Here is a 57,396-nt window from a genome sequence, read left to right as displayed (position 1 = left end):
AGCGAACAGGATGTAGATGACAGCAAAGGGGATCCATTGCGGGTCGGCGAAGAATTCGGGCAGGTGGCGTCCCAGCGGAAGCAGCAGTGCCACCAGCATCGCGAGCAGAGCTCCGAGGACGAACACCAGCGGCCGTCGTGCGCGCCGATCCGCCCAGGCCAGCAGCAGCGCCCAGGAGAGCGCGGCCAGCACGCCGGCTGCTCCTGCCTCGCCGACTATGGCGACCCCGGCAGCAAGCACCGCCGCCACCCCGATCAGCCACGTACTGACTCGCCTCCGGGGTCTCACCCCGTAGCGCTCCGCCAGAGCCGGCGTGAGGGGTCGCAGCGCCCCTGTCCCCGCCGCACGCTCACTCGATTCTGCCTCCATGAGCGGATGGTAGCCCGCGGCGTCCTCTGGCGGCCCGCAGTACTCTCGTGCAATGACGGATAACGACTCTGCCACCGATGACGCCGTGATCGAGCTGGCCCACTCCCTGCTCGATGCTGCCCGCAACGGCGACTCCGTGACCCTGCTCTCGCTCATCGACCAGGGCGCCCCGGTGGATCTCCGCGATGGCGCCGGAAACTCTCCGCTGATGCTCGCTGCCTATCACGGCCATGCCGAGCTGGTGCGTGAGCTGGCCGTCCGCGGGGCGGACGTGGACCTGAGCAATGATCGCGGTCAGTCACCGCTTGCGGGCGTCGCCTTCAAGGGCTTCACCGCGGTCGCGGAGGTCCTGCTCGGCGCTGGCGCCGATCCGGGGCTGGGCACCCCGAGCGCCCTGGAGACCGCGAGATATTTCGAGCGCGAGGAGATCGTGGCGCTGATCGAGTCACGGGGGGAAGGCCGAGCCGCGGGAGAAGACTGAGTCGCGGGAGAAGATTGAGTCGCGCGGGAAGTAGGCAGGGACGGGACGCTTGCCCGAACGCCGCGCCCGACGCCTCAGCCGCGATCCGGCCGCAGCACCATCGCCACATGCTCGATCCCAGCCTCCATGAACAGCCCGCCGAGGGACTCGAAGCCCATCGCGGCGTACCACTGCTCGAGGTAGGCCTGGGCGTCGATGTGCACCTCGGCCCTCGGCGCGACCTCCCGAGCATGCGCGAGCGCCCCGGCCATCAGCTGACGGCCGTAACCACCGCGTCGGTAATCGGCGCGCACTGCCACCCGGCCGATCCGCACCGTGCCGCCGGGCTCCCTGAGCACCCGCAGGTGCGCCACCGGTTCACCCGGAGCTCCCAACACCTCTGCGGCAACCTCTGCGGCCGGGGCACGCGGGATCGCACGCTCGAGCCACATGAGCGTCGTGGTGGGGTCGAGCTCCCGACCATCCAGATCAGCATCCGTCGCGTGCTGCTCGAGGGTGAAGACGTCCTGGCGGAGCTTGACGAGCAGATACAGCGTGCAGGGGTCGATATCGGCGAGCGCGGCGTGGCGCAGCACGGCACCTGAGGGGTCGGGAACTGGCATGGCAGAAAGGTTACTGCGGCGGCACCTGCTGTGCGTCGACCATCCGGGTGACGGCGGTGCGCCAGTGCTCCACCATCAGCGGTCCGCCGTGGCCCTCGTCCTCGACGATGATCAATTCGCTGCCGGGCCAGGCGCGGTGGAGCTCCCAAGCGGTCAGGGCAGGGCCGGACACATCGCGGCGCCCGTGGATCAGCACCCCGGGAATGCCCGCCAGCCGAGCCATCCCGCCGAGGAGGCCGCTGCCGGGCTCGCCGCCCCATGGCACGGCCCAGTCGGCGACGAACCCGTCGTGCGCCCAGTAGTGAGCGACCAGACGGGCGAAGCCGCGCTCGTACTCAGTCATCGGCTCGTGACCGGCCCCGGCATGCGCGGTGGAGGGTCCTCCCCCGCCGATCCCGATGTGCGCGTCCTCCCAGGTCATCCAGGCGCGGGCGGCGTCGTCGACCAGGTTCTGATCCGCTCCGGTGAGCATCTGCCGATACGCCTCGATGAGTCGGAGCCGCTGCGAGCCGTGGTCGCGACGGTCGAAGCCGGTGTGGTGCTCGGCGAGGGCGGCGACCGTGTCCCAGGCCTCGGGGTAGAGGGCGCCGACTCCCTCGGTGATCCACTCGATCTCGCGCCGGGAGGTGGAGGTGACGGCGAACAGCACCACGCCGAGCACCCGTTCGGGATGAGCTTGGGCGTAGGCGAGGGCGAGGGTGCTGCCCCAGGAGACGCCCTGCACGATCCAGGCGTCGATCCCGAGGTGCTCACGCAGCGCCTCGAGGTCGGCCACCAGGTGGGCGGTGGTGTGGCCCGTGAGATCGACCGGGCCGGGAACCCCAGGCGACGGGGTGGAGCAGCCGGCGCCACGCTGGCACAGGCCGATGATCCTGGCCCGGTCCGCGGGAGAGTTCCGTCGGTAGCCGGGGGTGAGCCGACCTCCCGGGCCGCCATGCAGGTAGAGGGTGGGGACGCCCTCGGCGGTGCCGGACTCCTCCCAGAAGATCTCGTGGACGTCGCCGACGGGGAGCATCCCCTCGGCGGTCGCGGCGGGTGGCGGGGGCATCGCGGTGCTCATGCAGCTTCCTCGGTTGCGTTCCCGGGGGTGAGCGCCCAGGGCGCCGCCGGGTGCTCACGGCTCCAGCTCGCGCGGCGGCTGCGGACGCTCTGACAGCGCGGGCACCAGAACACGGTCCGGGCGGCGAGATCCGTCGAGCGCACCGTGGTGCCGCACAGCCGGCAGGGCAGAGTCTGGCGGTGGTAGACGTAGAAGGACCGCTCGCGGGAGATCACGTCCGGGTCCTCGTCCCCGTTCTGGCGGGTGCCACGGGAGCGCTCGACGATGCGGGCCTCGAGGTCGCGGTGCTCGGGCTGGGTGGTGACGATCCTGCCGGTGCGGGCGCCGTAGGTCATCAGCGCGACCAGGTCCTCCCACATCTCCTCGAGCATCCCGGTGCTCAGATCCTTCCCGGGCACGAAGGGGTCCAGGCGAGCCCGGAACAGCAGCTCGGCACGGTAGATGTTCCCGATCCCGGCCACGATCTTCTGGTTCATCAGCAGCGCGCCGATGGTGGTGCGGGAGCGGCGCACGGCGCCGATGAAGCGCGCCGGGTCCGCGTCGGCCCTCAAGGGGTCCGGGCCCAGCCGGTCCAGGACCGTCTGCCGCTCCTGCGCGTCCATGATCTCGCAGGCCGTGGGCCCGGTGAGGTCCGCGAGGCCCTGCGGCCCGGCGATCCGCAGCCGGACCGTCGGCCGCGGCACCAGGCGGCGCCAGTCGGCGGTGCCCCCGCGGCCCGTTTCCTCTCCGTCCAGTTGCTCTTCCTGTTCACCGATCCGCAGTCGCGGCGCGCCGATCGCGTGAGCGTCGGTGAAGCCCGGCTCACCGGCGAAGGTCCAGGAGCCGTACAGCCCCAGATGAATATGGACGTGCCGAACCGCCGGGGAGTCGCGGTCGACGTCCTCCGTCGGTGCAAAGGGCAGGAAGAGGTGCTTGCCGACCGCCTCAGCGCCCAGCAGCACCATCCCGTCCAGCTGCGAGGCGTCGGAGAATCGTCCCTGCGGGCTCGAGGTGCGCACGCGCTGTCCGCCGAAGGCCTGGTCGAAGGCGGCGGCCAGTCGGTGGACGGTGTGACCCTCGGGCATCAGTCGGCAGCAGGAGCAGCGGACTTCTCGTACCCGCCGGTGCGCTCGTAGAGGCCCACCAGGTCGATCCGGCGCTGGTGGCGCTCCTCGCCGGGGAAGGGCTCGGCGAGGAAGATGTCGATCAGCGACTCCAGCTCCTCCTCGGTGTGCTGGCGGGCCCCGACGGAGATGACGTTCGCGTCGTTGTGCTGGCGGGCCAGGCGGGCGGTGTCCTCGTTCCACACCAGCGCCGCCCGCACGCCCTGCACCTTGTTCGCGGCGATCTGCTCACCGTTGCCGGAGCCGCCGATCACGATGCCCAGGGACTGCGGGTCTGCGACCACCGCGAGGCCGACGTCGGTGCAGAACGGGGGGTAGTCGTCGAGGGCGTCGTACTCGTGGGCACCGTGATCGGTGACCTCGTGGCCCTTGTTCTGGAGCACCGCGACCAGGCGGTTCTTCAGGTCGAATCCGGCGTGGTCGGTGCCGATGTGCACGCGCATGGAGGGTCTCGCTTTCGGGGTTTCTGCAGGGGCTGGCGGCGCCGGCCGAGGTGACCGGTGGGAGGGTGGGAAGGCGCGGAGGACGGGGTGGGTCAGCTGAAGTCGATGCCGCCGGTGCGGGTGCGCTTGAGCTCGTAGAAGCCGTCGATGGTGGAGAGGGCCTCCATCGCGTCGAACAGCTTCCCGGCATCCTCACCCCGGGGCGCGGGCGAGATGACCGGCCCGAAGTAGGCGGTGCCCTCCCCGAAGGAGATCACCGGGGTGCCGACATCGTCCCCGACCAGAGAGATGGCGCGCTCGTGCGAGGCGCGCAGGGCCTTGTCGATGGCGTCACCGGGCACGTTGTCATAGGCCTCGATCAGAGTGGCGGGCAGTCCGGCATCGGCCAGCGCCTGCTCCGCGACGCGGCGGCGATCGTCTTGGTCCCCGCCCACGTGGTAGCGCTCGCCCCAGGCGGTGTACCAGCGGGCGAACGCGGCATTCCCCTCGGCCTCGTCGATCGCGATCGACAGTCGTGCGGCGCCCCAGGACTGATCGGTGCTGCGCCGGTAGTCCGCATCGAGGTCGCGGCCCTCGTTGAGCACTGCCAGCGACATCACGGAATAGCGCGGGGTGATGTCACGGACCTCGGCGGCGTGGCCGAGCCAGCGGCTCGTCATCCACGCGAAGGGGCAGGCGGGGTCGACGAACAGCTCGACGGTGCGCTCACTCATACGGTCTCCTTGACTCGGGGGCGATGTCACCATTCTGTCATTCGCGGTCGACCTGTGCGGAAACGTCATAGAGGTGACCGGGGCGACACCTCCTGCATGCCAAAAAACATTGCACTGCGCTGGGAGGACGGGTTTGATCAATGCGTGCTCGATTCCCGTCCCGCCTCCGTCGCGGCCCCCGCTCTGCCCCGCGCTTCGGCGCCCGGGGTGATGCGCTCGATCGTCCGCAACCATCGCCGGATGCTGGCGGTGGTGCTGCCGCTGGCGACGCTCTCCGAGGGCATCGAGCTGCTGATGCCGATCGTGCTGGGCCTGGTGATCGACCACGGCGTCCTGGCCGGGGATCTGCGGCTGACGGTGCTCGGTGCAGTAGGCCTGATCGCGATGCGGATCCTCGGCGTGCTGCTGTGGACCTGGACGTTCCTGCAGTCGCAGAAGGCGTGCATGTTCGAGCGTCATCGCCTGCGCGTAGGCCTGACCGGGGCGGTGCTCGACCCTCGATCGCGTGCGGTGCAGCGCCCCGCCGGCGAGGTGCTCTCGATCGCCACGTCGGATGCGGACAAGGCCTCCGATCTGCTGGACATGCTCCCCTGGGTGGTCCCCTCCGCCATCGCGGTGCTCGCGGCCTCCGTGTACCTGGCAGTGTCGGATTTCTGGCTGGGGCTGGCCATGCTGTGCGGCATCGTGGTGATGGTGGTGGTGATCCGGGTGATCACCCCGACCCTGTCCGCCCGCTACGACGATCAGCAGTCCCAGGCCGCGGAGGCCGCCGCCACCGCCACCGACCTGGTCCACGGGCTGCGGGTGCTGCAGGGGCTGGGCGTGCAGAGCCGCGCCCGGGCCACCTACCGTCGGCGCTCCCAGATCGCGCTGCAGGCGGCACTGGTCAATGCCCGCTACTCAGGGATCTCCTCCGGCCTGACCACCCTGGTCACCGGCACCATGCTCGCCGCCGTGGTGGTGCTCGCCGCGCTCCGCGCCCTCGACGGTGCCCTCGCCCTCGGAGTGCTGATCGCGGTCGTGGGGGTCGCCCGCTACGTGATGGGCATGCTCCAGGGGCTGTCCGGCGCGCCGGTGTGGTGGGCGAGCATGTCCACCTCGGCGCGACGGGTGCGGGATCTGTACACGGACCTGGGGCGCACGGTCGACGATCCGGAGCTGGGCCTGGATGTGCTCACCGTCCAGCGCGATGATCGCGGCGATGTCGCCAGCACTGCCGCCGGTACTGCCGGGACCGACGTCGGCCGTCGGGGCGCCGCGGGTGGCCTGCAGCTACCGCAGCTTTCCGTCGCCGACGGCGAGGTCGTCGCGCTGGCCTGTGCGGATGCCCGTGATGCGGAGGCCGCGATCGATGCGGTCAGCGGCCGGGTCGATGCCGGGGCGCGCGTGGGAACCACGCCGATCACGCCTGCCGACCGGCTGACGCTGCGCTCCGAGCTGCTGGTCGAGCCGCACGTGGTCGACCTCTTCGACGGCACCCTGCGCGAACAGCTGGCCACCCGCGCGCCCGCAGGCACCACGGACGGCGCCGACGGCACCTGGGCTGACCACGCCCTGCATGCCGCCGGCGCGCAGGATCTGCTGCGGATCCTGCCCGACGGCTATGACACCCGCATCCTGGACCGCGGCTCGAACCTCTCCGGAGGGCAGCGCCAGCGCATCGCCCTGGCCCGGGCGGTGGCGGCAGATGCACCCGTCCTGGTGCTGCACGACCCCACCACCGCAGTCGACGCCGTCACCGAGCAGAACATCGCCGAGGCGCTGATCGCCGCGCGCCGTCGCACCGACCGGGCCACCCTGCTGGTGACCCGCGCACCGGCGCTGCTGCGCGAGGCGGACAGGGTCGTGTTCATGCAGAACGGAGCGGTCGCCGCTGAGGGCGCGCACACCGACCTGATGGGGATCGAGGCCTATGCGGAGGTGGTGCGACGATGAGCGACATCGACTGGAAGCGCCCGCTGGACGAGGTGCTGGGGGACGACGCCACTGCACGCCGGCAGCTCGCCGAGCATGCGCAGCTGCTGCCGATCGCCGACGCGCGCACCTCCCTGCGGTTCATCACGGCCCGGCTGCGGGAGCACTGGGTCTCGGCACTGGCCACCCTTCTGATCACGATCGGCGGTGCGGTCGCCGCGGCATTCCTGCCGCGGCTGATCGGCGCGGCCGTGGATGTGGTCGTCGACGGCGAGTCGAAGGACCAGGTGTGGATGCTGGGCGGCCAGATCCTGGGCGTCGGCATCCTCCAGGCCGTGCTCATGGCGCTCGGCTGGGCGATGATCTCGGCGCTGGGCCAGCGGATCCTGGCCGGGATGCGCGAGGACGTCATCGATCGGGCGCTGGACCTGCCCGCGCAGACGATGGAGCGCACCGGCATCGGGGACGCCCTCTCGCGGGTTGCCGATGACGTCGACGTCGCCGCGCGCGCGGTCAACAACCTGGTGCCGAACCTGATCCAGCTCGGCTTCCTGGTCGTGATCACGCTGGTGGGGATGGCGACCCTGTCGCCCTGGCTGCTGCTGATGGTGGTCATCATCGTGCCGATGTACGTGCTCGCCGCGACCTGGTACCTGCGTCGCACCGCCCCGATCTATCGGCGGGAGCGGATCGCGATGGGCGCCCGCGCGCAGGGCCTACTCTCGGCGATCCATGGGATCCCCACCGTCCATGCCTACGGCATCGAACGGCGCGAGACCCGCCATGTGGCGGTGCTCTCGGAGACCGCCTCGGTGCTGAACATGCGCGTGATGTATCTCGTGAGCCGCCTGGTGATGGGCCTGAACGTGCCGGAGAACCTGGCGCTGGCAATGGTGCTCCTGCTGGGCTTCGTGATGGTGCAGGTCGGTGGGGCGCCGATCGGTCTGGTCACCGCCGCTGCGATCTACCTGGTCACCCTGTTCTGGCCGATGATGTCGGTGATCTTCAATCTCGATGAGGTGCAGTCGGCGCTCGCGAGCCTGGCCCGGATGGTCGGGGTGATCACCTCGATCGACCCGGCCGCCTCCCCCGGCACCGAACGCCCCGGCGACGCATCGATCCGGCTCGAGCAGGTCTCCCATGCGTACACCTCCGACGAGGAGGGCGTCGAACGGATCATCCTGCAGCCGCTGGACCTGGACATCGCCTCCGGGGAGACGATCTCGCTGGTGGGTGCCTCCGGTGCCGGCAAGTCCACGCTCGCCGCGATCCTCGCCGGCACCCTCGAGCCGCGCCACGGCCGGGTTCTCCACGGCGGTGCGGACCTCGTGCGCGCCGACCTCGAGGCGATGAGGTCCCACGCCTCGATCGTGAGCCAGGACGTCCACGTGTTCCGCGGGACGCTGCGGGAGGACCTGAAGCTCGCGGACGCGGAGGCGAGTGATCAGGAGCTGCGCGAGGCGCTGGGCAGGGTCGATGCGCTCACCTGGGTGGACCGGCTTCCCCAGGGCCTGGACACCCAGGTGGGTGAGAAGGGTGCCCGGCTCACCGCCGAGCAGTCCCAGCAGCTCGCCCTGGCCCGGATCGCCCTGCGCGATCCCGCGGTGCTGATCCTCGACGAGGCCACGGCCGACGAGGGCTCCTCCGGGGCCCGGGTGCTCGAGCGGGCTGCGCTCGAGGTGGCTCAGGGCCGGACCACGATCATCGTGGCGCACCGGCTCTCCCAGGCACGGATCGCCGATCGCATCCTGGTGATGGCCGATGGCGCGGTCGTCGAACAGGGCACCCATGATGAGCTGGTCGCCCAGGGCGGGGACTATGCGCGCCTCTGGGAGGCGTGGAGCAGCTAGGCCATAGGAGGCGAAGCTGCTGGCGCCTGGATGCTCAGACCCTCTGACGCCGGCACCTCTAGCGCCGGCGCAGCCTCAGCACCAGCACGCCCGCGATGCCTGCCAGCAGTCCCAGCACCGTCAGCATCCCGGCACCGCCGAACTTGACCAGCTGGCCCCACGAGGCGTCGATGCCGAGGACCGCGAGGGGACCGTGCTCGAGGGTGGTCTGCCCGAGCTCGAGCACCGATCCCTCGGGCGCGTCCTCGGCCGGGTCGCCCTCCACCTCGAGCGTGAGCACGACGGTGACCGGTTCGTCGCCGGCCGGCTCCGCATCGGCAGGGCGCTGCAGTCTCTGCAGGCTGACCGTGTGCATGCCCGGCAGCCACGCCGAGGCGACGGAGGACAGCTCGGAGCTGCGGTTCCCACGATCCACCGGGGTGGTCATGCCCCCTCCCGCCACTCGGTCAGCAGGGTTCATCCGCCAGCTGCCACCGCCCACGGTCACCTGCCCACGGACGGCGTTGGTGACCCGCAGAGCGAGCTCGCCGGCGGCCTCGGGCTGCGACGTCTCCTCGACGCGCCAGCGCAGGCGTTGCCCCTCCTGGACAGGGATCCTCACCAGGCCCACCTCCCCCGGATCCAGTTCCATGACGTAGGAACCAGGGTCGACCTCGGGCGCCGTCGCGAAGGAGCGACCGGCCTCGAAAGGCTCGTCCTGGGCTGGCGGCACGGGAGCGGCGCCAGCATCCTCGATCTCCTCGGTGACCGCCGGAGCGCCGCCGCCCACCCCGGCGGGTTCGATGGCGATCTGGATCTCGACCGGCAGCGGGCTGTCGTTCGCTCGTGGTCCCCTGCGGGTGATCTGCAGGAACAGCTCATCACCCGCGCAGCCATCGAAGCTCATCACGCCGGAGATGGCGGTCGAGGTGATCGGACCGTCGCCCGTCCGCCCCTGACCGACGTCATCGATCCCGCTGTCCTCGCAAGCATCCCCGCCCGCGGTGAGGAAGGTGACGCCCAGACCCAACTCGCCTCCGCTCCCCGGTACCCCGTCGGCATAGGGCGCGGCGGCGATCGTCGCCGCGGCGTGCACTCGCTGCCCGTTCCCCACCGCGATGCGGTAGTACTTCGAAGTGCCGGCATCGTCCTCGTCGCGCTGGGCTCCGAGAGCGAAGGTGTCCAGGTGGACCCCGGGCAGCAGCAACGGCGCCTGGGCCTGGGAGCCCGCGCCGGCGACCGCCGGTCCGACGGCCTGATAGGCAAAATCCGGCACCGCGGCCGGCTCGTCCGTCGGCTCGGCCCACGCCGCGGGCAGCCCTCCCCACATCAGGAGAGCCGCCACCAGCATCAGCACGGCGATCCCGGGGGCAGGGACGAGGACACCTCGGGCACCGGCTCCCCCGGCACGTGAACCCCAGGCACCGGCGCCCCGTGCACCGCGGTCGCGCGCTGTGCGGCTCATGCGTTCTCCTGAGGTCGGTGGGCGGAGTGGGCCAGCTCGGCGAGGTGGAACTGTTCAGAGGACAGAGTGCCAGATCCTGCGCTTTCGGGCCGACCGACTCGGGCGGGGTGCCCTAGCATGACGTCCATCATGTCCGATGTCATCGCTGGTCGAATCGAACTGCTCACTCCCCTCGCCCGGGGTGCCTCGGGCTCCCTGTGGCGTGCGATCGACCGCCGCTACGGGGCGGTCTGCGCAGCCAAGGTGATGCGGCAGCGGGACGGCGCTGATGTGCTGCGCTTCGTGCGGGAGCAGACGGTCGGTTCCGCCCAGGGGCTCGGGCAGCACCCCCACCTGCTCCCTCCGTACACCTGGGTCGCGGAGGACGACACGATCGTGCTGGTGATGCCGCTGTCGCATGGCGGCACGCTGGCCGGGGCCATCGCGGAGCACGGTGCGCTGTCGCCCAGCCTGGTCGCTCAGCTGCTGCGCCAGCTGCTGGACGCACTGGCGGCGATGCATGAGGCGAACTGGGTCCATCGCGACGTCAAGCCCGCCAACCTGCTGCTGGAGCCCACCGCGGACGGCTCCCCCCACCTGTTGCTCGCTGATTTCGGGATCGCCCTGCATGAGACCGACGTGCGGCTGACGGAGACGGGATTCCGGCACGGCACCCCCGGTTTCATGGCACCCGAGGTCCTCGAAGGGATGGGCACCTCGGCATCCCAGGATGTGTGGGCCGCCGCGGCCTGCGCGCTCGAGGCCCTCGCACCACCGCGGCCCCGGGAACGGCTGCTGCCCGCCGAGCTCCCCGAGCGCGCGCACGACGTGCTCGCCGCCAGTGCGGACCCGGCTGCCCGGCCGCTCGCGCAGCTGCTGCAGGAGATGCTCACCCCCGAGCCGGCAGCGCGACCGGAGGCGGCACAGGCCAGGGACCGGATCCCGCTGCCGTCCTCCCCGCCAGGCTCCTGGTCCCGCGCCGCGAACGGGGCCCTCGTCCAGGTGACCGACCGGATCGAGGCGTCGGACTCGCTGCAGGAGGTCCCCCTCGATGGGCCCGGCAGCCTGGCCGGACTGGCGCCGGGCCTCCACGAACGGCTGAGCGCCCTGTCCCGGTCCGCCAGCTCGCCACCCGCGGCATCGTCCGCCGCCGCTCCTCCGGCGCCGCCAGCGCAGCAGAGGCAGGCCGTGCGGCCGCAGCATTCTGCGGGCAGCTCAGGCTCATCGGGGAACACCACAGAGCGCTTCTTGCACGACCCGACCAGGCGGAGTCCTGCGATGCCGCAGCCCCTTGGGCCGCAGTCCATGGAGCTGCACGGCACCGCGCAGAACCCCGGTGCGCCCTGGGCCGACGCGCAGTCATCACCGTTGCCCCCTGCGCCGGCGCGACCGGTTCCGACTCCTGGTCGCGCCCGGGCGTCGTGGACCGGTGTGCTGCTGCTGGTGATCTCGGCGCTGTGCCTCGTCAGCGCAGGTGTCCTGCTGTGGTCGGCGCTGGGTTGACCCCGCTCAGGCCATTCACCCGTCAGCTGACGCGCCGGGTGACTTCTCGACTCAGTCGCCGGGGCGCACCAGTCCCGACTCGTAGGCGGCGACCACCAGCTGGGTGCGGTCGCGCAGCATGAGTTTTCCGAGCACCCGGGAGACGTGCGTCTTGACCGTCTGCTCCGCCATCACCAGCTCCGCGGCGATCTCGCGGTTCGCCATCCCGCGGGCGACCAGCCGGAGCACGTCCAGCTCCCGCTCGGTGAGCACCGACAGGCTCGCATCAGCGCCATCGGGCCGCTCGGGACGAGCCACGAAATCCGCGATCAACGCACGGGTCACCCGCGGGGCGAGCAGCGACTCGCCCGCGGCGACCACGCGCACGGCGTGGACCAGCTCCTGGGGTGTGGAATCCTTGAGCAGGAATCCACTGGCTCCGGCCCGCAGCGCCGCGAAGACGTACTCATCCGCATCGAAAGTGGTCAGCATGATGATCTTCGGCGGTGTCCCCGGCATCCCGAGCACCTCACGGGTCGCCTCGAGCCCCCCGACGTGCGGCATCCGGATGTCCATCAGCACCACATCCGGACGGGTGCGCGCGACCACGTCCGTGATCCCGGCACCATCGTCCGCGGTGCCGACCACCTCGATCCCGTCCTGGGCGTTCAGCAGAGCCTCGAAGCCGCCGCGGATCATCGACTGGTCATCGACGACCAGCACCCGGAGGGTGTCGTGCGCAGCGGGTTCCATGAGCACACCGTATCCCCGTTCGATGAGAGGTCCCCGCCATGTTCCTGGTCCCTGACCGGCGCAGCCTGCGCCAGCTGGGCCCCGATCTGGCGCTGCTCTTCTCCGGGCTGGGGCTGACTCTGCTCTCCGTGCTGGTGCTGGTCCCGCTCACCGCGGTCTCCGCCACTCTGGCGGTCCTCTGGATCGGCGTCCTGCTGCTGCCCTTGACGCTGACCCTGGCATCCGGTTTCGCCCGCTGGGACCGGGCTCGGCTCCTCCGCTGGGGACTCGAGGTCTCCACCCCGCGATACCGACCGGCGGGACCCGGCGCCGCCGGTCCGCTGCGCCGCGTCACCGATCCGCGCCGGTGGCTCGACCTCGGATTCGAGGGGCTGATCGCCCTGCCGGTGCGCGCACTCACCGGGACGCTCGCCCTGCTCTGGATCCTCGGATCGCTCAGCGGGCTCACGCACTGGGCATGGGGACGGCTGCTGCCTCCGGATACCCGAGAGGTGCCGGGACAGTGGGCGCTGGCCGCGGTCACCGGTCTGATCCTGGCGCTGACCCTCCCTGCCGGCGTGCATCTGCTGGCCCGCCTCGACGCGGTAGTCACCGCATCCCTGCTCGGTGGTGCAGCCCCCGGCGCCCGCCTCCCCGGGGGCGTCCCTGCTGGGGCGGCCAGGATCTCCCCGCTCGCCGCCTCCGACCACCGCCTGCGCGAGAACGCGTGGAGCCGGATGACGATCGCCTACCTCGCCTTCGTGCTGGTGGTCGTCGGATGGCCGGTCACCACCGTGGTCTACGAGGTGCATCCTGCGGCGGCGATGGTGGTCTCCGCAGCCGCCGGCGCCGCAGCCCTGCTGGGAGCCCGCTGGCCCTGGGCTGGCCTCGCGCTCTCTGCTGTTGCCGCGCTCGCGGTGCTGCTGGTGACCGCGCCCGGTCACGGGACAGCGCCCTGGCCATGGCCGGTGACCGCGCTGCTGGCCCATTGCCTCACCCTGGCCGTCCTCGCGATCTTCCATCGCTGGTACTGGGCACTGTCGGCGTGGTCCGCAGGAGCGATCCTGACCCTGCTGGTGCTGCTGGTGACCGACCCGGCGAAGCTGCCGGAAGGGACCCTGCGCGCGGTGACGACCAACGGGGTGGTGCTGGTGGCCATCAGCGGCGGCGTGGTCCTGCTGGGGCTGACCGCCCGGCAGTGGATCCTGGCTCGAGGGCAGGCCGAGCAGGCGCAGAGCGTGAGCGTGGAGGAGATGCGTCGCCGCCGGGAGCTCGAGGAACGGGGCCGGATCGCTCGCGAGCTGCACGACGTGGTCGCGCATTCGATGTCCGTGATCACGGTGCAGGCGGGGACCGCGAAGTACCGCTTGCAGCATCTCGATGCCGAGACCGTCAGCGAGTTCGAGGACATCGCCGGGTCGGCCCGCCAGGCGCTGGGCGAGATGCGTTCGCTGCTGACGATCCTGCGCACCGACGAGTCGATCGCGGAAGTCTCGATGCCGGGCCTCTCCCAGATCGAGGAGCTGGTCGAATCCAGCCGCAGCGCGGGCGCGCAGATCAGTGCCGAGCTCGACGACGTCGAAGTCCTGCCGACGACCGGCCTCACCGCCTACCGGGTGGTGCAGGAGGGCCTGAGCAATGCCCTGCGGCATGCCCGCGGCGCGGCGATAGAGGTCCGGATCCTCCGTCTCGGCGGCGTTCTGGAGATCAGCGTCCGCAACCAGGCTCCCCCGCCGTCGGCTGTCCTGCACGACCCGCTCCCCGGGGCCGGGATGGGGCTGGTAGGCACCCGGGAGCGCGTCGGCGCCCTCGGCGGGACCGTCGAGAGCGGGCCCACGCCGGCCGGTGGTTTCCTGCTGCGAGCACGGATCCCGCTGGCCGACCCCCTACCCGGGTAGGGGGTGGAAGTTCGCTCCGACGAGGGACGCGCCGCACCGCCGCGCCTCGTAACGTCGTGACCATGACCACCACTGTCGAGCCCAGCACCGCTCCCAGCACCGCTCAGTACCGTGCTGCGGACCACACCCGCGACTACTTCGAGCTCTCCGAGCGCGTCAAGGCCGCAGGACTGATGGGCCGGAACGTGCGCTCCTACATGGTCCGCACCGCGATCCTCGCCGCAGTGTTCGCCGGCGCCTTCACCCTGCTGCTGACCCTCGGGAACACCTGGTGGCAGCTGGCCGTCGCCGTCCTGTTCGGGGTCCTGTTCACCCAGGCCGCGTTCCTGGGCCACGACGCCGCGCACCAGCAGGTGTTCGCCAACGGCCGCCGCAACGAATGGTTCTCCCGGATCATCGGGAACCTCGTGGTGGGGCTCAGCATCGCCTGGTGGAATCGCAAGCACAACAAGCACCACGCCCACCCCAACACCATCGGCCGCGACGGCGACATCGCCCCCGGCTGGCTGGTGTTCGTGCCCGGCGACGCGCAGGAGCGCACCGGGTTCATGGGCTGGCTCCTCCGCCGCCAGGGCTACGCCTTCATCCCGCTGCTGAGCCTGTTCGCCTTCGTGCTCCACTACGAGGCGATCTCCTCGCTGCTGCGTCAGAAGAAGGTCAAGCACCGTGCGTTCGAGCTGACCCTGGTCCTCATCCGGATCATCGGCTTCCCCGTGATCGTCCTGGTGACCCTCGGGCCGGTCCTCGGTGCCGCGTTCCTCGCCGTGCAGCTGGCCGTCTTCGGCATCACCATGGGTGGCTCCTTCGCCCCGAACCACAAGGGCATGGCCCTGATCCCGCAGGGCATGGAGGTCGACTTCCTGCGCCGCCAGGTGCTCACCAGCCGCAACATCACCGGCGGTCGCCTGATGAACATCGCGATGGGTGGGCTGGACCTGCAGATCGAGCACCACCTCTTCCCGCGGATGCCCTCGGCGAACCTGCGCAAGGTGCGGCCGATCGTCCGGGAGTTCTGCGCCGAGCGCGGCATCATCTACACCGAGACGAACCTGATCGCCTCCTACCGAGTCATCATCGGCTACCTCAACAAGGTGGGCCTGGGCTACGCGGACCCGTTCGACTGCCCCCTCGCCTCACAGCTGCGCGGCGCGCCCCTGCCCTCCTCGCAGCTGCGGAGCGCACCCCTGGCCTCCTGACGGCGCGCCGCACCTCCCGCGGAGAGGGAGGCGGTATGGTCGCTCCATACGCCTACCCCTTCACGGGCAGTGCAGCCCCGGCTCGGTGGCCGGTCGGTACGGGGCGTCCGTGGAGGCCGATCCGGCCGGGATCACCACCATGTCTTCCACCCCGCGCTGGTCGCCCGGCGACCAGGTGACCTGGACCTACTACACCCCACAGCACCCCACCCGCACCGTCCGCCCCGGCACAGTCGTGCTGGACGATGACCGCGGTGTTGTGGTCTGGATCGCGCCCGGCACCGAGGTGCTGCTGCCCGTGCTGGAATCCGGTGCAGCGTTGCGCCGTGCCGGGGACGAGGGCATGTTCACCGCGCCCCGCATCCAGTCCAAGCAGCTGTGGACCGGCAACGGCATCCTGATGATCGGGCTGCCGGACTCCCCCTACTCGATCTGGCTGTTCTACAAGGACGACGGCTCGCTGGGCTGCTACTACGTGAACCTCGAGACGCCCTACGAGCGCACCGCGGAGGGCATCTGCACCCGGGACCTGGTGCTGGACCTGGTGGTGCTGCCTCGCCGGGACTGGCACTACAAGGACGAGGACGAGCTCGAAGGCGCGGAGCGCACCGGGTACTTCTCCGCCGAGGAGATCGCCTCGATCCGCGCCGCGGGCCACCGGGCCGAACAGCACATCGCCGACTGGACCTACCCCTTCTCGGCGGGCTATGAGTACTTCTTCCCGGATCCGAAGTGGCCGTTGCCCACGCTGCCCGCCCACTACACCTGGGATCTGGACCTGACGCAGCGCTGAGCAGGATTGCTTCAGCACAGGGAGCCGCTTCAGTTCCGAGGCATGCAGGGTCGGTGGCAGGATGGAGCCCATGTCATCCGAGAACCTCACTCGCGACGAGGCCCGCAGCCGTGCCTCGTTCCTCAGCACCGATTCCTACGAGATCCGTCTTGATCTGACCACCGACGAGCGGACATTCCTCACCGAGACGACGATCCGCTTCTCGTCCACCTCCGCCCAAGACACCTTCGTCGACCTCATCGCAGCATCCGTCGAGGAGATCGAGCTCAACGGTGAGCTGCTGTCCGATCCCGCCTCGCACTTCGACGGAGCGAGGGTGCGCCTGCCCGCGCTCCGCGAGGGCGCGAACACCGTGCGGATCCTGGCGACCGGTCGTTACATGAACACCGGTGAGGGCCTGCACCGCTTCGTGGACCCGGTGGACGACGAGGTCTACCTGTACTCGCAGTTCGAGGTCTCCGATGCGCGCCGCATGTTCGCCTGCTTCGAGCAGCCCGATCTCAAGGCCACCTACCAGCTCACGGTCACCGCCCCGGCGCACTGGCGGGTCATCTCCGTCTCCCCCACCCCCGCCTCGACCCCCGCCGGGGAGGGCATCGCCACCTGGGCCTTCGAGCCCACCGAGCGCATCTCCACCTATCTCTTCGCCCTGATCGCCGGGAACTACCAGGGCGGCACCGGGGAGATCACCACCCGCGACGGCCGGACCATCCCGATGGGCGTCTTCGCCCGCGCCTCGCTCGCCGAGCATGTCGACGCCCAGAACGTCATCGACGTGACCAAGGCCGGCATCGACTTCTACGAGGAGGCGTTCGACCAGGACTTCCCGTTCCGCAAGTACGACCAGATCTTCGTGCCGGAGTACAACATGGGGGCGATGGAGAACCCCGGCGCCATCACCTACGTCGAGGCGTACGTCTTCCGCTCCGAGGTTTCCGACGCGGTGCGCGAGCGACGCGACCTCACGATCCTCCACGAGCTGGCTCACATGTGGTTCGGCGATCTGGTCACCATGCGCTGGTGGGACGATCTGTGGCTGAACGAGTCGTTCGCCGAGTACGCCTCCACGCTCGCGAGCGCCGAGGCCACCCGCTGGACCGGCTCCTGGACCACCTTCGCGTTGTCGGAGAAGGGCTGGGCTTACCAGCAGGACCAGCTGCCCTCCACCCATCCGGTGGTGGCCGACATGGTCGACTTCGAAGCCGTCGAGACGAACTTCGACGGGATCACCTACGCCAAGGGCGCCTCGGTGCTGCGCCAGCTGGTCGCCTACGTGGGCCGGGAGGAGTTCTTCGCCGGGGTCCGCGCCTACTTCGCCAAGCACGCCTGGGGGAACACCGAGCTGACGGATCTGCTGGTCGAGCTCGAGGCCACCAGCGGCCGTGACCTCAGCAGCTGGGCCGAGCTGTGGCTCCAGCGCGCCGGGGTGAACACGCTGCGCCCGGTGATCGAACGTGACGCCACCGGTGCCGTGACCCGCTTCGCAATCTCCCAGACCGCTCCGGCGGAGCACCAGACCCTGCGCCCGCACCGCCTGCAGGTGGGCGGCTTCTCGCTCCAGGACGGGGCGCTGGTGCGCACCGAGTCCGTCGAGCTGGACGTGGACGGGGAGCTCACCGAGGTGCCCGCGCTGACCGGGAAGCGCGCCGACCTGTGGCTGCTCAACGATGGTGACCTCACCTATTCGAAGGTGCGCCTCGACGAGAAGTCCCTCGCCGTCGCGATGGAGCACCTGCGCGATCTGGACGACTCCCTGGCACGGACCCTGCTGTGGTCCGCCGCCTGGGACATGGTCCGCGACGGCGAGCTGCCCAGCCGCCGCTACCAGCAGCTGGTCCTCGCGAACCTCACCGGGGAGGACTCCTCCTCGGTGGTGCGCACCCTGCTGCAGCAGCTGGAGACCGTCGCGGGCCCCTATGCCGCCGTCGACCAGCGGGCCCAGCGCACCGAGGCCGCCGCGAGCGCCGTCTGGGAGCTCGCGGTCGCGGCTGAGGCAGGCTCCGATGCCCAGCTGCAGTTCGTCGAGAGCTTCGCGCATCTGGCCCGCACCGAGGAGCACCGCCACACCCTCGAGGGGCTGCTCGGCGGGACGGTCACCCTGCCGGGCCGAGAGATCGACACCGATCTGCGCTGGAAGCTCGTGATCGCCCTCGCGGTGCTGGGCGGGATCGACGTCGCCGGCATCGACGAGCAGCTCGCCGCCGACGACACCCAGTCCGGCCGGAAGCATGCGCTCACCGCGAAGGCGGCGCTGCCCACCGAGGTCTCCAAGGCCAAGGCCTGGCGCCGCACGGTGGAGAAGGACACCCTGGCCAACGAGTCGGTCACCGCGGTGATCCAGGGATTCCGCCGAGTGGTCGACGAGTCGCTGCTGGCCCCCTACCGACAGCGCTACTTCTCGATGATCGACCAGGTGTGGAAGGAGCGCTCGAACGAGATCGCCACCCGCCTCGTGGGCGGCTACTTCCCGCACAGCTATGGCGGTCAGGCCGTGCTCGATGCCGCCGATCAGTGGCTCGCCGATGCCGAGGAAGCCCCCTTCGGGCTGCGCCGCATCATCATCGAGGGCCGCGACACCGTCGCCCGCCAGGAGCGCGTCCGCGCGGCGGACATCGGCTGAGCGACGCGCTGTGAGCCCGCGAACGGCAGGAGCACAGCCCAGCAGACACCGCTGAGCGACGCGCTGTGAGCCCGCGAACGGCAGGAGCACAGCACAAAAGACGCCGCTGAGCGACGCGCTGTGAGCCCGCGAACGGGGCCGGGGCGAGGCGGGTCGGTGACCCACCTCGCCCTGGACTCCTCCAGACTTCTGGCGGCCCGGGCGATATCGTCGAAAGTATGTTGGACGACCCCCTGGATCTCGAACCGCTGCTGACCTCACCCACCACCGATGAGGCGCTGAGCCTGATGGATCAGCTGCTGCGCTGGCTGGCCACCAGCGGCGTCAAGATCGTCGTCATCCTGCTGGCCGCCACGATCGCGAGTCTCCTGGCCGGTTGGCTGCTGCGCCGGTTCTTCCGCACCATGGTCCAGTCCGGATCGAAGCTCTCCACCGTGGCCGGGACCGTGATCAAACGGGATCCACGCTCGCAGAAGGCGGCCCAGGCCCGTCGCGAACAGCGTGCGCACACCCTGTCTAACGTGGCCCGCAACATCGCGCACGTGATGATCTGGGCCGTGGCCTCGGTGATGATCCTCTCCGAGATCGGGGTGAACATCGCCCCGGTCATCGCGAGTCTCGGGGTGGTGGGCTTGGCGGCCGGCATCGGTGCCCAGACCATCATCAAGGACGTGGTCGCGGGCGTGGTGATGCTCTTCGAGGACATCGTCGCCGTCGGCGACTGGGTGGACATCGAGTACGCCGAGGGCACCGTCGAGTCGATCAACCTGCGCGCCACCCAGGTGCGCGGCATCGACGGGGTGCTGTGGACGGTGCGCAACGGCGAGATCATCCGGGTCGGCAACTACGCACGCGGCTTCTCGAATGCCGTGGTGGTGCTCGACATCGACGCTGCGGCGGATGACGACCAGGTGACCACCGTGCTCGAGTCGGTCACCGCCGAGCTGGCCGCGGATCCCGAATTCGAGGACCAGATCCTCGCCGCCGCGAGCATCACCGGCATGCTCGCCGTGGATGCGAACCGCTACCAGCGCCGTGTCGTGATGCAGACCCCTCCCGGTCAGCAGTGGGGCGTGGAGCGAGAGCTGCGCGCCCGGATCCGAGACGGCTTCGCCGCCGCGGACATCGCCTTCGCCATGCCCCGTTTCGTCGAGACCGTCCAGAAGTGACAGCCCGCAGATGACTCCCACCTTCGTGACCCCCAAGACCGGAGAGCGCCAGCTATGACCACCCCGTCCCCCCAGCCCGAGCAGATCAGCTTCTACGAAGCCGTCGGCGGCCATGAGACCTTCGTACGGCTCGTGGACCGCTTCTACGAGGGTGTCGCCGAGGATCCCGAACTGCGTCCGATGTATCCGGAGGAGGACCTCACCGGGGCGCGCCACCGGCTGTGCACCTTCCTCGAGCAGTACTGGGGCGGTCCGAAGACCTACGGCGAGGAGCGCGGCCATCCGCGGCTGCGGATGCGGCACGCCGTCTTCCCGGTCTCCCCCTCGGCCCGCGATGCGTGGCTGCGACATATGCGCGCCGCCCTCGACACCCTGGACCTCGCACCCCTGCACGAGCAGACGCTGTGGGACTACCTGGATCGGGCCGCGCATTCACTGCTCAACACGGTCGACGGCGGCGAGGCACCGGCGGCCGGGCAGACCGTCCCCGATCAGCTGAGCTGAGCTGGGCTCAGTCGCGGAAGCGCAGCGGTTCGCCGGAGAACTGCTGGAGCTGGTCGCGGGTCTCCTGCTCCAGGCGGACGGGCGCGCCGGACTCGGCGTCGACCAGCACCACCACGGTGCGTGCCCGGGCGTAGGGAGTCCTTGCGTCGGGATCGTCGCGGGTGAGCACGAGGTAGTCGACGCTGAGGCTGGCTCCACCGATCCGGGAGAGCCACAGCCGCACCACCACGCCGTCGCGGCGATGGCCGAGCGGCCGCGCGTATTCGATCCGCTGCGAGGCGATGACCGTGCTGACCGCCGCCCCGGCCCCGCCGACCGGAAGCGCTGCCGGCGGCTGCGGCGCACCGAGCTCGACCTGTTCGGCTGGCGGCTGCCAGAAGGCGGCGATGCGCGCCTCCTCGAGCAGGCGCACCACCGCGGCGTTGTTCACGTGGCCGTAGGCATCGAGGTCCGTCCAGCGGACCGCGACCGGGATATCCAGGGGCTGCGGCTCTCCCGGCGTGAGATCGGGTGCATCGGCGAGGGAATGAGGTGCCATGGTTCTCATCGTAGGCGTCATCGCCAGTACGATCGGCCGCATGACCTCTGCGCACACCGACCCCTCGAAGATCGCCGCCGGTCTCGTGGATCTGCTGGATCTGCGCGAGAGCGCCCCCTTCGGCGAGTTCTCGACGACGGCTACCGTCGCCGCATATCAGGGTGATTCCTCCCCTCATCCCGGCGGGCACGTCTTCGGCGGGCAGGTGATGGGCCAGGCCGTCACGGCGGTGGGCCGCACGGTCTCCCCCGATCGCCGCATCCACTCGATGTACTCCTACTTCCTCGCCCCGGGCGATCCCTCGCATCCGATCCGCTTCCAGGTCGATGCGCTGCGCGATGGCGGCTCGTTCTCCGTGCGCCGGGTGCTGGCCACCCAGCCCGGCAAGGAGGCTGATGAGGAGGAGCGCACGATCCTCGCGATGACGGCGTCGTTCCAGGAGGACCAGGACGGGCTCGAGCATCAGGAGCGCGCCCCCGAGGCGCCGGATCCCGAGGGGCTGCCGACCACCGCCGAGGTGCTCGACGGGATCGATCATCCGGTGGCGCGCTTCTGGGCCACCCAGCGCCCGATCGACATCCGTCACGTCACCGATCCGATCTATCTGCGCCCGGATGCGGCAGGTGCGGAGTCGCAGATGGTGTGGATGCGCATGCTCGCCCCGATCGAGGCGGAACCGCTCACGCATGATGCGATCCTCGCCTTCGCGAGCGACTACACGCCCTTCGAGCCGATCCTGCGCCGTCAGGGGCTGAGCTGGATGACGCCCGGCCTGAAGATGGCGACGATCAACCACGCCATCTGGTGGCACAAGCACGTCGACACCAACGACTGGCTGCTCTACGTCCAGCGCTCCCCCTCCGCGAGCGGCGGGCGCGGCCTGACCCACGGCCAGCTCTTCGACCGCAGCGGTGACCTGGTCGCGACCGTCACCCAGGAGGGCATGATCCGGGCCAAGCAGGCCCGCTGACCAGCGGGTGCTTGCTGGCAGGCGCTGACCGGCGGGCGCTGAACGGCGGGTGCTGTCCGGCGGGCGCTGAGGAGCAGCGCCAGCAGCACCCGGATCCAGCGGCCGGGAGCGTTCCACCGCTCAGCGGTCGTGGAACTCGAGTGCGTCCTGGAGCCACCGGCCGAGGGCCATGTCCTCGGCCAGGGCGCGGGGCTCGACGTCGATCCAGCCCTCCCCCATCGACCGTTGCGTCCCCATCACCGCCTGCCGGGCACCATCCTGCGTCAGCAGCTCGGTGTGGCGCGTGGGCTCGACCCTGACCAGCAGCGAGCCGTCACCTCCGACGGAGACCAGCATCGCGTCCTCGAGCATGACGGCTCTGCCGCCGAACATCGAGACTTCTCGGACAGCTCGCCCGGGCGGGAGCAGGCTGCGGATCCGATTCAGGAGCGCCTCCTGAGAGGGGTGGGCGACAGTGGCCATGGGATCCCTCCCTCGATGCACGCGGATGGTCGGTCTTGAGTCTTCCTCACCGGAGCCGGTCTGTCACGGCCCGGCCGCGGTGACGACGTCCCGAGCGGCGCGCTCCGGATCGTCGGCGTCCATCAGGCCCCGCACCAGCGCGATCCCGGCGATCCCTGTCCGTGCGAGCGCCGGGACGTCCTCGACGGTGATGCCGCCGATCGCGACGATGGGGAGCCTGGTCGCCGCCACGAGGCTCCGGTAGCCGGCCAGGCCGAGGGGAGCACGACCGGAGTCCTTCGTCGGTGTGGGCCGGAACGGTCCGGCGCCGACGTAGTCCAGCAGCTCATGGAGTTCCTCCGCCCGGCGGACCGTCTCCAGCGTCCCCGTGGTCAGGCCGATGATCGCCTCCGGGCCCAGCATCGCGCGTGCCGCGGCGACTGGGAGATCGTCCTGCCCCAGATGCACGCCGTGCACCGCGGCGCCCCTGCGGCGTGCGGCGAAGGCGACGTCGGCGCGGTCATCGACCAGCACCTGGGCGGCGGGCCGCGCCTCGTGCACGGCGGCGGCGACGGCGCAGGTCAGCTCCAGCAGCTCGGTGGTCGTGGCGTCCTTGGCCCGGACCTGGATCACCCCGGCACCGCCCGCGGCGGCAGCCGCCGCGGCCTCGACCGTGCGCCGGCCAGTCCCCGAGGTCACCAGATAGCAGCGCAGATCCAGGGTCATCGTCCCACCTCGTCCAGTGCGTCCAGCAGATGCATGCGGAAGGAGCCCGGCCGGGTGGAGCAGCGCTCGGCCGTCTCTCCTGCGAGGGCCATCCAGGTCGTCGCGGCGAGCGCGGCCGTGAAGGCGTCGGGTTCGACGGCCCGGCAGGTCGCGGTCAGCGCGGCGAGCAGGCACCCGGTGCCGGTGACCCGTGTCAGCAGCTCGCTCCCCCTCGCCAGGCGGGTCCGCCGGTCGCCGCAGAGCACGAGATCGGCGGGGCCCGAGACCGCGACGGCGCCGCCGGTGTGCGCTGCGATCTGCATAGCGGCGTCCTCGGCGCTCCCGGGATCCGTCTGGGAGTCCGCGCCGCGCCCGCCACGCCCGGTTCCGGCCAGGGCGAGCACCTCGGAAGCGTTCCCTCGCACCACGGAGGGGTGGGAGTCGAGCAGGGTGCGCGCGAGCGCGGTCCGCACCGGGGCGATCCCGATCGCGGTCGGGTCCAGCACCCAGGGGCGGGCATCCCGCACGGCGGCGGCGACGGTCGCCGGGATGCCGTCCATCGCGTCGGTGCTGAGGGTGCCCAGGTTGATCACGAGCGCATCGGCCAGCGTCGTGAGGGTGGGGGCCTCTTGGAGGGTCTCGGTCATCATGGGGCGTGCGCCGGCGGCGAGCAGCCCGTCGGCGACGATCCCCATGGAGACCGTCGCGGTGAGGCAGTGCACCAGCGGCTGGCGCCGGCGGACGGCAGCGAGCACGTGCGCCACCGGGGCGAGGTCCGGGTCCGTCGGGCTCATCGTGCTCCCTCCGTCGTCTGCACCGGCCCGTGCTCGCGGACCCCGTCGGCAACGGTATCGATGTCAGCGTCGACGTCCCGTGGGGAGAGTCGGGGCCCGAGCGCGGCACCGAGCACGAGGAGCCCGCCGCCCAGACTGATCAGCGCCATCACCGACCCGTGACGCCCGAGCAGCGCCTCGAGCCACGGCAGGTAGAAGGGGTAGAGCGCGGGAAGGACGAGGGAGAGGCTGTAGCCCATGCCGTAGCCGGTGGAGCGCACCTCGGTCGGGAACCGCTCGGAGAGGTACGCCGAGACCGGGCCGTAGGCAGAGACGGTGATGACCTGCAGCACGGCCGCGAGCACTGCCGCTCGGCCGAAGGACTGCGAGGTGACTGCGAGCCACCACACGAGCGGGCCGGCCACCGCAGCGACCAGTCCCCAGGCCATGAACAGGGTGCGTCGACCGGTTCGGGTCGACAGGTGACCGGCGAGCGCCATCACGACCGCTTGGGCGATGGAGGCGATCCCGATCGCCATCGAGACGCCGGTCGCGGGCAGTCCGGTGTCGGTCCCCAGTCGGCCGGTCAGCAGCAGCACCGTGGTGTTGGTGAGCAGCCAGAGCCCCGTCATGAGGAGGAAGACCTGCCAGAACGACGAGGCCCAGCGGCCGGTGAGCAGATCCCGCAGGCCCGCTCGTGGGCGCACCGACGTGGTCCGGGCCCGTCGGTGGAAGACCGGGGCGTCGGTGACCTGGCGGCTGTAGTAGATCAGCATGCCGATCGAGGCCAGTGCTCCGAGCACGAAGAGCAGCCTCCACCCCCACGCCGCGTAGGCATCGGGGCCCAGCATCATCAGCAGCATCGCCACCGAGAAGGCGATGCTCGCCTGCGCCCACGGCGCCATCGAGAGGATCAATCCGCTCATGAGGCCGCGCCGTCGGGGCCGGGACCATTCCATGGCGAGCGGGATGGCAGCCGAGTACTCCCCCGCCACGAAGATTCCGCCGAGGAACCTCAGCGCGAGGATGAGGGCGATCGTCCCCGCACCGAGGATCTCGTGGGTGGGCGTCATGGCGATCGCCAGCGCACAGGCGGCGGTTCCGGCGATCGCGACCCGGGTGGTGCGGGTGCGCCCGAGACGATCCGAGATGCGCCCGAACACGATCCCGCCGACGGGCCGCCCGAACAGCATCGCGACGACGATCAGGGACCCCGTCGAAGCTGCTGCCGCGGGCCCGGCGAGCACGACCATCGCCGGGGCCAGCGCGGTCAGCGGCAGGAAGACGTGGATGTTGTCCACCCAGTTGCCCACGACGCCGGCGCGCAGGGCGGCCCGGCCGGCCGGGGGGAGGCGCTCATCGGTGGTCGCGATCGGGGTCCCCGGCAGCATATGGGTCCCGCTCACAGCGCCCCCTCCAGGATCGTCTCGTGCTGGTCCGCTGGAACCGGTGCCGCCAGGCGCAGCGCCTGGTCGAAGAACTCCAGCTCATGCCGGCTGGCGAGGAGATAGGCACGGACCGCTGCGGAGCGGACCGCTGGGGAGGCTGTGGCGAGCTCCCGTTCGACCTGCTCCAGTGCTCCTTGCGTGGCGATGACGAAGCCCGGGTCACGGTAGGTGTCGAGCCAGTCCGCATAGGGGTGATCGCTCGGGACGGAGGGCAGTGTGGCCCCCGTCTGCGCGTACAGCCAGTAGCAGGGCAGCACGGCGGCGGTTCCCACAGCACGCTCCTCCCCGAGGGTGGTGGCCAGCAGGAAGTCGGTGTAGGCGCTGGTCACCGGGGAGACCCCGATCTCCTCCTGCTCACCGAGCCGGCCACGGTGCAGCGCGGACTCGACGGTGAGGCAGCTGCTCGCACCGCGGGCCCAGAACACCTGGGCCACGACATCGGTCGAAGCGGCCGAGAGCGCCGCGAGCGCGCGGGAGTAGCGACGCAGGTACAGCGAGTCCTGGGCGAGGTAGAACGCGAAAGCGTTCGGGGGCAGACTGCCGTCGACCAGCTGACGGACGAGGTCGGACTCCGCGATGTTGCGAGCGATGGGCTCCCCCGCAGCCCACAGCGCCTGCGTCCATGGCCCGGCCGGGGCGACGGCAGGCTCGATCCGCGCCGCTGCCGGGAGCGCGGCACCGAGCGCCGAAAGGATCTGGTCCGGGGAGTCGAGGATGGGTGGGACAGCTCCCGGACCGAGCCAGGGGGTGGATTCCCCGGCGGCCTGCAGACGGCGGGCGCGGTGGGAGTGGTCCACCGGACCGTGGCCGCTCCCGACCCGCAGCGCCTCCCCGTGGGAGATGGCCTCATGCAGCCACTGGGTGGACCAGGCGAGCGCCTCCTGCGGCGACTCCCCGCTGCCCAATCGGGTGGCGAGCGCCGAAGCGAGGGAGCATCCGGTGCCGTGGGTGCTGGTCGAGCTCACCCGCGTCGAGGGGACCGGGAGGCAGATGCCGTCGGGGCCCACCCAGGTGTTCGTCACCGTCGCGGAGTCCAGATGTCCGGTCTTCACCACGACGGCGACACCTGTCCGTGCGGCCCATCCTCGGGCCTGCTCGAGGGCGGCCCGCTCATCACGGGCGCGCTCGCTCCCCGTCAGGCGTGCGAGCTCCTCGATGTTCGGGGTCACGACGGTGGCGCGCGAGCAGAAGGTGATCATGGCCTGCTCTGCGTCCGGCGCCAGGAGGCTGTCACCACTGGTCGCGACCATCACCGGATCGACGACGAGGATCTGCGGGGGATGCTCGTCGAGCCACTCGGAGACCGTCGCGATGAGCGCGGCAGTGCCGAGCATGCCGGTCTTGACCGCATCGATCACCACATCGTCGCTGACCGCGCGGAGCTGCCGGTCCAGGAACGGGGCCGGCGGGACGTGGATCTCCCGCACGCCGCGGGTGTTCTGGGCGACGAGCGCGGTGACCACGCTCATGCCGTAACCGCCTGCGGCGGTGATGGATTTGAGATCCGCGGCGGTGCCGGCTCCCCCGGAGGGGTCCGTGCCGGCGATCGAGAGCACACGGGGAATTCGGGCAGGGTACGACGGAGCCATGGAGGACATCCCTTCGCTAGTACGAACTAGATCAGGTTCCACGGGTGTGATCTCAGCGTCGTACGACGCACCCCGTGTCCGCGGCCGAGTATAGACCCAGCTCTCGCTTCAGATCTCCGTGCAGCCCTCGCCGCTCCGTCGAGCCCTGCTCAGCCCATCGCCTCCCGGGCGGCCTGCTGCGCCTCGGGGAGCGCCTCGGCGGCGGTGGCCTCGCCACGGAAGATCTTCGCGATGCCCTGCAGAGCGGTGCCGGTGGCGATCGCCGAACGATCCCCCGTCTCGGGGCGCGCCGCGGACTCGGGCGCCTCGATCACCGAGACGTCCACCCCGGCCTCCGCCCAGCTCTCCTCCCAGGCGCCGCGCAGATCGCGATGGGCCGGGATGCCCAGGCGGTTCTCCGCGAGCACGCGCTGGCCGTCCGCGCCACCGAGCCAGTTCAGCAGCTCGGCGATCGCTGCGGCCCGCTCATCCTTCTTCGCCTCGACGCCGACGGCGGCGATCGCGTGGACCAGCGGGCGGGGGCCCTGGGAGCCGGCGACGACGGGATGGATGCCCCAGTCGAAGCTGCCACCGATCTCCTCGGCCAGGGTGTGCAGATCGTAGGTGCCCGTCTGCAGCAGACCGAGCTTGCCCTGGAGGAAGAGGTTCCGACACAGCGTCGGGTCCGCGGTGGTCTCCGACCCCGCCGGGCCGAGGTGCGAAGAGGCGAGATCGGCGAGGTACTGGACCGCAGCGGTGCCCGCGTCGGAGGCGAAGGACATCGTCCCGTCCTCGTCCTGCCAGCTGCCGCCCTGAGCAGCGATGAACGGTCCCAGCACCGCAGTACGGTCGGGATGCGCACTGAAGCCGAACGTCGCCCGGGTGCCGGGGTCGAAGCCCTCGTCCCCGGGGTGGCGGCCCTCCCCGTCGACGGTGATCGCGCGGGAGAGGTCCCGCAGCGGGTCCGTCGGCGCGCCGGGGTCGAAGCTCAGCGCGGTCGCGTCACCCTTGGCCGCGGCGACCAGGCCCTCGTGCGCGACCAGGATGCTCTGCTCCCAGAGCTGGGGAACACCCCACAGCCCGTCCTCGAGCCGATAGAGGTCCGTCGCGACGCCCTCCCACCGGGAGGAGGTCTCGCCGACGATCTCGCCGATCTCGAGCAGCCGCCCGCTGGCATGAGCCTGGGCGAGGTTCGCGGTGTTCATCCACAGCACGTCGGGCAGGTTCTTCGCCGCCACGTCCAAGGGCAGCTGGGTCCAGTAGTCATCCCAGCCGAGCACCTCTACCTCGACCGCGATCCCGGTGCTGTCGGTGAACTCCGCGAGGGATTCCTCGTACGCCGCCGCTGCCGCCTCGCTCCACACCCGCATCCGCAGCGTGTCGCCGTCCTCGAGCTCGACGGACCGATCCGAGGAGCAGCCGCTGAGCGCCCCGGCCCCGGCCAGTCCCATCGCAGCGGTGGTGAGCAGGAGCTGGCGGCGGGTCGGCACGGGGTCGGGGCCTTTCAGTGGTGGTGCGGCGGGTCGCTCAGGCGGTGGCGACCAGCCCGAGCTCGGCGCGGGAGGCCAGCACCGGGTGCTGCGGCGTGACCCGCACGGTGTAGCCCACCTCGCCGGGAGCGGCGAGCGCGAAGCGTGCGGCCCAGCGGCCGTCGTCCCCGCGCTGCAGAGGGATCAGCTGAGGATCGATGATCTCATCATCCGCGCCGATCTCACCGAGCACCGCCTCGATCAGCACGTCCGTGTCGCGAAGGCCGCCCAGCTCGACGTCTGCCACCAGCGTGACCTCGGCGCCGGTGGAGACCGTCGACCCGTCGGTGCCCTCGAGGGTCACCCCGCTCACGGCGATCGCAGACCAGGCCTGCTGCACTGCGGCCTTCCACTCGGTGAACTCGCCGGCCAGCGCCGGATCCGAGGCGAAGGCGGACGCAGCCCGGGCGGCAGGCAGATAGAGGTCGGTGACGTAGTCACGCACCATGCGTGCCGCGACGATCTGCGGGGCGACCTTGACCAGCGAGGAGCGGACCTTGGTCATCCAGCCACGCTGCATGCCGCGCGCGTCACGCTCGTAGAACAGCGGGACGATCGACTGCTCGAGGATCTCGTAGAGGGCCTCGGCCTCGATCCGGTTGCGCTCGGACTGGTCGGGGACCTCCGCGGTGGGGATGGTCCATCCCGCCTCGTCGTCCTTCATCTCGTCCCACCAGCCGTCGGACACCGAGAAGGTGAGCCCGCCGTTGAGGACGGCCTTCATGCCGGAGGTGCCGGAGGCCTCCTCCGGTCGGACCGGGTTGTTCAGCCACACGTCCGAGCCGGCGATCAGCACCGAGGCCATGCGGATGTCGTAGTCGGGCAGGAAGGCGATGCGATGGCGCACGCCGTGGTCATCGGCGAACTGCACCAGCTGCTGGAGGAACTCCTTGCCGGGGCGGTCGGCCGGGTGCGACTTGCCCGCCACCACGATCTGGACCGGACGCGACTCGTCCAGCAGGATCTTCTTGAGACGCTCAGGGTCCGAGAGCATCAGCGTGAGGCGCTTGTAGGTCGAGACGCGGCGGGCGAAGCCGATGGTCAGGGCGTTGGGATCCAGGATGTGCTCGGTCCAGGCGAGCTCTGCCTCGTCGGCACCGCGGCGCAGCCACGACTCCTTGACGTGATCCCGAGCCATCGTCACGAGATCCGCGCGCAGCGCGTTGCGGGTCTCGGTGAGCTCATGGTCGGTGAGGGTCGCCAGGGCGCTCCAGTCGCTCAGCGAGGAGATGTCGACGTCGCCGAGCGCCTTCTTGTACAGGTCATCCATGTGCGCCGAGGTCCAGGTGCGGCGGTGCACGCCGTTGGTGACCGAGCCGATCGGCACCTCGGGCACGTCGAAGCCCGGGTAGAGGTCCTGGAACATGCCGCGGGAGACCGCGCCGTGGAGCTTCGCGACGCCGTTGGCGCGCTGGGCGATGCGGAATCCGAGCTGGGCCATGTTGAACACGTCCCCGCCCTTCTCGATCCCGAGGGCGAGTGCGGCTTCGACGGGCAGCGAGGGGATCAGGCGGGACAGGCCCGTCTCGTCGGCGTCGAGGTAGCTGCGCAGCCGGGAGGCGTCGAAGCGGTCGATGCCGGCCGGCACCGGGGTGTGGGTGGTGAACACGGTGCCCGCCCGCACTTCGGCCACGGCCTCGGAGAAGCTGGCCCCGGCGTCGATCCGGCGGCCTACACGCTCGAGGCCAGAGAAGCCCGCGTGGCCCTCGTTGAGGTGGAACACGGTGGGTGCCGGAGCTCCGGTCGCCTGGGCGTACGCCTCGACGGCGCGGACGCCGCCGATCCCCAGCACGATCTCCTGGACGATGCGGTGCTCGTGGTCGCCGCCGTAGAGCCGGTCGGTGATCTGGCGGGCATCCTCGTCGTTGGTCTCGAGGTTGGTGTCGAGCAGAAGCAGGGGGACCCGGCCCACCTGCGCCTTCCAGACGGCGATGGCGACCTCACGGCCGCCCGGCATCGTGACCGAGACGGTCAGCTGCTCTCCGGCGGAAGTGAGCACGGGAGAGATGGGCAGCTGCTCGGGATCGTTGTGATGGTAGTTCTCCTGCTGCCACCCGCTGGGGTCCAGCGACTGGGAGAAGTAGCCCCACTGGTAGAGCAGGCCGATGGCCACCAGCGGCACCCCGAGGTCCGAGGCGGACTTCAGGTGGTCACCGGCGAGGATGCCGAGGCCCCCGGAGTAGATCGGCAGGGTCGGGGTGATCCCGAACTCCATGGAGAAATATGCGATCGAGGAGCCGTCACCGGCGCCCTGTGCCCCGGGGACGGTGCGCTGGAACCAGCGACCGGAGTCGAGGTAGGTGCGCAGGTCACCAGCCTCAGAACGCATCTGCGCGAGGAACGTCTCGTCGCGGGCCGCCTCGGCCAGACGCCCCGCCGGGACCCGGGAGAGCATCGCGATCGGGTTCTCCCCGCTGGCGGCGAACACCTGCGGGTCGAGCGAGCGGAACAGGTCGACGGTCTGACGGCGCCAGGTCCAGCGCAGGTTCAGCGCGAGGTCGCGCAGAGGCTCGAGGACGCTGGGGAGGTCGGAGGAGACCGTGATCGTGGAGATCGGCTTCATGGCACCACGGTACCCGAGGACGTTGACAGGTCTTGCACATTTCTTGCGCTTCGGACGACGATGTTCTGCCCGCATTTTCCGCCGCCCTACCAGGGGAGATGCCCGATTGCCAGATCGTCCGACACGCAGAACTCCCTCGCTGTGCAACATTCTTGCAAGAGCTTTCCTCCCGGTGGGGCCGCCCGTTCCCGCGCCGACAGCGGCATTCGCCCCTCACCGGCGTCACTGCCTGCGACAATGGTGCGGCACCGTGGGGGACGGTGCCCCGACGACGAGAGCAGAACGCACGGAGGCGCCCGATGGGGAGCGACATACGGACCGGGGAGATGCCCGCGATCCCGGAGGACACCATCGACCTCGGAGAGCGCCTCGATCCGACGCGCACGCTGCTGCGGCGAGCAGCCGGTGGGGATCAGCGTGCCGCGGCCGCACTGGTGGACGTGCTCGGGCCCCGCATCCACGGCCTCTCCGTGCATGTGACGGGCTCCTCGGCGCGGGCGGAGAAGCTCGCCGTGACGGTGCTGCGCTCCTGCCTTCGAGAGGCCGGCGATCTCGCCGCGAGCGGGCTGCCGGGCGAGGCGGCGGTGCTGGACCGGGCCCGACGGGCCGCAGTGGCCACCAACCCCAGCGGTGACGTGCGCTCCCTGGTCGCACCGGACCTGGTCAACGACCGCACCCGCGACCGACGGGAGGTGGAGGTGCTGCGCGTGCTGCTGGAGCTGCCGCCGGCACATCGTGCGCTGGTCGAATCCGCCGCCCAGGGGCGGTTCTCCTACACGGGGCAGCCTCGCCAGCAGAACGCCGTGATCCTCTCCCAGGCACTGGATCAGCTGGTCCCCTTCGGCGGTCCGCCCGATGTGGAGACTCGAGCGCTGGCCGCACTCGATGCCCTGGCCCTCGCCGAGGAGGGTGAGCGGCTCCGACTGCGCGAGCTGACCCGGTATCCGGAGACGGCAGGGATTCATCGCCATGCCATCGAGGCCGCGGCGCGTCTCGCGCTGCTGACCACGGTCCCGCCGTCTCGCGATCTGCGCCTCGCCGTGCTCGAGGGCTTCGGTGCAGTGCGGACCGATGGCGCCCGCTCGAGTCCGCTCTCGGCCCGTCCTGCAGGCGCCGCAGAGCCCGAGCCCAGCTATCGGGGCGACTACGCCACTCCGGTGCTCGGAACCGACTCGCAGCGTCGGATGGTCGGCCCGCCGGCGATGGCGGGCGGACGCCACTCCAGCGCCGTGGAGCCACAGGACGGCTCGTCGATGGCCGCCAGCAGCGAGGCGGCTCTGCCGACGGGCGCTCCGGAGGGCGCCTCGTCCCCCGCCTTCTCCTTCCGCGCCACCGATGAGAAGCAGCGTTCGCGTCGCGACCGCCGGCGCGAGAAGCGGCGCGCCGCGCAGGGGCGCCGCGGCGTCCCGTGGTTCTCCCGCACCGTCGCAGCAGCTGCAGTGGCCGCGTTGCTGGTGCTCGGCTATCTGCTGTCGGATGTCCACCATCAGCTCGAGGAGTCCGAGCGCCTCGCCTCAGCCTGGGCGAACCACACCATGACCGCCGGCGCCCAGCTGGTCCCCGGAGTCAGCGACAACGGGACCTGGCGCGCGGTCATCACCGAGGACGGCATCTCACTGCGCGCCGAAGGGGTCGTGGGCTGGGAGGACGAGGTCCTCGAGCTCTGGGGCGAGACCGATGGGGTGCAGCGCAGTCTGGGGGTGCTTGATCTCGCCGACGACGGCTCTATCAGGTTCACCACCGAGGAGAGCGATGAGCGTCTCTTCGTGACCCGCGAGATGCCCCCTGGGAATGAGTCCGGGACACCCTCCGAGCGTGTGGTGGCGAGCCTGGACCCCGCCGTCTCCGGGGTCTGATCCTTCTGAGCATGACGCCGCCCCGCTCGCGATGGCGAGCGGGGCGGCGTGTCGTGCGGGCGCGTCCGGCAGATCGTCTGTCTCAGTCGCGGGTCAGGCGGCGGTAGGTCACGCGGTGGGGACGTGCGGCGTCCTCGCCGAGGCGCTCGACCTTATTGGTCTGGTACGACTCGAAGTTACCCTCGAACCAGTACCAGTTCGCCGGGTTCTCCTCGGTGCCCTCATAGGCCAGGATGTGGGTCGCGACCCGGTCCAGGAACCAGCGGTCGTGGGAGACGACCACGGCGCAGCCGGGGAACTCGAGCAGCGCGTTCTCGAGCGAGCCGAGGGTCTGCACGTCCAGGTCGTTCGTGGGCTCATCGAGAAGCAGCACGTTGCCGCCCTGCTTGAGGGTCAGCGCGAGGTTCAGGCGGTTGCGCTCACCGCCGGAGAGGATCCCCGCCTTCTTCTGCTGGTCCGGGCCCTTGAAGCCGAACTGGCTGACGTAGGCGCGTGAGGGGATCTCGACCTTGCCGACCTGGATGTAGTCCAGCCCGTCGGAGACGACCTCCCAGAGATTCTTCTCCGGGTCGATGTTCTCGCGGTTCTGGTCGACGTAGCTGATCTTGACGGACTTGCCGATCTTCAGCTCGCCGTCGTCCAGCGGCTCGAGGCCCACCATGGTCTTGAAGAGCGTGGTCTTGCCGACGCCGTTGGGGCCGATGACGCCGACGATGCCGTTGGGCGGCAGGGTGAAGGAGAGCCCGTCGATGAGCACGCGCTCCCCGAAGCCCTTCTTGAGATCCTTGGCGTCGATGACCTGGTTGCCCAGCCGCGGGCCAGGCGGGATGGTGATCTCCTCGAAGTCGAGCTTGCGGGTGCGCTCGGCCTCGGTGGCCATCTCCTCGTAGCGGGCCAGTCGGGCCTTGGACTTCGCCTGGCGGCCCTTGGCGTTGGACCGCACCCACTCCAGCTCCTCCTTGAGGCGCTTGGCGAGCTTCTGGTCCTTCTTGCCCTGGACGTTGAGGCGCTCTTCCTTCTTCTCCAGGTAGGTGGAGTAGTTGCCCTCGTAGGGGTACAGGTGACCGCGGTCGACCTCCGCGATCCACTGGGCCACGTGGTCCAGGAAGTACCGGTCGTGGGTGACGGCGATGACGGCGCCCTCGTACTGCTTGAGGTGCTGCTCGAGCCAGAGCACGCTCTCGGCGTCGAGGTGGTTGGTGGGCTCGTCCAGCAGCAGCAGGTCGGGCTTCTCCAGCAGCAGCTTGCACAGCGCCACGCGACGGCGCTCACCACCGGAGAGGTGGGTGACCTTCTCGTCGCCGGGCGGGCAGCGCAGGGCGTCCATCGCCTGCTCGAGCTGGGAGTCGAGGTCCCAGCCGTTGGCGGCGTCGATGTCGGTCTGGAGCTTGCCCATCTCCTCCAGCAGCGCGTCGAAGTCGGCGTCGGGCTCCGCCATCTCCTCGCCGATGGCGTTGAAGCGCTGGACCTTCTGGAACAGCTCGCCCATGCCTTCCTGGACGTTCTCCAGGACGGTCTTGGACTCGTCCAGCGGCGGCTCCTGCAGCAGGATTCCGACGCTGTAGCCCGGGGAGAGCTTCGCCTCGCCGTTGGAGGGCTGGTCCAGCCCCGCCATGATCTTCAGGATCGTGGACTTGCCGGCGCCGTTGGGGCCGACCATGCCGATCTTCGCACCGGGGTAGAAGCTCATGGAGACGTCATCGAGGATGACCTTCTCGCCCACGGCCTTCCGGGCTTTGTACATGGAGTAGATGAATTCAGCCAACTCGTGTTCCTGTTCGGAGAGGGGTTCTGGGGATTCTCACCGGCGCGCCGCAGAGCGGTGCCGCACGGGATGTGTCGCACTGCCCGACTCTACCCGCATCCGGGCCTCTGACCCCCGATGGCGGGGCCGAGATTGACGCGTGCCACCCATATCGCCCGTGCGGCGCCGGATCGGTCCCCATTGCGTGCGGGTCGCACGCGCTCAGTCCAGTCGAACAGTGCAGTCGAGCAGTCCGGGCGGAAGAGCTCAGCCCAGTCGGAAGCGCTCGGTCCAAGCGCTCAGTCCAGCGGGACGCCGCGTTCGGCGAGCAGCCGGCGTGCCGTCACCGCGCCGTGCTCGGTCCCCTCGGGGTGCACATCGCCGTTGCGGGGCCAGAAGTGGGCGTCGATGCCGCGTTCCTTCGCGGCGTCCACGTTCTCCTGGCGGTCGTCGAAGTAGATGACGGCCGAGGGGATGGACACTCCCCCGGTCTCGTGGGCGAGGACGTCGAGCATCACCTCGTAGATCTCGCGTTCCGGCTTGGCCGCTCGCTCCTCGCCGGAGACAACGGCGAGGGTGAACGCCTCGAACCAGTCCGCACGGCGCACCTCCTCCGCGAAGGACACCGACGCGTTGGACAGCAGGGCCAGGCGCACCTCGTTGCGGGCGAGATCGTGGATCAGCGACCTCGACTCGGGGTCCATCCGCAGGAAGTAGCGGTTGTCCGCCTTCTGCAGCTCGGCGATCTCGTCCTCGGAGAGCTCCTCGACCCCGACGGCGGCGGCCACTGCGGCCCAGTACTCGGCGAGGGTGGTGTCCCCGCGGTCGTAGGCACCCCGTTCACGCCACAGCGCCTCCTCGAGGACCGACGGCTCGCCGCCGAGCAGCTCATGCAGGTCCGGCACCGGGTCATGCCCGGCGCTCAGCACACCCCCGTAGTCGAACACCACTGTCGGCTTCGGCGGAGTGCGGCGTCGATTGCGCTTGCTCATTCGTTGTTCACGTCCTCACAGGTGGGCAGGCCTTCGGCGCTGCCGGTCTCGGCAATGGTCTCGGTGGCGTCGAGCGCGTCCTCGAAGTCCGTCACGGCGACGACCTCGAGCCCTTCGGGTTCGTAGCCGACGACCTCGTCGCAGTTGGCGCTCGGCGCGAGGAAGAACTCGGCGTCGGACTCGTCGGCGCCCACCATCTTCTGGCGGATCCCTCCGATGGGGCCGACCGCGCCGTCCACGGCGATGGTCCCGGTGCCGGCGATCTGGTGGCCGCCGGTCAGGGCGCCGGGGGTGAGCTCGTCATAGACGGACAGCGAAAAGATCATTCCGGCGCTGGGTCCGCCGATGTCCCCGACCGCGATCTGGACGTCCATCGGGAACTCATAGCCTGCGGCGAGCACCACGCCCATCCGGGGTGATCCGTCGGCCATCTCGGAGGGGACCTCGAGGTCCAGCTCCTCACCGGCGCGCCGCACCCGCATCGGGACCGTCCCACCCTCGGGCGTGGCCCGGATCAGCTCGCGGTAGCCCTCGAGGGAGCTCGCCGTCTCGCCGCCGACGGAGACGATCACGTCCCCGCCCTCCAGGGTGCCGTCGGCCGGCGCCCCCTCCTCGACTCCCGCGATCATCACCACGGACTCGTACTCGAGTCCGAGCTCGTCCAGCGCCACGGCGACCGCACCCTGCTGGGAGGTGCTCATCGCGGCGGTGTTGTTCAGCACGGTCTGCTCGCGGGTCTGCCCCTCGGGGAACACCGCCTCCTTGGGCAGCACCATCTTGGAGCGGTCGAACCAGGCGGCGACGACCTCCACCGGAGTCACCCGGTATCCCGGCCCGCCGTCGACGGAGACCGTGGTCATCATCAGCGCGCCATCGGTCGGATGGGTCTCCGCCCCGTCGATGACCAGGATCTGCTCGCCGTCGTACTCGCCGAGCACATCGATCGCGGGCCCCGGACGCTCGATGACATAGGGCACCGGGATGAAGGAGCCGCCCAGGATCATCACGCACAGCAGCAGCAGCGAGACCAGCGCCAGCACCGGGCGTGCGAGCTGCGCGTCGTCGACGGACCGGGCGAGCAGCTTGCGCACCCTGCGGGCGGGCGACGGGGCGGTGGGGTCTTCTGTCACCCCGACATTGTGCCCCACCGTCCGCATGCTCCTCGCGGCGCGCGGAGCGACGATCAGGCGCGGTCGGTAGGCTGGGGACCCACGCACAGCTGGAGGTGGCCATGAGTGATTCCCCGATCCCGGGTGGACCCGGTGATATGGACGAGGAGGCGCTGAAGCGCTTCCTGAAAGAGACGTTCGGAGACGCCCTCCCCGAGGGTGCCCTGGACGGGTTGGACCTCTCTGCGCTCGCGCAGCAGGCCGATCTCCCCCAGGACCCCGCCCAGCTGCGGGCGGCTGCCGCCCAGATGCAGCACATGTTCGCCGCACAGGGCGATGACCCTGTGAACTGGCAGATGGCTGAGGACATCGCCCGGCGCACCGCCGCCGGGCAGGCCGGGATCCCCGGCGCCGAGTCGCCGGCAGGGACTCCCGGCGATCCTTCGCCCGGCGACACCGCGATCGCGGACCTCCGGCAGGCTGCGCAGGTGGCGCGGCTGTGGCTGGATCCGGTGATCGCGATCGACGTGCCCACCGCGGAGCTCGGCGTCTACAGCCGCGGTACCTGGCTGCATCGCACCCTTCCGCACTGGAAGCCCATCGTCGAACCGGTCGCGAAGTACATGGCCGGCGCGATCGGCGAGGCGATCGCCGCCCAGTTGGGGCAGATGGGTGACATGGGTGCTGGGATGCCACTGCCCGGTGGCGATCCGGCCGCGATGATGGAGCGGATCGGCGGGACCATGTTCGGCGTCCAGTTCGGTCACGCCATCGGCGCCCTGGCCCGTGAGGCCGCCGGCACGACCGATCTCGGGATGCCGCTGGGCCGGGACGGGGAGCCCGCCCTGGTCGCCGCGAACGTCGAGGACCTGATCTCCGCGCATTCTCTGGACCCTGCCGCTGCGCGCATCTTCCTTGCCGCCCGCGAGATCGCGCACACCGCGCTGTTCAGCGCTGCACCCTGGCTGGGCAAGGCGCTCTTCTCGGCGATCGAGGACTACTCCCGCGGAATCACCCTGGACCTCGATGCGCTCGATGAGATGGTCCGGGATCTGGACCTCTCCGACCCGGCCGCGATGCAGGCCCGGCGTCCCGAGGACATGTTCGTCTTCACCCGCCGCGCCTCGCAGGAGCGTGCTCTCGAGGAGCTCGCCACCACCCAGGCTCTGATCGAGGCATGGGTGGACCACGTGACCACCAAGGCGCTCGAGGGCAAGCTGCCTGATCTCGAGGCCCTGCGTGAGGTGCTGCGACGACGCCGAGCCGCTGGCGGGCCTGCCGAGCAGATGCTCTCGAAGACGGTCGGCATCGAGCTGCGTCCACGGCGGGTGCGCGAAGCCCTCTCCTGGTGGGACAGTGTGCTGGCCACCGAGGGTGAGTCCGGACGCGAGGCGAAGTGGGATCATCCTGACCTGCTGCCCAGCGCCGAGGTGCTCTCCGGCCGCCCGCGGGCTCCCCAGCAGGCTGCCTCCGAGGAGGAGGCCGAGGGGCTTGCACAGGTCGCGATCCCGGAGGACTTCGACGCCGAGCTGGCGAAGCTGCTTTCCGGTGATGGCCAGGAGCAGGCACCACGTGAGGATGAGCAGGGCGGGCTGCGAGGCCCCGGCCCCGCTGGCTCTGCTGGCCCTGCCGGACCCGAGGGCTCTGCCGGCCCTGCCGGACCCGAGGGCTCCGACAGCCCCAAGGGTTCCGACGGCCCCGAGGGCTCCGACGGCACGAAGGGTCCCGACGGTCGCGAAGGACCCGCCGGTCCCGAGGGAGGCGACAGTCCCGAGGGAGGCAACGACACCCCCGATGCCGAGGGGCGCTGATCATCTCGTGACTGACGCCACCAGCTCCACCAGCTCCTCCCCCGCGCTCGCAGAGCTGGACAGGGCCCGTCACGCGGTCAACGGGCCCGCGCTCGCCGCTCAGTACCTCGAGCTGCTGCAGCAGAATCCGCGGGCGCTGTACCGGGACGGCGGGCCCCGGCATCTCACCGCGAGCGCGATCGTCGTCGACGGTCCCGCCGAACAGGTGGCGCTGGTGTGGCATCTCAAGGGGCGCTTCTGGGTGCAGCCGGGCGGGCACCTCGAAGAGGGTGAGACCAGTCTGGAGATGGCCGCGCGTCGTGAGGTCTCCGAGGAGATCGGGATCGACGACCTCGAGACTCTGGGGCAGGGCCCCGCCGTGCTGAACCGTCATGGTCTCGATGCGGCGTTCGGCGCCTGCCGCGAGCACTGGGACGTGCAGTTCCTGTTCCGGGCATCGGCACCCGCCGCGGAGCTGCCGCTCACTGTGAGCGAGGAATCCGGAGAGGTGCGGTGGGTGCCTTGGCCGCTGCTCGGTGCCGGTCCGGCCCGCGACAGCTCCGCGTTGCCTGAGGGCACCGTGCCCGATCTGGCGGCGAGCCTCGAGGGCCTGGCGCCCTATCTCGCGCGGTGGAGCGGCTGAGCGGGCGCTGAGGCCCTCCTGCCCTCTCGGGCGTCGCCGTCCACGCTGCGCTCGCGGTTGTCGCTGTCGTCGCCGTCCGCGCTGTCCTCGCCGGCTTCGCCTTCCACGCTGTCCTCGCGGACGTCGCTGTCGTCGCTGCCCCCGCTGTGCCTCCAGCCCTCGCCGTCCTGCGGCAGATTCTTCGCCCAGGAGACGCCGTCGAGGAATCCCTGCGCCTTCTGCGCCTGCGGGTAGTTCGCCATCAGCGCCTTGAACTCCGGCCCATGGCCCGGCACCAGCAGATGTGTCAGCTCGTGCATCATCACCGAGCGCACCACATAGTCGGGCATTCCCTGCAGATGATGCGAGAGCCGGATCGTGCCGTCGGATGGCGTGCACGACCCCCAGCGGTGGTTCTGCCGAGTGGACCAGGTCACGGAGCTGGGATGCGCACGCCCGCCGAGATAGGCCTCACTGACCTCCCGTGCCATCGCGAGCAGCGAGGCGTCGCTGCGACGCGCCGGCGCCCGGCGAGCCTCCTTGCTGACCAGCTGGTCGACCATCTTCGTCACCCATTGACGTTCCTGGCGGGCACTGAACGTCGCCGGGATGGCGATCACCAGATCGCCTTCACGACGGGTGATGGAGACGGTGCGACGGCGGCGCGCGCTGCGCCGCACCAGCACCCGCTCCCCGCGGGGACCGGCGACATGCTCATGGAGGACGAGATCACTCATGGATCACAGCCTGGCACGTCTGCGGGGCAAGAAAAGTTCATCCACAGCTGTGCACTGCAGAAGCGCCGGTCAGACCGTTATGGCCGGGAAACATGACGGTTCCTCCACAACGGCGGCACCGTGATCGACATTCTGTCCACAGTGGGAGGAGGGTTGTCCACAATCGGTCCCCGATCGTTCTTTGACCTGCGTGGTCCACAGGCGCTAAGTTCTCCTGCACGTGGGACCCCGGGATAACTAGTAGGACGCACACGGGGAAGGTGCGCGTGGTACTGAGCGCCCCCGAGGTCCCACGGCCCTTCCAGGCTTCTTGCCGCCTTCGGGGCCTCCGATGTCGGCTCGTTGCGCGCACTTCCTCGGCTCTTCTCAGAGCCCCCTGAACCCGAAGCGCGCGACGGGCCGCCCCGATCGGGCCACACCCCACAGTCTCCTGATTCGTGCCCGGCCTTCCCGCACCATTACAGTGGAGCGGTCCCGGCGTCGCGGTGAGAGCTGCGTATCTGGGAATGTTCATCATCGACAAGCAACGAGGAGCGGATATGGCCGACGAGACCTATGCCGGAGAGTTCTACTGCGTCAAGTGCCGCGAGAAGCGAGAGGCCGAGGGCAACGTCGTCGTCTCCAACGGTCGTCGCATGGCCAAGGCCGTGTGCCCGGTGTGCGGCACCAAGCTGAACCGAATCCTCGGCAAGGCCTGACGTACCCCCTTGATCGACGTGCTGCGAGGGACGAGCGGCAGAAGCTCGGGCCGGGTCACGCCCACCTGAGCGACGTACCGCGTCCCGCAGCACCGAAGAAGGCCCCGAACCACACGGTTCGGGGCCTTCTTCGATCTCGCCGTCGTCGATCTCGTCGCCCGGCGCCCAGGAGCTGCGCCGGAACGACCGGGGCCGGCACGCCCGAGACGGCGAGGCCGGAGCCGCTCATGCGGCGTCCTGCTCCCGGTTCTTCCGGGGCCGGCCACGGCCGCGCTTGACGGCGATGATGCTGCCGCCATCGAAGATGGCACCGCCCCAGACTCCCCAGGGCTCTGCCCGCTCGAGGGCACCCTGCCGGCACTCCGCGATGAGCGGGCAGCCGGCGCACAGGGCCTTGGCCTGTTCGAGCTCTGCGGGCCGCTCCGCGAAGAAGAGGTCGGCGGCGTCCGTGTCATGGCACGGCAACATGGTCGCGGAGTCATCCGCGGGGTTCAGGAAAGTGGTCAGAAGAGTAGTCATCGTCTCGCTGCTTAGAAGTCCGTCGGGAAGGACGTGCCCGGTGGGGGCGGGGGGTGCGGCGGCGGTGCCGCACCGGCAGCGAGGGAAGGCCTCGTCAGCTCAGGCTGGGCACCGCGGGGGCATTGCCCCGTTCGCGCTGCAGAAGGGAGGGCGCGCCCGTGGGGCGCAGTCCTGCTCCTGCAAGATTCCAAGTGCTGTTCACAGAGGCCACCCCCTTTCGTAAGCGCGCGTCCCGGTGTCCCGGACCACGACGTGGACGATTGACATGGATGACTCTACACCTCACGCCAGGATCGCAAAAGTATTTTTTGACCTGCAGTTTCAGTCTTTTTCGGAGGGCGCTCCGAGCAGGTCGAGCAGGTCGTCGCCGAAGCTCGCGACCTTCCCGGGCCCGATTCCGGGAACGGCCAGCAGCTCCTGTTCGGAGCGCGGCGCCCTCTCGGCGACCGCTTCGAGGGCGGCGTCGGTGAGGATCGCGTAGGGCGGGGTGCCGCGCAGACGGGCCTGGTCACGGCGCCAGCTGCGCAGCGCGGTGAGCAACCCCTCCCCTGCGGGCGAGGGACAGCCGTCATGCCGTCCGCGACGCTGCTCCTTCGGGGTCACGAGACCCTGCCCGCACACCCGGCATTCCGCATAGACGGTGGCGGTGCGGCGACCGGTGCGGCGGGCCGCGGTCCCGGGGGCCGTCTTCGGCGCATCGGGATGGTCAAGGACCCCGTCGAGGAAGCGTGAGGTCTTGCGTGAGCCGCGCGCTCCGGGGGTGCGTGCGGCGGACCAGCTCACCGTGAGCAGGTCGCGGGCCCGGGTGAGGGCGACGTAGAACAATCGCCGCTCCTCCTCCACCTCAGCGGGGGTCTTCGCCATCGAGATCGGGAGCAGCCCGTCGCTCGCGCCGACCACGAACACCACCGGCCATTCCAGGCCCTTCGCAGCATGCACCGATGCCAGGGTCACCCCGTCCACGACCGGCGCGGCCTGGGACTCCGCCCGCTCCTCGAGCTCGCGGACCACGTCGGTCATGGTGGTGCCGGGCCGTGCGGTGATGGTGTCGGTGAGACCCACCAGGGCGTTCAGCGAGTCCCAGCGGTCGCGGATCGCCCCGGTGGTCTCCGGGGCGGCCGGCGCCCAGCCCTGCTGGGAGAGGATGTCGCGCACGGCACGGGCCGGGTCGAGCTGCTCGACGCGGGCGGCGGCGCGCAGGGACACCATGGCGCGGCGCACCTCCTGGCGTTCGAAGAAGCGGTCCCCTCCGCGCACCAGGTATCCGATGCCGCGGAAGGTCAGCGCCTGCTCGAGCGCCTCGGACTGGCTGTTGGTGCGGAACAGGATCGCGATCTCGGAGGCGGGCCTGCCCCCAGCCACCAGATCGGAGATCCGATCTGCGATGCCGTCGGCCTCGGCAGGGTCGTCGGCGAAGGACTCCACGATCGGCGGCGGGCCGCTCTCGCGCTGGGAGATCAGGGTGAGACGGGTATCTCGGGTTCGACCCTGCGCGCCGTCCAGGACCGTGTTGGCCATCCTCACGATCTCGGGGGTCGAGCGATAGTTCCGCTCGAGCCGGATGGTGCGGGCACGTTTGAACTCCTTGCGGAAATCCAGCAGGTAGGAGGCACGGGCGCCCGCGAAGGTGTAGATGGTCTGGGCGGCGTCACCGACCACGCAGAGGTCATCCGAGGTGCCCAGCCAGAGTCGCAGCAGGGCGTGCTGGAGGGCGGAGACGTCCTGGTACTCGTCGACCACGAAGTGCTTGTACTGGCTGCGCACCTCCCGGGCGACGTCCGCGCGCTCGGTGAGGAAGCCGACCATGTGCAGCAGGACGTCCTCGAAGTCGATCACCCCGCGCTCCTTCTTCACCTCCTCGTACTGGGTGAGGATGCGCGAGATGGAGCGCGAGTCGAAGCCTGCGACGCCCGGCCGACGGGTCTGCAGGGCCGCCTCCGGATAGGACTCGGGGGTGAGCATCGAGACGCGCGACCACTCGACCTCGGCGACGATGTCCCGCAGCGCGGCCCGATCGACGCTCAGGTGCAGTCGCTGGCAGGCCTCGCCGATGCCGGCGAACTTGTTCGGCAGCAGATCCGGCATCGCCCCTCCCACCACGCGCGGCCAGAAGTGGCGCAGCTGCCGCAGCGCCGCGGCGTGGAAGGTGCGGGCCTGCACCGCGGGGACGCCGAGGTCCCGCAACCGCGAGCGCATCTCGGCGGCGGCCTTGGCGGTGAAGGTCACCGCGAGCACATGGCGCGGGTTCAGCTGACCGGTGGCGACCCCATAGGCGATGCGGTGGGTGATCGCACGGGTCTTCCCGGTGCCGGCGCCGGCGAGCACGCAGATCGGGCTGCCGAAGCTGCTCGCCACCTCGCGCTGCTCGGGATCGAGCGCGGCGAGCAGCGACTCGGCATCGGTGGGTGCGGAGGGGTCAGCGGCGGGGGCGGAATGGTCGGTCATCACCGTTCATCCTGCCAGGACCGGGTGACGGTCCGGGGGCCGCTGTGGACGGCGGGTGCCCCACACCACCTCTGGGGGCTCACCGCTCGGCGGAGCGCCCGTACCAGTCGTCGATGAGGGCACGGCCCATGGAGGCAGAGCCGGGCAGCGCGATCTCCTCCGCCTCGAGAGCTGCGGCGAGCTCCTCGCGGGTGAACCAGCGGGCCTCGGCGATCTCGTCCTCCTGCAGCGTGAGCTCGGCGGCGTTCGGAGCCCAGGCGCGGTAGCCGAGCATCAGCGAGCGGGGGAAGGGCCAGGGCTGGCTGCCCACGTACTGGACCTCCTCCACGATGACCCCGACCTCCTCGGCCACCTCGCGGGCCACCGCGTTCTCGAGGCTCTCACCGGGCTCGACGAAGCCGGCCAGCACGGAGTGGAAGCGGCTGGGGAAATGCGCGTTGCGGGCCAGCAGCAGACGGTCCTGCCCGTCGCGCACGGCCATGATCACGGCGGCGTCGGTGCGGGGGAACTGCTCGACGCCGTCCTCCTGGCAGCGCAGCACCCAGCCGCCCATCTCCGCCTCCAGCATCGCTCCGCACAGCGGGCAATGACGCATGGACCGGTGCCAGAACCCCATCGCGACGGCCGCTGCGGCCAGATCGGCGTCGTGATCGTGGAGCCTGTCGGCGACGCGTCGCAGGTCACGCAGGTCACGGCCGGGAGCGTCGAGCTCGGCGCTGGGCTCGGGCACCTCGACACCGAGCACGCGGTATCCGTCACGCCGTCCCAGCAGCACCAGCGGCTGCAGGGTCCCTTCGCGGGGATCCTCGGTCTCCAGCAGCGCGTGGAGAGTGCCGTCCTCGTCCTCGCGCAGGGCGACCGCACCGGCCCTGGTGACCAGGTATCGGGCGTCGTCCCCCGGGGAGAGGATCTCCGGGTCGCTGCGCAGCAGCGCATCGCGGTCGGAGCCCAAGAGGGTGAGCGGGGTGCTGAGGTGGGGGCCACGGATTTTCGCCATGCTCCGAGCCTACGTGGAGCGGACGCCTCGGCCGGGTACGGTGGTCGGGTGCATCGCAACTCCTATTCCCTGGCTGCCCTCTCCGCGGCGGCGGTCCCCGGGCTGATCCCGGTGAGGACCATGCCGATCGCCACCCCGGCCGAGGATCTCGACGTCGCCGGCATCGTCGGCGAGGACGGCCGACGGGTGATGATCCTCTCCCCCGCCTCGACCGCGTCGGGGATCCGGCTCGAGCGCGATCTCAAAGTGGCCGATGCTCTCGCGGGCACCCCGCTGCGCAGCGTGATCCCGCCGGTGCTCGGATTCGTGAAGCTCTCCGAGGGAGGTCGCTGCGTGGTCACCGAAGCTCCCGCCGGCCGTCCGCTGATGCTCGATGCCCTGCACGGGAGCGCGGATCTCGCCCGCTCGCTGGGACAGGTGCTGGCCCGGATCCATACCGTCCCCCGCTACGCCGCCGAAGCCGCTGGAGTCGAATCCTTCACCCCCGAGGTGCTGCTCGCCGAGCATCGCGCACGGATCGCCACCGCCAAGGCCGGCGGGCATCTCCCCGCCGCCGTCGCCCAGCGCTGGGACGCGCTGCTCGAGGACGAGGAGCTGTGGGACTTCACCCCGCAGTTCGTGCACGGGGACCTCTCGGAAGAGAGCCTGTTCATGTCCGGTCACCGCGTCAGCGCGCTGCGTGACTGGTCCTCCTCGAAGGTCGCGGATCCCGCCTCGGACCTGGCCTGGCTGATCTCCTCCCTGGATCCGGAGCGGTTCGATGAGCTCTACGGCTCGTACCGCGAGGAGCTGCCCACCTCGACCCACCCGCGGCTGATAGAGCGTGCTCAGGCGCTCGGCGAGTTCGCCGTCGCCGAATGGCTCGCACACGGTCTGGAGATCGAGGACCAGGAGATCGTCGCCGACGCCCGAGGGATGATCGCCGACCTCGATGCCGACCTCGCCCAGATCGCCCGGGACGAGGCCGAGCGCGCCTACGAGGAGATGAGCTCCCGGGAGGACGGCTCGCACTGAGCCCGCAGCGCAGGACGAGCCCTCCCGTGGGGCGCCCTCACGTCACTCCCCCATGAACGTCACTCCCCCGCGAGCATCTGCGCGATCTTCTCGCGGGAGGGGTGACGGCGCACCTCGTGGGTGACCCCATCGGCCACGAAGTGGAAGGCGGTGCGGATCCGGGCGAGCGGCAGCCCCGTCTGCTCGTGCCAGGCCAGGCGGTAGAGCGAGAGCTGGAGGGCGCGTTCGCGCAGCTGGGCGGGGCGCGGGACTCGGCCGGTCTTCCAGTCCACGATCATCACGCCCTGGGTGCCGTCGGTCCCCTCGGGGTCGGCGAAGACCGCGTCGATGATGCCCCGCACCGCGATCTCCCCGATCCGGGTGTGGACGGGCTGCTCGACCGCGAGCGGTGAACGGTCAGCCCACTCGGATGCCGCGAAGGCGTCCCGCAGGCTCCGATCGTCGGCGCCGGGCCCCTCCTCGTGGTCCTCCGCGTCCTCCAGGTCCAGCAGGTCCTCGAGGTCCAGCAGGGTCGCGCTGTCGTAACGGGACTCGAGCCAGGCATGGAAGGCGGTGCCGCGGGCGGCCGCCGGAGAGGGGCGGCGCGGCAGGGGGCGCAGCAGGTCGATCGCCGCGGCGTGGGGATCCCGGGCCTGGTGGACCACCTGAGAAGCTGAGAGCCGCGGCGGGGAGTGGACCAGCGGCGGGGCGGCCTGCTGCTCGATGTCCGCGACGGCGCGCCGCACCAGCTCGGCGAGCTGCGGGTCCGCCGGCGCATCGTCCGTCGCTGCGGCGTCGGTGAGCAGCGCTGCGGCGCGGGCCCGGGCGCGCTCCTGCTCCCCGGGGGCCGGCGGCCACTGCGCCTGCGGGCGTTCGCTCTCCAGGGGGTTCTGCTCGGGGATCTCCTGGACGGTGCGGAAGCGCTCGGGCACCAGGTCCCCCACTTCGGTGAGATAGCGCGAGCGGGGCCGGGCGGAGGCGAGCCCGCTGCGCCAGGCGGCAGAGGTCAGCAGCAGGCGGCGGCGCGCCCGGGTCACCGCGACGTACATCAGCCGGCGATCCTCCCGCAGCGACTCCTCGCCCTGGGCGAAGCGGTAGTCCTCGATGAGTCCTTCGGCGTCGACCTGGGTATCTGCTTCGGCCCAGGCCAGCTCCGGGAGGGTCTCTGCGTCGCCGCGCAGGGCGGTGGGCACCGATGCGGAGGCGAGCTTGCCCAGCCAGCCGTCCCCGGGTACCCGGGTGCGGCCCGCCTCATCGGTCTTCGCCCGACGCAGGTCGTAGGAGGGGACGGTGCCCTCGGTGAGCCCGGCGACGGCGACCAGGTCCCATTCCAGGCCCTTGGCGGAGTGCATGGTGACGATCGTGACCGCGGCCGGGTCATGCGCGGTTTCGGGGGCGGCGGTGACGGCGAGCCCTGCCTCCTCGTCCTCGCTGATCTCGAGCAGGTCGAGATAGGCGCCGAGCCCACCGCGCCTGGCGGTGCGGTCGAACGCTGCAGCGTGGTCGCGAAATGCCTCGAGATCGGCGAGCGCCCGGGAGTCGGGCTCGGATTCCAGCAGTGTGAGGTCGACGTCCAGCAGCCGGGTCGCGGCGGTGATCAGGTCCGGCAGCGGCAGCGGGAGCAGTCGTCGCAGCTCGCGCAGGAGCTGCTGGACCTGGAGCAGCCGGGCCCGTCCGGTGGTGGTGAGGGATCGATCGGAGGGGTCGGTCCAGTCAGCGGGCGGGAGGTCGTCGACCGCGTCGATGAGCGAGACGGTCTCCGCCTCGTCCTGACCGCCCGGAGCCTCTCCATCGCGGCGCAGGCGAGAACCCATCCGGTCCCGCCAGCGGCCCAGCACCGCGAGGTCCCGGGCTCCGAGCCGGAACCGGGGCCCGGTCAGCAGGCGCATCAGCGCGTCCCCGCGGCCGGGGTCGTAGGCGCATTCCAGCACCGCTCGGACATCAGCGACCTCGGGGCGGTGCAGCAGCCCGCCCAGACCCACCACCTCGACGGCCAGCCCCTGCTCCTGAAGTCCTTCGACCAGGGCGGGGATCTGGCGGCGGGCGCGCACCAGCACCGCGGCCGACGCCGGCGCCTCGTCATCTGCGCCTTCCGCCCGGCGCTCGAGGACCCAGCGGCCGATCGCGCGTGCCTCGGCGCGCTCGTCGGCCGCCTCGATGATCTCGCAGGCGCCCTCCCCCGCCCCGGGCCGGGGCTGCAGCTCGGGGATGGTGAGCCCCGCATCGGCGTGGCGCAGCGGGGCTGCGAGCCGGTTCGCCGTTGCGAGCACTGCCTGGTCGTTGCGCCACGAGGTGGACAGCGTGCGCTGCAGGACACTCTGCTCGGGGGTCGCGAAGGCGTCGGCGAATCCCGCGAGCGAGGCGGCGGAGGCTCCGCGCCAGCCGTAGATCGCCTGCTGCGGGTCGCCGACGGCGCAGGCGGCATGGCCGGGACCGAAGAGGTCGGTGAGCATCTGCAGCTGCGCCACGGAGGTGTCCTGGAATTCGTCCAGCAGCACCACCTTGTGCATGCGCCGCGCGAGAGAGCTCGCGGCCGGTACCTCCCTCGCCACCCGGGCTGCGAGGGAGACCTGGTCGGCGAAGTCGAGGGCGGAGGCCTCGGCGCGGATCTCGGCGAAGCGTTCGAGCAACGGGATCAGCGCGAGCCGGGACTCGAGTGCCCCGAGCACCTTGGCGACCTCCTTCGGGGTGGTGCGGCGGCGCCCCTCGACCTGCAGCGGGATCTGGGACAGATGCTCGTGGATCTCGTGCAGGTGGGCGGCGAGCTGTGCCGGGGTCACCAGGTGATCGGCCAGCGACGAGGTCAGCGAGAGCAGTGCGGCGGTGAGGGTCGCCGGGGAGGCCTCGAGGTCCAGCGAGTCGTCCCAGCCCTCGATGATCTCGTGGGCGAGCTGCCAGGAGGCGGAGGTGGACATCATGGTCAGCTCGGGGTCGATGCCGACGGCGAGCGCATGCTCGCGCACCAGGTCCAGGGCGAAGCCGTTGTAGGTGTGGACCACCGGGCGCTGCCCCACCAGGTCATCGCCCCCGCGCTCGAGGCCGCGCGGGAGGGGCAGGCCCTCTGCGCGCAGCGCGGTGGCGAGGGTGCCGAGGCGGGCACCGATCCGCTCGGCGAGCTCGTGGGCGGCCTTGCGGGTGAAGGTCAGGCCCAGCACCTGGCGGGGCTCGACGATCCCATTGGCGATCAGCCACACCACCCGGGAGGCCATGGTCTCGGTCTTCCCCGAGCCGGCTCCGGCGACCACCAGCATCGGGGCCAGCGGCGCCTCGATCACCGAGGTCTGCTCGGCGGTGGGCGGGGGCTGTTCGAGCAGTGCTGCGAGGGATGCGGCGGAGTGGCGGGCCCTCTCGGCGGTGCTAGCGGTGCTAGCGGTGCTAGCGGTGCCGGCGGTGCCGGGGGTGCCGGGGGTGCCGGGGGTGTCGGGGGTGTCGGGGATGTGCGGCGAGGTCACAGCTGATCTCCTTCGGGCTGCAGCGGGCAGCTGCTGCGCACGGCGCAGTGGGTGCAGTGGGCGTTCACGCGGGCGGTGACCTGGTCTCCGGACACGTCGCGGGAGACCTGCTGGACCAGGTCGTCGAACCAGGCGGGGTCCTCGGCGCGAGGCAGGGCAGTCTGGGTGCGCACCGCGGCCTTCTTCCCGCCGGTGCCGACGTAGACCAGCTGGGCTCCGTTGAGCCGCTCGGGGGCATCCTCGCCGAGCTCCTCGTTCAGCGCGCCCTCGCGCACCGCCGCCTGGTAGGCGGCCAGCTGGAGATCCTCCTCGGCCTTGGCAGCGCTCTTCGCGGCGCGCCCGGATTTGAGGTCCACGACCCGCAGCCCGGTCGCATCGCCCTCGATCCGGTCGATGCTGCCGCGCAGCTGGACCCTGCCGAGCTCCACCTCGAAGGCGGCTTCGACGGCGAGCGGCTCGCCCGCACTGCGCAGATGCTCGGCGAGCAGGCGGGCGGCGTCCTCGGCGCGACGCACCCGGCGCCGGCCGGACCAGGTCTCGGTGCCGGGCACGGTGCGCAGCAGGGTGTGCAGCTCACCGAGCAGGTCCTCCTCGGGCCCCTCCGGGCCACGGGGATGGACCTGCGCGAGATGGTGGAGGGCGGTGCCGATGAGCTGCGCGGGCCCGCCTGAGCGGGTGCCGCCCGCCCGTTCCATCAGCCAGGACTGCGGGCAGTCCACCGCGCGTTCGAGGGCGGAGGGTGAGAGCCGGATCGGGGTGCCGTCCTCGTGCAGCGGCTCGGTGGAGCTGGGCTCCTGGTGATACCAGCGGGCGGGATCGGCGCCCGGGGCCCCGGCGCGGCCCAGGGCTGTCAGGGCGAGCGCCGCATCACGGATCTGCTGGGGGTCCTCGTCCTGCAGACGGCGTCGCAGGGCCGCGACCAGTCGACGGGCGTCGGGCGCGGGGCCGGGGTCCCGACGCAGGGTCTCGACATCGACCCACGGCGCCTGGACCAGCGCCTCGAGGGCGTCGAAGAGTGCGGAGGGCTCGCTCTGCTCATCCTCCACCGCGGTGACCAGCACACGCCGTCGGGCCCGCGCGAGAGCGCTGACGGCCAGGCGCAGCTCGTCGGCGAGCACCTGTTCGCGCTGGAGCGCCCGGAGGGCTTCGAGCTCGAGCGGGAGCTCGCCGCCGCGGCGAGCTCCTGCCCACAGCGACAGCTCGGCGGCGCCGAACAGGGTCGAGCGCAGGCGCAGGTCGGGCCAGGCGCCTTCCTGCAGGCGGGCGAGCACCACGGTGTCCCGGTGCTCGCCGGCGAGCTGGGCGGGGGTGAGCACGGCGATACGGCCGCGGGCGGTGGCGGCCGGTGCGAGGGTGTCCTCGACGACGGCCTGGGCGCGGATCTGCTCGACCAGGTCCAGCGCCCCGGCCCCGGGGCGGCGGTCGGTGAGTCGTTCTGCCGCGGCGAACAGCTCCAGCAGGGCGTCGAGCCGGGAGGACGCCATCCGCGAGCGCGCACCGTCGACGTCGCCCGCATCTCCCAGGGCGGCGCGGCGCCAGCCGGAGGCGAGGCCGGAGGCGTCCCAGGCGTGCCAGAGCACCTGCTGGGCGTCGGCCCGGCGATGCTCGCGCACCGCACGGATCATGTCCCGCACCCGGTGCACGGGAGCGGCGGCGCGGCCCTTTGCGTCCGGTGCGGGGAGCCCCGGCAGCTCGGGGTCGACCAGAGCGCGGGCGAGCAGCTGCTCGCTGGTCGCCGTGCTGTCCGGCTCCGTGGCACGGTGGGCTCCCAGCAGCAGCCGACGGATGCGTCGCAGGCGGAGGGTGTCCGCATCGCCGAAGGGACCGCGCAGCAGCTCATCGGCGATCCTCGGGTCGAGCGCTGCGTCCGCGGGGGCGAGGCCGATCTCGAGGATGGTCATCAGATCCGCGACCGCGGGGACCTCGCGCAGCGGCTGGGGACGGCGCGGTGCCCGCACGGGCAGACCAGTGCGGGAGAGCAGATCTGCGACGTCGGCCACGGCGGCTCCGGAGCGGCACACCACCGCCATCTCGTCGTAGGGGACATCCTCACGGTGGTGGAGGTCTCTCAGCGCGGAGCCGATCAGCCGTGCTTCGTCGAGCGGGTCCTGTGCCCGCAGCGCCACCAGTCCCCCGCGGCGGGTGCTGCGCGGGCGTCGGGAGTCCGCCGGTGCGCCCGCCAGCGGAAGCCTGCCCCGCAGCGTGTCGACCACGGCGGTCAGACCCTCCATCTGGGCATGCATGCCGTCCAGGAGCACCTCGGTGAGCGGCCGCGGCAGCAGCTCGCGCAGCCGGTCCCCGGCATCGGGCAGAGCGCCCCGGAAGGTGTCGACCGCAGCATCGGGGCTGCTGCACACCATCACCCTCGCTCCGGCCGCGCGCAGCGCTGCGATCAGGTCGATCCCGGCAGCGGTGAGGTCCTGGGCATCGTCCACCACCACGGCACGGAAGGGCAGGGGGGTCTGCGGGTCTGCGAGCAGGCGCACGGCACGGCGCACGAGGGCGCCGGAGTCCAGGCGGGGTCCGGCGTCCAGGGCGGCAGAGGCCTCGAGGTCGAGCACCCCGAGGTAGTCGCGCAGAAGTGCGGCGGCATCCTGCCAGGCGGGTCTCCCCCGGTCGCGGCCCAGGGACTCGAGCTCGGACGGGGAGAGCCCGAGCTCGGTGGCGCGGGTGATCAGATCCCGCAGCTCGGTGCGGAATCCGGGCAGGGTGCGGGCCGTGGCGTCGACGTCGAGATGCCAGCTCTCGCGCTGTGCGATCAGCTCGGCCAGCAGCGCGTCCTGCTCGGCGCCGGTGACCAGGGTCGGCGCGCCCAGGCCACGTCGAAGGGCGTCGGCGCGGGTGATCGCGTGGCCGAGTGCCGGCGGAGTCATCGCTCGGATCTGTCCGCTCCCGTGCACGGCCAGGGCGTCCCGCAGCCGGCCGGCGGCGACACGCCGGGGGGCCAGCAGCAGCGTCCCTTCGCCGGAGAGCTCGGCGGCGGCCAGCGCGAGCGACGTGCGCCCGCTGCCCGGACCGCCGTGGACGAGCACATCTTCTCCGCCGAGGAAGCTCTCCAGCGCCCGTTGCTGGGCAGGGTCCAGGGCACTGGCGGGGTGGACGGCAGGCAGCGCCTCGAGATCGGGTCCGAGCAGTCGGATCCCTGCACCGGTGATCGTGCCCATCGTTCGCATGACTCCATTCCACCCCACGGGGCCCACAAGCGTTCATACCACCGGGGAGAGCTGACGGCGGTAGAGTGTTCGGGATCACGACGAACCCGACATTTGTCCCGCGGCACGCGCCCACCGCTGCGGTCCGAGACGGAGGCCGATGCCCATGTCCACGTCCGCCACGGCCAGGATGCCCCGTGCTCAGCGCCGCATCCAGCTGCTCGAGCTTGCGACCCGAGTGTTCACCGAGAAGGGCTACCAGGCCACGTCGATGGACGACATCGCCGCCTCGGCAGGGGTCACCAAGCCCGTGCTCTATCAGCACTTCAGCTCCAAGGAATCCCTCTACATCGAGGTCCTCGACATCATCGCCGAGACGATGCTCGAGGAGGTGCGGGCATTGAGCGAGTTCCAGGGCGACACCAGCTCCCGGGTTCGCCGCGGGCTGCATCGCTTCTACCGGTTCGTGGCATTGGACAACTCCCTGCGGCTGTTCACCGGCCACGAGGTGATCTCCGAGGCGGTGCAGGAGCGCGTGGTCGTGGTCCTGGATCGGCTCGCGATCGCGCTGGCCGGCGTGCTGACAGCTTTCCGCCAGGTCAGCGTCGAGGAGTCGCGGATCCTCGGCCGAGGGCTCATCGCCGTCACCCAGACCACCGCGCAGCTGCTCCACAGCGCGGAGGACGAGGAGGCACGCGAGACGATCCTCCACACGATGACCACCACTGTGGTGCACGGGCTGATGGGCTTCGCAGCTCTCGAGAATCCACGGACCGGCGAGGTTGTGCTGGGGGCGGACAGAGAACCCGTGCCCTCCTCCGACGCGTAGACTTCGAACGGCACAGCAACGAACGTCCCCGCCCTGGTGGCGGAGGGAAGGTCAGGTCATGGAGATCCGAATCGGCATCCAGCACTCCCCTCGCGAGATCGTGATCGAGTCCGAAGAGAAGGCTGACGCCCTGCTCGAGCGGCTCGGCACGGCCATCACCGACGGCACCCCCGTCACCCTGGTCGACGACAAGGGACGCACCGTGCTGATCCCCGGGGCGAAGGTCTCCTACGCCGAGGTCTCCACCGAAGAGCCCCGCCGCGTCGGCTTCCTCGGCTGAGACCTGATGATCCCGCGGTCCCTGTGAACGCCGACGAGGACCGGCCCCGCAGCGCGTCGGAACTCGACGAGGACGGCCACGCCGTCCCCGCCGAGGAGCAGCCGGATCCTGAGGAGTCCCCGATCCGTCGGCGCCGACTGCGGCGCCGCCGCGCACGCCTGCTGCATGTCACCACCACGGCGGTGGTGGCGGTGCTGGGCGGGATCGTGGGCCTGCTCCTGGTCCCTGCCACCACGGTCGAAGTGGGCCCGCTGACCGCCAGCGTGCACCTGCGCCCCTCCCTCTCCTCGCAGACGGTGATCCTGCTGCCGCCGGTGGGCGAGGTCACCTTCGACTCCCACACCGCCCCGGTGCGCATCGAGGCCAGGGTCAAGGCCGTGGACGTCGAGAAGGCGGAGGCGCTGTTCTACGCAGATTCCGGGTTCACCGAGCTCCAGCAGTCCGCCCCCGAGGCCATCACGGCCGCCGCGGCGAAGAATGCCGCGCTGAACGCATTGTTCGCCGCCGCCGGTGCAGGGCTCGCTGTGGGGCTGACCTTCCGCCGGGTGCGCCGTGCACTGGTCGCCGGCGGCAGCGCGGTCGCGGTGGTGGGAGCGTCGGTGGCCGCAACCTCGGTGACCTTCTCTCCCGAGTCCCTCAGCCAACCGAAGTTCGAAGGGCTCCTGTCCCAGGCCGCGTACATCGCGGACCTCGGCCAGGGCAAGGTCATCGACTACCAGAGCTATCGCGACACGCTCGCCGAGTTCGTGGGACAGGTCTCCGCGCTGTACATCGCCGCGGATTCGCTGCCGGTGGGGCTGGATCAGGAGAACCTGATCACCGTCCTGCACGTCTCGGACATCCACGACAATCCCCAGGCCTATGACGTGATCGAACAGCTGCACACGCAGTTCGCGATCGACGTGGTGATCGATACCGGGGACATCGTCTCCTGGGGCACTCCGCTGGAGAACGAGCTCCTGCACTCGATCGGCTCCCTCGACGTCCCGTACGTCTACGTCAGCGGCAATCACGACGGCGCCGCGGCCGCGGCCACGATCGAGTCCCAGCCCAATGCCACCGTGGTCGACAACGAGGTGGTCGAGGTGGCGGGGCTGCGCATCGCGGGCATCGGCGATCCCCGCTTCGCGGCCGACGACGACTCCGATGCCGGGGGCTGGCGCGAGGGCGACGAGGCGGTGATCGCAAGCGCCTTCCAGCTCGGGGACACCATCACGGCGTACGACGGCGAGCATCCTGCGGAGCCTGTGGACATCGCGCTGTTCCACGATCCGACCAAGCCTGAGGGGCTGCTGGGGCGCGCACCGCTGGTGCTGTCCGGGCACATGCACACCTCGAAGGTCGAGTTGGATCGCGATGATTCCGGGACCGACTGGCTGACCGTCGGCTCGACCGGCGGCGCGCTCGCGTCCGGCGGGGTCTCGCCGGTGCTCCAGGGAGACGATCCGCTGGACCTCACCGCGCGGATGCTCTATTTCGACAAGAACACCCGGCGCCTGGTCGCCTATGACGACATCGTGATGGGTGGGCTCGGCCTGGTGTCGGTCTCCATCCAGCGCTCCCAGATGCCTGATGAGGTCCCGGAGCTCGAGATCCCCGAGGGCGCCGAGACCCCCGAGGGCACCATTCCGCCCGAGCAGGAGGTCGAGCCCGGCGAGGGCCTGCCCGACGAGGACCGCGTCACGCCGACCGATCCGGTGAGCCCTCTGCCCGATCCCAGCGACGGGGGTCAGGAAGGGTAGGGCTGAGCAGGATCACTGTGAGTGGGAAAGAACCTGATCCGGGTGCCGATTCGGGCATGGGGGCTACGATGGCTATGCATATCCATGATCAGAGAGTTGAACGGTGCCTGAAACCATCCCGCACACCGATGAGGCCGTGTCGGCCTCCCCTGCCGTCGAGCTGAGCTCCGGCACCCCTGCCCCGGCCGAGCCGGAGCAGACCTTCGCCCATTTCGATGTTCGCACGGACATCGTCGAGGCACTGGCCGCGAAGGGCATCACCACTCCCTTCCCGATCCAGTCGCTGACCCTTCCGGTCGCCTTGCGCGGCCGCGACATCATCGGCCAGGCCAAGACCGGTACCGGCAAGACGCTCGGTTTCGGCATCCCGCTGCTGCAGAACTCCGTGGCCCCGGGCGAGCCGAACCCTCAGAACCGGGTGATCGGAAAGCCGCAGGCCCTCGTGGTGCTGCCCACCCGTGAGCTCGCAGTGCAGGTCGCTCAGGATCTTCAGACCGCGTCGGCGAAGCGGCCGATCCGGATCCTCACGGTCTACGGCGGCCGTGCCTACGAGCCGCAGATCGAAGCGCTCGAGAAGGGTGTCGAGGTCGTCGTGGGCACCCCGGGGCGCCTGATCGACCTGATGCGTCAGAAGTATCTGGACCTCTCCCAGGTGCGCACCGCGGTGCTCGACGAGGCCGACGAGATGCTCGACCTGGGCTTCCTCGAGGACATCGAGAAGCTGCTGCAGGCGGTGCCCGGCGATCGGCAGACGATGCTGTTCTCCGCCACCATGCCCGGTCCGATCATGGCGCTGGCTCGCCGGTTCATGAAGCAGCCCACGCACATCCGGGCGCAGGATCCGGGCGATGAAGCCCGCACGAAGGCCGACATCAAGCAGGTCGTCTACCGTGCCCACCAGCTCGACAAGATCGAGGTGATGGCCCGCATCCTGCAGGCTCGCGGCCGCGGCCTGTCGATCATCTTCATGCGCACCAAGCGCCAGGCGGACCGGGTGGCCGGCGATCTCGCCGATCGCGGCTTCGCCGCCGCTCCCCTGCACGGCGACCTCGGCCAGGGCGCTCGCGAGCAGGCGCTGCGCGCCTTCCGCAACGGCAAGATCGACGTGCTGGTCGCGACCGACGTCGCCGCCCGCGGCATCGACGTCACCGACGTCACCCATGTCGTGAACTGGAACTGCCCGGACGACGACAAGACCTACCTGCACCGCACTGGCCGGACCGGGCGTGCGGGCAAGAAGGGCACTGCGGTCACGTTCGTGGACTGGGAGGACCTGGCGCGCTGGGCTCTCATCGCCCGCCAGCTGGGCCTGGAGTCCACCGAGGCCGTGGAGACCTACTCCACCTCCGATCATCTGTTCGCCGAGCTCGACATCCCTGCAGGGGTGAAGGGCACGCTGCCCAAGGGCGCGCGCACCCGCGAGGGTCTCGAGGCGGAGACGCTCGAGGATCTGGGCGGGACCGACCACTCCGGCCGCAGCTCGCGGGAGAGCCGCGGACGTGACGGCGGCCGCAGCCGCGAGGGCGGCCGTGGTCGTGATGGTGGCCAGGACGGTGGCCGCGCTCGTGAGGGAAGCCGGGGACGGGACGGCGGTCGCGAGGGCAGCCGTGACCGTGACGGCAGCCGTGACCGTGATGGCAGTCGTGACGGCAGTCGCGGACGTGACCGCTCCCGTGGTGGGCGCAGCGAGAGCCGCGTCCAGGATGGCGAGAGCACGGAGAGCACCGCGAGCCAGGACGTCGCCGGCACCTCGAGCGACGCCGGTTCGAACACTGCTGGCTCCCACACTGCCGGCTCGAACGCTGCCGTCAGCGGCGCGTCCGCCTCCGAGCGTCCCCGCCGCAGCCGTTCGCGGTCGCGCACCCGTCGGGTCAACGGCGAGGTGGTCGACGAGACGCCGACCGGGACGTCGGCCAGCGACAAGAGCGGCGAAAGCAAGAGCGGCGAGAACAAGGGCAGCGGAAGCAAGGGCGGCGAGAGCCGGGGCGAGTCCTCGGGCGATGACCGTCCGCGCCGTCGCCGGTCCCGGGGCGGCCGCGGTCGCTCCGGCGGCAACAGCTCCGGAGCTGCTCCGCAGGAGGGCTGAGGCCCGCGGAAGGTCAGCTCCTCGAGGATGCTGAACCCCGCACGGTCGCAACCGAGCCTTCACGGTGGGCCATGAACGGCGGCCCATGAACGATGGCCCATGATCAGGCAGATCATGGGCCATCGTCATGCTCAGGGCCGGATGATGCGGGTGCCGCTGGTGGCCCGTGCTGCGATCGACTCGAGCACCTCGGGGGCGGTGAGATTCTCGCCCAGCTCATTGGGCTTGCCGCTGCCGTGGAAGTCGCTGCCGCCGGTGATCAGCAGGTCGTGCCGCCGGGCGAACTCGCGCAGCCGTGCGGTCTCCGCCTCGTCGTGCTCGCGGTGGTCGACCTCGATGCCGTCCAGCCCCGCGTCGACCATCGCCTCGAGCAGCGCGAGCGGCAGGTCGTCGTCGCGGGTCACCGAGCCGGGATGCGCGACGATCGAGACGCCGCCCGCCTCCCGGATCGCACGCACGGCGGCCA

46 protein-coding genes and 1 riboswitch (2 of these 47 running past the window's edge) are annotated in these 57,396 nt (G+C 70.8%); of the genes, 20 read left to right on the top strand and 26 right to left on the bottom strand.

Annotated elements, in window-relative coordinates:
* Positions 1–369 carry the 5' portion of a hypothetical protein gene (locus ACT3UF_RS14175; protein WP_442331714.1) on the bottom strand. It extends 78 nt beyond the left edge of the window, so 369 of the gene's 447 nt are visible here — the first part of the coding sequence; its start codon is at positions 367–369; its stop codon lies beyond the left edge, outside the window.
* Positions 370–421: 52 nt separating this feature from the next.
* Here ACT3UF_RS14175 and ACT3UF_RS14170 point away from each other — a divergent pair, with 52 nt between their 5' ends.
* A complete protein-coding gene (locus ACT3UF_RS14170; protein WP_345077886.1) occupies positions 422–850 on the top strand; it encodes an ankyrin repeat domain-containing protein in 429 nt (142 codons plus the stop codon).
* A 74-nt stretch (positions 851–924) separates the two neighbouring features.
* On the opposite strand, the gene ACT3UF_RS14165 is transcribed toward ACT3UF_RS14170, so the two are convergent.
* The 5 genes from ACT3UF_RS14165 to ACT3UF_RS14145 all read right to left on the bottom strand — a co-directional run bounded on the left by ACT3UF_RS14165 (position 925) and on the right by ACT3UF_RS14145 (position 4,771).
* The gene (locus tag ACT3UF_RS14165; RefSeq protein ID WP_345077883.1) at positions 925–1,452 is read right to left on the bottom strand and encodes a GNAT family N-acetyltransferase; all 528 of its coding nucleotides are present in this window, start codon (positions 1,450–1,452) and stop codon (positions 925–927) included.
* A gap of 10 nt (positions 1,453–1,462) precedes the next feature.
* Positions 1,463–2,512 (bottom strand): alpha/beta fold hydrolase, encoded by a 1,050-nt coding sequence (locus tag ACT3UF_RS14160; protein WP_444608393.1) that lies wholly within the window; start codon positions 2,510–2,512, stop codon positions 1,463–1,465.
* Positions 2,509–3,576, bottom strand: coding sequence for an Fpg/Nei family DNA glycosylase (locus tag ACT3UF_RS14155; RefSeq protein ID WP_441444131.1), 1,068 nt, complete (start codon positions 3,574–3,576; stop codon positions 2,509–2,511). Before ACT3UF_RS14155 ends, ACT3UF_RS14160 begins: the two co-directional genes overlap by 4 nt.
* A complete protein-coding gene (locus ACT3UF_RS14150) occupies positions 3,576–4,058 on the bottom strand; it encodes a ribose-5-phosphate isomerase (protein ID WP_444601159.1) in 483 nt (160 codons plus the stop codon). Before ACT3UF_RS14150 ends, ACT3UF_RS14155 begins: the two co-directional genes overlap by 1 nt.
* 92 nt (positions 4,059–4,150) lie before the next feature.
* Positions 4,151–4,771, bottom strand: a complete 621-nt coding sequence (locus ACT3UF_RS14145; RefSeq protein ID WP_444601158.1) for a mycothiol-dependent nitroreductase Rv2466c family protein — start codon at positions 4,769–4,771, stop codon at positions 4,151–4,153.
* A 144-nt stretch (positions 4,772–4,915) separates the two neighbouring features.
* On the opposite strand from ACT3UF_RS14145, the gene ACT3UF_RS14140 reads away from it, so the two are divergent.
* Both ACT3UF_RS14140 and ACT3UF_RS14135 read left to right on the top strand, forming a co-directional pair.
* Positions 4,916–6,706: an ABC transporter transmembrane domain-containing protein gene (locus ACT3UF_RS14140; protein WP_444501746.1), complete on the top strand. Its 1,791-nt coding sequence runs from the start codon at positions 4,916–4,918 to the stop codon at positions 6,704–6,706.
* Positions 6,703–8,535, top strand: coding sequence for an ABC transporter ATP-binding protein (locus ACT3UF_RS14135; RefSeq protein ID WP_444601157.1), 1,833 nt, complete (start codon positions 6,703–6,705; stop codon positions 8,533–8,535). Before ACT3UF_RS14140 ends, ACT3UF_RS14135 begins: the two co-directional genes overlap by 4 nt.
* 58 nt (positions 8,536–8,593) lie before the next feature.
* Here ACT3UF_RS14135 and ACT3UF_RS14130 read toward each other — a convergent pair whose 3' ends face one another.
* The gene (locus tag ACT3UF_RS14130) at positions 8,594–9,979 is read right to left on the bottom strand and encodes a hypothetical protein (protein WP_442331708.1); all 1,386 of its coding nucleotides are present in this window, start codon (positions 9,977–9,979) and stop codon (positions 8,594–8,596) included.
* Between the two features lie 129 nt (positions 9,980–10,108).
* On the opposite strand from ACT3UF_RS14130, the gene ACT3UF_RS14125 reads away from it, so the two are divergent.
* Positions 10,109–11,461 (top strand): serine/threonine-protein kinase, encoded by a 1,353-nt coding sequence (locus ACT3UF_RS14125; RefSeq protein ID WP_442331707.1) that lies wholly within the window; start codon positions 10,109–10,111, stop codon positions 11,459–11,461.
* 51 nt (positions 11,462–11,512) lie between these two features.
* On the opposite strand, the gene ACT3UF_RS14120 is transcribed toward ACT3UF_RS14125, so the two are convergent.
* Complete coding sequence (locus ACT3UF_RS14120; protein WP_441444138.1) at positions 11,513–12,193, bottom strand: response regulator; 681 nt, start codon at positions 12,191–12,193, stop codon at positions 11,513–11,515.
* Positions 12,194–12,231: 38 nt separating this feature from the next.
* Here ACT3UF_RS14120 and ACT3UF_RS14115 point away from each other — a divergent pair, with 38 nt between their 5' ends.
* The 6 genes from ACT3UF_RS14115 (at position 12,232) to ACT3UF_RS14090 (ending at position 20,352) form a co-directional block, all read left to right on the top strand.
* Positions 12,232–14,070: a sensor histidine kinase gene (locus tag ACT3UF_RS14115; RefSeq protein WP_444601156.1), complete on the top strand. Its 1,839-nt coding sequence runs from the start codon at positions 12,232–12,234 to the stop codon at positions 14,068–14,070.
* A gap of 62 nt (positions 14,071–14,132) precedes the next feature.
* Positions 14,133–15,266, top strand: a complete 1,134-nt coding sequence (locus tag ACT3UF_RS14110; protein ID WP_441444140.1) for a fatty acid desaturase family protein — start codon at positions 14,133–14,135, stop codon at positions 15,264–15,266.
* Between the two features lie 139 nt (positions 15,267–15,405).
* Positions 15,406–16,059: a DUF402 domain-containing protein gene (locus ACT3UF_RS14105; protein ID WP_441444141.1), complete on the top strand. Its 654-nt coding sequence runs from the start codon at positions 15,406–15,408 to the stop codon at positions 16,057–16,059.
* A gap of 70 nt (positions 16,060–16,129) precedes the next feature.
* Positions 16,130–18,679 carry an aminopeptidase N gene (gene pepN, locus ACT3UF_RS14100; RefSeq protein WP_441444142.1) on the top strand — a complete coding sequence of 850 codons (2,550 nt, stop codon included), beginning with the start codon at positions 16,130–16,132 and terminating at the stop codon, positions 18,677–18,679.
* Positions 18,680–18,897: 218 nt separating this feature from the next.
* On the top strand, positions 18,898–19,848 hold the full coding sequence (locus tag ACT3UF_RS14095) for a mechanosensitive ion channel family protein (protein ID WP_441444143.1): 951 nt from the start codon (positions 18,898–18,900) through the stop codon (positions 19,846–19,848).
* 54 nt (positions 19,849–19,902) lie between these two features.
* Positions 19,903–20,352, top strand: coding sequence for a globin (locus ACT3UF_RS14090; protein WP_441444144.1), 450 nt, complete (start codon positions 19,903–19,905; stop codon positions 20,350–20,352).
* Between the two features lie 7 nt (positions 20,353–20,359).
* Here the strand turns inward: ACT3UF_RS14090 and ACT3UF_RS14085 are convergent, their stop codons facing one another.
* Complete coding sequence (locus ACT3UF_RS14085; protein ID WP_441444145.1) at positions 20,360–20,890, bottom strand: acyl-CoA thioesterase; 531 nt, start codon at positions 20,888–20,890, stop codon at positions 20,360–20,362.
* A 40-nt stretch (positions 20,891–20,930) separates the two neighbouring features.
* On the opposite strand from ACT3UF_RS14085, the gene ACT3UF_RS14080 reads away from it, so the two are divergent.
* The gene (locus ACT3UF_RS14080) at positions 20,931–21,860 is read left to right on the top strand and encodes an acyl-CoA thioesterase (RefSeq protein ID WP_441444146.1); all 930 of its coding nucleotides are present in this window, start codon (positions 20,931–20,933) and stop codon (positions 21,858–21,860) included.
* 120 nt (positions 21,861–21,980) lie between these two features.
* Here the strand turns inward: ACT3UF_RS14080 and ACT3UF_RS14075 are convergent, their stop codons facing one another.
* From ACT3UF_RS14075 to glgP, 7 genes are all read right to left on the bottom strand, one after another.
* Complete coding sequence (locus ACT3UF_RS14075) at positions 21,981–22,322, bottom strand: TfoX/Sxy family protein (protein ID WP_441444147.1); 342 nt, start codon at positions 22,320–22,322, stop codon at positions 21,981–21,983.
* A gap of 63 nt (positions 22,323–22,385) precedes the next feature.
* On the bottom strand, positions 22,386–23,027 hold the full coding sequence (locus ACT3UF_RS14070; RefSeq protein ID WP_441444148.1) for a thiamine phosphate synthase: 642 nt from the start codon (positions 23,025–23,027) through the stop codon (positions 22,386–22,388).
* Positions 23,024–23,800 (bottom strand): hydroxyethylthiazole kinase, encoded by a 777-nt coding sequence (gene thiM / locus ACT3UF_RS14065; RefSeq protein WP_441444149.1) that lies wholly within the window; start codon positions 23,798–23,800, stop codon positions 23,024–23,026. The genes ACT3UF_RS14070 and thiM overlap by 4 nt, the downstream gene beginning before the upstream one ends.
* Complete coding sequence (locus ACT3UF_RS14060; protein WP_444601155.1) at positions 23,797–25,185, bottom strand: MFS transporter; 1,389 nt, start codon at positions 25,183–25,185, stop codon at positions 23,797–23,799. The genes thiM and ACT3UF_RS14060 overlap by 4 nt, the downstream gene beginning before the upstream one ends.
* On the bottom strand, positions 25,182–26,816 hold the full coding sequence (locus tag ACT3UF_RS14055) for a bifunctional hydroxymethylpyrimidine kinase/phosphomethylpyrimidine kinase (RefSeq protein ID WP_441444151.1): 1,635 nt from the start codon (positions 26,814–26,816) through the stop codon (positions 25,182–25,184). Before ACT3UF_RS14055 ends, ACT3UF_RS14060 begins: the two co-directional genes overlap by 4 nt.
* Positions 26,808–26,901: riboswitch (TPP riboswitch) on the bottom strand. Its footprint overlaps the gene before it by 9 nt.
* Positions 26,902–26,965: 64 nt before the next feature.
* A complete protein-coding gene (locus tag ACT3UF_RS14050) occupies positions 26,966–28,285 on the bottom strand; it encodes an extracellular solute-binding protein (protein ID WP_441444152.1) in 1,320 nt (439 codons plus the stop codon).
* 37 nt (positions 28,286–28,322) lie between these two features.
* On the bottom strand, positions 28,323–30,887 hold the full coding sequence (gene glgP, locus ACT3UF_RS14045; RefSeq protein WP_441444153.1) for an alpha-glucan family phosphorylase: 2,565 nt from the start codon (positions 30,885–30,887) through the stop codon (positions 28,323–28,325).
* A 299-nt stretch (positions 30,888–31,186) separates the two neighbouring features.
* Here glgP and ACT3UF_RS14040 point away from each other — a divergent pair, with 299 nt between their 5' ends.
* Entirely contained in the window at positions 31,187–32,743 is a 1,557-nt protein-coding gene (locus tag ACT3UF_RS14040) for an RNA polymerase sigma factor (protein WP_442331706.1), read from the top strand.
* Between the two features lie 82 nt (positions 32,744–32,825).
* On the opposite strand, the gene ettA is transcribed toward ACT3UF_RS14040, so the two are convergent.
* The 3 genes from ettA to ACT3UF_RS14025 all read right to left on the bottom strand — a co-directional run bounded on the left by ettA (position 32,826) and on the right by ACT3UF_RS14025 (position 36,609).
* Positions 32,826–34,508: an energy-dependent translational throttle protein EttA gene (gene ettA, locus ACT3UF_RS14035; RefSeq protein WP_442331705.1), complete on the bottom strand. Its 1,683-nt coding sequence runs from the start codon at positions 34,506–34,508 to the stop codon at positions 32,826–32,828.
* A 278-nt stretch (positions 34,509–34,786) separates the two neighbouring features.
* On the bottom strand, positions 34,787–35,479 hold the full coding sequence (locus tag ACT3UF_RS14030) for an HAD family hydrolase (protein WP_441444156.1): 693 nt from the start codon (positions 35,477–35,479) through the stop codon (positions 34,787–34,789).
* The gene (locus ACT3UF_RS14025; RefSeq protein ID WP_441444157.1) at positions 35,476–36,609 is read right to left on the bottom strand and encodes a YlbL family protein; all 1,134 of its coding nucleotides are present in this window, start codon (positions 36,607–36,609) and stop codon (positions 35,476–35,478) included. The genes ACT3UF_RS14030 and ACT3UF_RS14025 overlap by 4 nt, the downstream gene beginning before the upstream one ends.
* A 101-nt stretch (positions 36,610–36,710) precedes the next feature.
* On the opposite strand from ACT3UF_RS14025, the gene ACT3UF_RS14020 reads away from it, so the two are divergent.
* Complete coding sequence (locus tag ACT3UF_RS14020) at positions 36,711–38,399, top strand: zinc-dependent metalloprotease (protein WP_444608392.1); 1,689 nt, start codon at positions 36,711–36,713, stop codon at positions 38,397–38,399.
* A gap of 7 nt (positions 38,400–38,406) precedes the next feature.
* Entirely contained in the window at positions 38,407–39,021 is a 615-nt protein-coding gene (locus ACT3UF_RS14015; RefSeq protein ID WP_441444159.1) for an NUDIX hydrolase, read from the top strand.
* Here the strand turns inward: ACT3UF_RS14015 and ACT3UF_RS14010 are convergent.
* Positions 38,997–39,737, bottom strand: coding sequence for a M48 metallopeptidase family protein (locus ACT3UF_RS14010; protein ID WP_441444160.1), 741 nt, complete (start codon positions 39,735–39,737; stop codon positions 38,997–38,999). The genes ACT3UF_RS14015 and ACT3UF_RS14010 overlap by 25 nt on opposite strands.
* 539 nt (positions 39,738–40,276) lie before the next feature.
* On the opposite strand from ACT3UF_RS14010, the gene ACT3UF_RS14005 reads away from it, so the two are divergent.
* Positions 40,277–40,435: a DUF5679 domain-containing protein gene (locus tag ACT3UF_RS14005; RefSeq protein ID WP_137771171.1), complete on the top strand. Its 159-nt coding sequence runs from the start codon at positions 40,277–40,279 to the stop codon at positions 40,433–40,435.
* Between the two features lie 225 nt (positions 40,436–40,660).
* On the opposite strand, the gene ACT3UF_RS14000 is transcribed toward ACT3UF_RS14005, so the two are convergent.
* The 3 genes from ACT3UF_RS14000 to nudC form a co-directional block, all read right to left on the bottom strand.
* A complete protein-coding gene (locus tag ACT3UF_RS14000; RefSeq protein ID WP_441444161.1) occupies positions 40,661–40,954 on the bottom strand; it encodes a WhiB family transcriptional regulator in 294 nt (97 codons plus the stop codon).
* Positions 40,955–41,275: 321 nt separating this feature from the next.
* Positions 41,276–43,399 carry an ATP-dependent DNA helicase UvrD2 gene (locus tag ACT3UF_RS13995; RefSeq protein ID WP_444501743.1) on the bottom strand — a complete coding sequence of 708 codons (2,124 nt, stop codon included), beginning with the start codon at positions 43,397–43,399 and terminating at the stop codon, positions 41,276–41,278.
* Between the two features lie 79 nt (positions 43,400–43,478).
* Complete coding sequence (gene nudC / locus ACT3UF_RS13990; protein ID WP_442331702.1) at positions 43,479–44,396, bottom strand: NAD(+) diphosphatase; 918 nt, start codon at positions 44,394–44,396, stop codon at positions 43,479–43,481.
* 48 nt (positions 44,397–44,444) lie between these two features.
* Between nudC and ACT3UF_RS13985 the strand changes: the two genes are divergently transcribed.
* Positions 44,445–45,410: a phosphotransferase gene (locus tag ACT3UF_RS13985; protein ID WP_441444164.1), complete on the top strand. Its 966-nt coding sequence runs from the start codon at positions 44,445–44,447 to the stop codon at positions 45,408–45,410.
* Positions 45,411–45,469: 59 nt separating this feature from the next.
* Here the strand turns inward: ACT3UF_RS13985 and ACT3UF_RS13980 are convergent, their stop codons facing one another.
* On the bottom strand, positions 45,470–48,841 hold the full coding sequence (locus tag ACT3UF_RS13980; protein WP_444501742.1) for an ATP-dependent helicase: 3,372 nt from the start codon (positions 48,839–48,841) through the stop codon (positions 45,470–45,472).
* Entirely contained in the window at positions 48,838–52,014 is a 3,177-nt protein-coding gene (locus tag ACT3UF_RS13975) for a PD-(D/E)XK nuclease family protein (RefSeq protein WP_444608391.1), read from the bottom strand. The genes ACT3UF_RS13980 and ACT3UF_RS13975 overlap by 4 nt, the downstream gene beginning before the upstream one ends.
* Before the next feature lie 145 nt (positions 52,015–52,159).
* Between ACT3UF_RS13975 and ACT3UF_RS13970 the strand changes: the two genes are divergently transcribed.
* The 4 genes from ACT3UF_RS13970 (at position 52,160) to ACT3UF_RS13955 (ending at position 56,930) form a co-directional block, all read left to right on the top strand.
* A complete protein-coding gene (locus ACT3UF_RS13970; protein WP_441444167.1) occupies positions 52,160–52,822 on the top strand; it encodes a TetR/AcrR family transcriptional regulator in 663 nt (220 codons plus the stop codon).
* A gap of 58 nt (positions 52,823–52,880) precedes the next feature.
* Positions 52,881–53,102 carry a DUF3107 domain-containing protein gene (locus ACT3UF_RS13965; RefSeq protein ID WP_441444168.1) on the top strand — a complete coding sequence of 74 codons (222 nt, stop codon included), beginning with the start codon at positions 52,881–52,883 and terminating at the stop codon, positions 53,100–53,102.
* 23 nt (positions 53,103–53,125) lie between these two features.
* Positions 53,126–54,844: a metallophosphoesterase family protein gene (locus ACT3UF_RS13960; protein WP_441444169.1), complete on the top strand. Its 1,719-nt coding sequence runs from the start codon at positions 53,126–53,128 to the stop codon at positions 54,842–54,844.
* A 103-nt stretch (positions 54,845–54,947) separates the two neighbouring features.
* Positions 54,948–56,930 (top strand): DEAD/DEAH box helicase, encoded by a 1,983-nt coding sequence (locus tag ACT3UF_RS13955; protein ID WP_444501741.1) that lies wholly within the window; start codon positions 54,948–54,950, stop codon positions 56,928–56,930.
* Positions 56,931–57,061: 131 nt separating this feature from the next.
* On the opposite strand, the gene ACT3UF_RS13950 is transcribed toward ACT3UF_RS13955, so the two are convergent.
* Positions 57,062–57,396: the 3' portion of a PHP domain-containing protein gene (locus ACT3UF_RS13950; protein ID WP_441444171.1), read on the bottom strand. The gene runs 550 nt beyond the window's last position; 335 of the gene's 885 nt are visible here — the last part of the coding sequence; its start codon lies beyond the right edge, outside the window; it ends in the stop codon at positions 57,062–57,064.

The sequence above is a fragment of the Brachybacterium sp. AOP24-D1-21 genome (assembly GCF_052378665.1).
In the GTDB taxonomy this organism is placed as follows: domain Bacteria; phylum Actinomycetota; class Actinomycetes; order Actinomycetales; family Dermabacteraceae; genus Brachybacterium.
This window is presented reverse-complemented; position numbering and strand designations above follow the sequence as displayed.

Bases quoted from the DNA above. Each gene is read 5' to 3' on its own strand.
- ACT3UF_RS14105 (WP_441444141.1), top strand. From the start codon at position 15,406: ATGTCTTCCACCCCGCGCTGGTCGCCCGGCGACCAGGTGACCTGGACC.
- glgP (WP_441444153.1), bottom strand. From the start codon at position 30,887: ATGAAGCCGATCTCCACGATCACGGTCTCCTCCGACCTCCCCAGCGTC.
- ACT3UF_RS14160 (WP_444608393.1), bottom strand. From the start codon at position 2,512: ATGAGCACCGCGATGCCCCCGCCACCCGCCGCGACCGCCGAGGGGATG.
- ACT3UF_RS14070 (WP_441444148.1), bottom strand. From the start codon at position 23,027: ATGACCCTGGATCTGCGCTGCTATCTGGTGACCTCGGGGACTGGCCGG.
- ACT3UF_RS14055 (WP_441444151.1), bottom strand. From the start codon at position 26,816: ATGGCTCCGTCGTACCCTGCCCGAATTCCCCGTGTGCTCTCGATCGCC.
- ACT3UF_RS14170 (WP_345077886.1), top strand. From the start codon at position 422: ATGACGGATAACGACTCTGCCACCGATGACGCCGTGATCGAGCTGGCC.
- ACT3UF_RS14120 (WP_441444138.1), bottom strand. From the start codon at position 12,193: ATGGAACCCGCTGCGCACGACACCCTCCGGGTGCTGGTCGTCGATGAC.
- nudC (WP_442331702.1), bottom strand. From the start codon at position 44,396: ATGGCGAAAATCCGTGGCCCCCACCTCAGCACCCCGCTCACCCTCTTG.
- ACT3UF_RS14155 (WP_441444131.1), bottom strand. From the start codon at position 3,576: ATGCCCGAGGGTCACACCGTCCACCGACTGGCCGCCGCCTTCGACCAG.
- ACT3UF_RS14075 (WP_441444147.1), bottom strand. From the start codon at position 22,322: ATGGCCACTGTCGCCCACCCCTCTCAGGAGGCGCTCCTGAATCGGATC.
- ACT3UF_RS13965 (WP_441444168.1), top strand. From the start codon at position 52,881: ATGGAGATCCGAATCGGCATCCAGCACTCCCCTCGCGAGATCGTGATC.
- thiM (WP_441444149.1), bottom strand. From the start codon at position 23,800: ATGAGCCCGACGGACCCGGACCTCGCCCCGGTGGCGCACGTGCTCGCT.
- ACT3UF_RS14040 (WP_442331706.1), top strand. From the start codon at position 31,187: ATGGGGAGCGACATACGGACCGGGGAGATGCCCGCGATCCCGGAGGAC.
- ACT3UF_RS14000 (WP_441444161.1), bottom strand. From the start codon at position 40,954: ATGACTACTCTTCTGACCACTTTCCTGAACCCCGCGGATGACTCCGCG.
- ACT3UF_RS14085 (WP_441444145.1), bottom strand. From the start codon at position 20,890: ATGGCACCTCATTCCCTCGCCGATGCACCCGATCTCACGCCGGGAGAG.
- ACT3UF_RS14150 (WP_444601159.1), bottom strand. From the start codon at position 4,058: ATGCGCGTGCACATCGGCACCGACCACGCCGGATTCGACCTGAAGAAC.
- ACT3UF_RS14090 (WP_441444144.1), top strand. From the start codon at position 19,903: ATGACCACCCCGTCCCCCCAGCCCGAGCAGATCAGCTTCTACGAAGCC.
- ACT3UF_RS14125 (WP_442331707.1), top strand. From the start codon at position 10,109: ATGTCCGATGTCATCGCTGGTCGAATCGAACTGCTCACTCCCCTCGCC.
- ACT3UF_RS13995 (WP_444501743.1), bottom strand. From the start codon at position 43,399: ATGACCGACCATTCCGCCCCCGCCGCTGACCCCTCCGCACCCACCGAT.
- ACT3UF_RS14110 (WP_441444140.1), top strand. From the start codon at position 14,133: ATGACCACCACTGTCGAGCCCAGCACCGCTCCCAGCACCGCTCAGTAC.
- ACT3UF_RS14095 (WP_441444143.1), top strand. From the start codon at position 18,898: ATGTTGGACGACCCCCTGGATCTCGAACCGCTGCTGACCTCACCCACC.
- pepN (WP_441444142.1), top strand. From the start codon at position 16,130: ATGTCATCCGAGAACCTCACTCGCGACGAGGCCCGCAGCCGTGCCTCG.
- ACT3UF_RS14030 (WP_441444156.1), bottom strand. From the start codon at position 35,479: ATGAGCAAGCGCAATCGACGCCGCACTCCGCCGAAGCCGACAGTGGTG.
- ACT3UF_RS14130 (WP_442331708.1), bottom strand. From the start codon at position 9,979: ATGAGCCGCACAGCGCGCGACCGCGGTGCACGGGGCGCCGGTGCCTGG.
- ACT3UF_RS14165 (WP_345077883.1), bottom strand. From the start codon at position 1,452: ATGCCAGTTCCCGACCCCTCAGGTGCCGTGCTGCGCCACGCCGCGCTC.
- ACT3UF_RS14080 (WP_441444146.1), top strand. From the start codon at position 20,931: ATGACCTCTGCGCACACCGACCCCTCGAAGATCGCCGCCGGTCTCGTG.
- ACT3UF_RS14145 (WP_444601158.1), bottom strand. From the start codon at position 4,771: ATGAGTGAGCGCACCGTCGAGCTGTTCGTCGACCCCGCCTGCCCCTTC.
- ACT3UF_RS14135 (WP_444601157.1), top strand. From the start codon at position 6,703: ATGAGCGACATCGACTGGAAGCGCCCGCTGGACGAGGTGCTGGGGGAC.
- ACT3UF_RS13975 (WP_444608391.1), bottom strand. From the start codon at position 52,014: ATGCGAACGATGGGCACGATCACCGGTGCAGGGATCCGACTGCTCGGA.
- ACT3UF_RS13970 (WP_441444167.1), top strand. From the start codon at position 52,160: ATGTCCACGTCCGCCACGGCCAGGATGCCCCGTGCTCAGCGCCGCATC.
- ACT3UF_RS14005 (WP_137771171.1), top strand. From the start codon at position 40,277: ATGGCCGACGAGACCTATGCCGGAGAGTTCTACTGCGTCAAGTGCCGC.
- ACT3UF_RS14020 (WP_444608392.1), top strand. From the start codon at position 36,711: ATGAGTGATTCCCCGATCCCGGGTGGACCCGGTGATATGGACGAGGAG.
- ACT3UF_RS14115 (WP_444601156.1), top strand. From the start codon at position 12,232: ATGTTCCTGGTCCCTGACCGGCGCAGCCTGCGCCAGCTGGGCCCCGAT.
- ACT3UF_RS14010 (WP_441444160.1), bottom strand. From the start codon at position 39,737: ATGAGTGATCTCGTCCTCCATGAGCATGTCGCCGGTCCCCGCGGGGAG.